The following is a 57,671-nucleotide window of genomic DNA, read 5'->3' as shown; positions in this document are numbered from 1 at the left end:
TCGCACAAGATAATGGTTATGCTGATATCAGTATGGGAATAGGTACGATCGTTATCGGTTTAGCATCAGTAATCATCGGAGAAGTTATTTTTGGCAACTTATCTTTTGTTAATCGCCTCATATGTGTTATCTTAGGAGCCATTATTTATCGCTTCATTATCATGTTTGTGTTATTGATCGGCCTACAACCAAATGACCTGAAAATCATTTCAGCCGTTATATTAGCTTTATGTCTTGCATTGCCAAGCATACGTAATCGGTTTAATCTAAATTTCTTCCAAAAAAAGGAGTTGTTGTAACATGAGTATTGCACCCGTCTTAACTTTAAAAGGAATCGTTAAACAGTTTAATAAAGGGACAGCCAACCAGAATACGGTATTAAACCAACTAGACTTAGAAGTAAAAAAAGGGGACTTTATTACTATTATTGGAGGCAATGGAGCTGGTAAATCGACTTTGTTGAATAGTATAGCAGGGAATTTCATGATTGATCAAGGAACGATCATGCTTGGGGAAAGAGACTTGACCACTTTGAAAGAAGAAAAACGGGCCGGATTTATTGGACGTGTCTTCCAAGATCCCGTAATGGGAACTGCACCTCGAATGACTGTAGGCGAAAACTTAGCTATTGCTTATCGCAGAGGCAAGAAGCGGTCTTTACGAAAAGGTACAACCGATAAAGAACGCGAATTCTTTAAAAGTAGTTTGTTTGAATTAGGTTTAGGTCTAGAAAACAGGTTAGATAGTGAAATGGGATTATTATCGGGTGGACAACGACAAGCTATTGCTCTTTTGATGGCTACTATGAACAAACCGGAACTTTTATTATTAGATGAACACACGGCAGCATTGGATCCTAAAACAGCTAAAATTGTTTTACAGCTCACTCAAAAGCGAATCGAGCAAGAAGAATTAACCGTTTTAATGATCACTCACAATATGAATGATGCTTTAAATTATGGCAATCGATTGATCATGTTAGATGGCGGTCAAGTCATTGTAGATTTATCTGGTGAGGAAAAAGCAAACTTAACTGTTTCGGATGTGTTGGTTCTTTTTCAAACGGCAACAGACAAAAAAGATGGGTCTGGCCAATTGCCAGATGAACTTTTATTAAGCCGCTAAATTAGTGTTTATCTTTTTAAAAAATTCTTTTGGAATGAGTGGATTTGCTTGTAGTGAGCCATGGGAACACCTTAGGCCTTAAAAGAGAAAGTCTTTCAAGCTCCAAACACAGCGTAATCGTTTAAAAGCTATCGTTTTGTAATTCTCATTGAATCCTCTACATGGTTACAAGCAACTCTATTCTGCTAGAAATTTTTAGTGAGTGATTTAATCAGTTACACTGAAAGTATAAATCCGTTTTTATCTTTCCAAAAAAAACCCGAGATATATTCTTGGGTTTTTTATTTTCAATCGACATTTAAAGGCTATAGTTGTATAATACATATAAATCAATTGTATTATACAACTACACTGATATAGGAGGATTCTGATGGAAAACCAGCCAGAAATACCCATACACTCGTTGATCGAACGGTTTATCGAATTTAATCAAAATTATCTGAGGTTAGAAAAACAATTGCTCGCCAAATATAAGATTACTAAATCAGGTTTTTCAATTATGTCGGTTATTAATGATGAAAAAATATCTCTAAATGAATTGTCGGATCAATCCGATTTAGATAAATCTACTCTAAGTAGACAAGTTAAAAATTTAGAAAAAAAGGGTTTTATAACGAAAGAACCTGGAACTGACAAACGATATATGTATCTTTCTCTAACTACTGAATCACGAAAACTTATTCTTGCATATTCATTTGAGTTTGAAAAATCCTATAGTCTAATTTTGAAAAGTTGGCCAGCTGATGAAAAACAACTTTTACTTGTACTAATGGGGAGAGTGAATAGAAGTATCCAGTCTTTTCAAGTAGTAGAGTAGCAGAAGTTTACAATTACTTAAAAAGCACTTACAATTACAAAAGAATGAATAAGAAAGGGGACGAATAAATGGATCCAAAAACACTTAATGCTTTATCAAAGGAAGATTTAATAGAGCTTGTCATTAATCAGAGTGAAGAATTAAAAGAGCAAGATATCCAATTAGAAGCTGAAGTAGAAGAAAATCGATTTATAAAAAGTCTCGGTTTTGTAGATGGTTACAAAAACTATCAAAATTACTTTATTCGTTTTTTTGAAGATGAGAGTGATGGAACAGCTAAAAAAGGGAGCGTTTTTTTAGGGATTCTAGAAGATTTCATCAATGATTATGGTAGCGAACCGGTTCGTGAGTTGACGGAAGAGTTTATCGAAGAACATATTTAAGGTGCTCATTAGTTGCGCTTCATAGGCAGAATTGATAGACTACACTTATGTTTAACGTGAAAATTTAAAGGAGGAATAGATTGTGTCTGTAGAAAACAAGAAACTGATTGCTTTAGTCAGTGATGACTTTGAAGATTTAGAACTATGGTACCCTGTTTTGCGCTTAAGAGAAGCTGGAGCGACGGTACATCTAGTAGCCGAAAAGAAAGATACTGTTTATCATGGGAAGTACGGTGTACCAGTAACGTCTGACTATAGTTTTGAAGAAATCACTAAAGAAGATTACGATGGTATTTTAGTTCCTGGAGGTTGGTCTCCTGATAAATTAAGACGCTTTCCTAAAGTTATTGAATTTGTCCAATATTTTGACCAACAAAAGAAACCTATCGGACAAATCTGTCATGCTGGTTGGGTATTGATCTCAGCAGGGATCCTTAAGGGAATAAATGTTACGAGTACTCCAGGAATAAAAGATGACATGACGAATGCAGGTGCAATTTGGCATGACGTTCCTGCTATTACAGATGGTCACATCATTTCAAGTCGCAGACCTCCTGACCTTCCAGAATACATGAAACAATACATCGCTTCATTTGAATAAATGAGTTCTCGTATTGAGTGCAAAAGACTAGGAATCGTTTCTGGTCTTTTTTTTTCGGGAATTTTAGAAAACAAATGGATAAAATGAATAAAGCGAACCAATAAAAACAATATTGTCTTTTAAAAAATGGGTTAAAAAAAAAAAAACCTTATTAAGCCAACGTTTTACTCATACTTTTAATTAATAGATTTTTTAAAATTCGCTGTAGAATTCAACGTTTCATTGCTTCTATTTTTGAAAATATCTATACTATGATTTGTGTGAAAGAAAGTACACGTTTCTGTTAAGTTCTATGTTTAGGAAAGAAATGTTTTTAAGCGTTTTATTTTAGTAAATGTAACTAGGTTAAAAACAAGAGGTGGTGTCCTTATTTGATTGAGCTAAAAGGTATTTCAAAAAAATTTAATGGGCAAAATGGCCAATTCAAAGCGGTGGATGATATTAGTTTGTCTATTGAAAAAAATGAATTATTTGGAATAATTGGGGAGAGTGGGGCTGGAAAATCAACTTTACTACGTTTTATTAATGCTTTAGAAAAACCTGATGGTGGGCAAGTACTCGTTGATGGTGTGGACGTCCAACAATTGACAAAAAAAGAATTGCGACTGCATCAAAAAAAAATCAGCATGATTTTCCAACAATTTAATTTGCTTAGCAATAAAACAGTGGAAGAAAATATTCATTTGCCATTGGAAATGTATGAGTATGAGCATACTTTACCAATGGAAAAAGTTTTGGATTTTGTTGGTTTGAAAGATAAGCGGCACAGTTATCCTGCTGAGCTGTCTGGTGGGCAAAAACAGCGCGTCGGTATTGCTCGTGCATTGATTACCCGTCCAACCATTCTATTATGTGATGAACCAACATCTGCATTAGACCAAGGCACAACGAAAGAAATTGTCGATGTTTTGAAAAAAGCTCATCAACAATTCGGGATGACCGTAGTGATCGTGACACATGAGCTAGAAGTTATAAAAGAATTATGTACTCGTGCTGCGGTGATTGAAGAGGGAAAACTAATCGATACGATTCAAGTGAAGCAAAAAATAAATCAAAAAGAATTCCAATCGTATCACCAACGGGCATTGGAGGTGTTAGGAGATGTCTAATACGTTTGAAATTTATACTGAGCGTGTCATTGATTATGCGCCAAATTTGATTGAAAGTCTTTATGAAACAGGTATCATGATGGGCTTTGCAATGGTTGCGGCTATTATTTTAGGACTGCCATTGGGAACTTTACTTTTTTTGACCGCAAAAGGTAAACCAATGGAAAATAAGGTCTTATATCGCTTAGCAAATGTCTTTGTCAATATCATTCGTTCTTTTCCTTTTTTACTATTGGTGATAGCTATGCAGCCCGCCATCCGGTATCTTTACGGACGTGCAACAGGTGACCCAATTGCTGCTTCATTTCCAATGATGCTTATTGCCATTGTTTTATACGCGCGTTTTGTTGAGCAGTCATTGATTGACGTACCTAAGGGCGTAATAGAAACGGCTCAGTCAATGGGAGCCACTATTCCTCAACTAGTATGGAAATTTTTATATGTGGAAGCAAGAAGTTCTTTATTGATCGGCTTTACGACTGCTTTTGTTAGTTTCATTTCGTACTCTACTATTATGGGAGTAATTGGCGGTGGTGGAATTGGAGATTTTGCGATTCGCTATGGTTACCAACGGTATGAAACAGATATTATGTATACGGCAATTGTTATTATTATTATTTTCGTAGTCTTTGTACAGTGGTTAGGACTACAAATCGCTCGAAAAATAGATAAACGATAGTAAAATTCATATTTTAAAGGAGAGAGTTTATTATGATAAAAAAAGGATTAGTTTTAAGCAGTTTAGCATTATTATTAGCAGCGTGTGGTACAGGAGATTCAGATGAGTCAACTGAAGTCGCTTCAAGTGAAGGATCAACTGATCAAGAAGAGATTGTGATCAAGGTTGCTTCACATTTGCCACCGATGACTGATATTGTTGAGATTGCTGGAGATGTTATTGAAGAACCGTATAAAGTGGAGTTAGTGGAAGTATCAGATAATATCCAATACAATGAGGCCCTTTTGAATGATGAAGTAGATGCCAACTTTGCCCAACATGAACCATTTATGGAAAAATTCAATCAAGAGCGTGAAGGTGATTTAGTGGCACTTCAAACTATTTATAATCCGATTGTCGGTTTTTATTCACCTGTTTATGATTCCGTTGAGGAAATTGAAGATGGCGCAGAAGTTGCTCTTCCTAGCGACTCTTCTAATGAAGCACGAGCTTTGGCGATACTAGAAGATTATGAATTGCTAACATTGGATCCAGAAGTAAATAAATATGAAGTAACTGCAGATGATGTAACAGAAAACCCTCATAATTTTACATTTACACACATTGACCTATTGAATTTAACTGGTGCTTATGAAGATGGAGTAGAATTAGTTTTTAATTATCCTACCTACATTGACAGTATTGGGTTAACAACGGAAGATGCATTGATATTAGAAGATGACGAAGACCTTACTTTTGCTTTACAATTGATTACACGAGAAGATAACCAAGATTCAGCTGAAATTCAAGCTTTACTTAAAGCTTTTACTTCTCCAGAAGTGCATGATTACTTGGATGAACTCTCAGAAACCGGTCACTTAGAGCCAGCTTTTAACGTAGGCGAGTAAAAATCAAGTTGGACTTTAGCGTATTTCTATACTAATAAGAGAAAATGCTTAAGGATGGATAGACTTCAAAAATTTGTGTGAAACCTCATTTTTGAAGTTCACTACCTTGAGTTTTTTTATGCTTAGATGAATTTATTTATTAGGCAACCTATTCTACTGGACTGTAAAAAAATAGATAGGATTCTGAAAATAGACGTATGCCTTTTAGTGCGTTAATGGACTTGAAAGCAAAGAAATTTATAATGATATTCTTAACAGAATAATGTAAAATAACAATGGATACAAAAGAAGTAAATTTTTATAGAAAGAAGGGATACGGTGTACAAAAAAAATAGAAGCGCTTATAGAACCGCTATTTTAGGTATTCTTACAGCTATTGTTATTATTCAAAATTTCGTTCCACTACTGGGATATATTCCTATCCCTCCTTTAAATCCTACAATCATTCATATCACTGTTATTGTGGTTTCTATTACGCTTGGAACAAAAGATGGCATGATTATTGGATCTGTTTGGGGGGTAACACGGATGATCAAGGCCTTTACAATGCCTGCTTCGCCATTTGATTATTTTTTATGGAGAAATCCAATTATTGCAGTTATTCCTCGAATCCTTGTGGGATTTGTGGCTGGATATGCGTATAATGTATGTAAAAAAAGATTTTCAAAAGATTCAACAGCAATGATTGTTTCTTCGGTTTTAGCCTCATTAACGAACACAGTTACCGTTTTAGGTTTGATTTATGTGATCTATGGTGAAACCTATGCTTCACTTTTAGAAGTTGATTACTCGAATCTTTTAGGAGTATTAGCAACAGTTGTATTAACAAACGGTGTGGGTGAAGCAATAGCAGCTGCTATTATTGCACCCATTATCGCACGCTCGTTGAAAAAATTTAGAACTAATGAATAAAACAAATTTTCTTCTGTAATAGACGGGTTTGCTTCTGGAGCCATAGGAACGCCTGTGAGTGTCATTCTAAAACGTGTTCCAAAAAGCAGACCAACGTCCACTGTGTCATGACTGTAGTTGCTTCAGCTACGCACAGGCATGATACACGTAGGCGTAGCCTACATGCTTTCGCAAGGTGGTCAGTGACCATCTTGTGCTTATTCGTTCCAGTTGCCCTAGCTCTAGTGGCTTTAGCCACATTAGAGCTAAGGTATGCGTTAGAAGATTTCGGGTCTGAACGTTTTTAGTCAAACGCTCTCCAAGCAAGTCGTAATCGCGCTAAAACGCCAACGGTTTGTAATTCTCATTGAATCCAATGCACGGCTACAAGCAACCCTATTCCGCCAGAATTTATGGGTGAGTCATTTAATTAATTTATATTTCCATACCAAAAATTATATAATCCTATAAAAAAGCTATAAAAATTGGTTTGCCACTTTATTAGAGTAAAGCATCCTGGTTTTATGGCTTATTTTTTAGTTGCATTATAAAAATAAAGTTAGCCACAAAGGCCATAATATAAAAATGATCTGTGAATTTCATATTTATTTTCCCACTATTTCTTAGTACAATCAATGTAAAGTGATTGATTGTCAATACGTTTGAAATGTATCATAAAAATATAGATACATAGTTCTAAGTAATTCCATGTATTGACTATATGGAATTAAATATCGTCTTTGCTCAACATATTTAAAACAGAGTAATGCCGCTGTTTTTGTATGGGATTCCCTAAGAAAGAAAATCCTATGAGTAGTTATGATAATTTGATTGTCGCGTAAGCTTTTACAGTTCTTGTTTTAAAAAATCTCGTCAGACAAAAAAAGGTAACCATCTAAGCTTTAGCGAGTAGGACGATTTCTTCTGTATTATGTTCTATAGTTGCTGCCGTCTTTAACGGTTTTATCTAAAAGAAAGATAAGTTGACGCATATCTCTCTTTTCATTCATAGTTTAATAGGTCTAACGCTATTTCCCAATAAAAAAACGCTCTTTAAGAATCCTTTTCGAACAAAAATAACAGTTAAAGACAAAGAAACTTAGAAACGAAATAGAATGGTAATACTAGTTTAACGTATTTAATCCATTTCAATGGTATACTAATTTAAGTAGTTTTTAGAAATACTGAAAACAGAATGAAAATTATTTAAGAAGATTGGGGACTCAACATGAAAAATTCTAAAGATAATAAAAAGAATACTCGTTCAAATAAATATGATAAAGAAAGAAAAACGGTAAAAATATTGACTTTTGCAGTAGTGATTGCGGCCTTAATCGTTGTTATATTGTTGATAATGTCACTTTTTAGTGGAGGAGATAGTCAGCAAGAAGGAATAACTGAGAGTTCAAGTGTAGTCATAGAAGATAGTAATGATTCAACTCAAAGTGAAGCACAAAGCTCTGAAAGTAGTTCTGAGAGCAGTTCTGAGAGCAGTTCTGAATCAGTAGCAAGTGAATCAGCGGAGTCAGAGGAAAGTGAAGAATCTGAATCTGATGAGAAAGAAGAAGCTGAACCGACCGATGATAATGTAGCAGAAGCATATACAGAGGATTGGAAACCAGTAGAAACGGAACAAGAAGGAGAACATACAACTAATTTTAACGAAGGTTCTCAAGACCGTATCGAAATCAAAAAAGCTGCAGCAGTTGCAACTGGCTTAAATGAATCAGATATGACTGAATGGTGGGTTGGAAATGGCGGGGAAGGGCAGGTAGTAGCAACTGTCTCAGATAGTGACCAAACAAAAACGTACCGCGTATACTTGAACTGGATAGACGGTGAAGGATGGCAGCCAGCGAAAGTAGAACAATTAAAAGAAAATGATAAACGATAAAAAATTAAAAAACCTAACTGTGGCTCTATTACAGTTAGGTTTTTTAGTTGATAATGATTTGTAGGCACATATTTATTTCTTCAAGATAGAGATAATGGTAAAATCAAGTATAGACTAAAAGAATGTGTTTGCTTTTTTTAAATAAACGGAGGGTTATTATGAAGAATTTAGATAAAAATTTCAATATGGTTCAAGATATTTTAAACAAAACCGAAGAAGAGCTAAAAAAGATGAGCCCCGTTAACGTGTTGGTAATCGGGAAGACAGGAGTAGGGAAGAGTACATTAATCAATAATGTCTTCAGAGAAAATCTAGCTTTAACAGGTATTGGAAGACCTATAACGAAGCATTTAAGACGTATTTCTAAAGAAGGAATCCCAATGGTTTTGTATGATACTAGAGGGTTAGAATTGAGTCTAGAAGTACAAAAAGAAATAAAAGACGAGGTTTTTGATACTATTAAAGAAAAGAAGAAATCAGGTATTAAGGAAGAAATCCATATTGCTTATTATTGCATTAATGCAAATTCCTCTCGTATAGAGCCTACAGAACTTGAATTAATCAGTGAATTGAGTGGGAAAATTCCAGTAGTTATTGTTTTAACTCAGTCTATTGGTGAATCTGCAACATTGTTTAAAGAGTACATTGAAAATTTGAATTTGCCGATTTATGGTGTGGTAGCTGTTATGGCTGAAGATTTTAAAGTAACGGAAGATTTTTCAGTTTCATCATTTGGCTTAAAAGAATTGATTGAATTAAGCTTTGAAATTATACCGGAAGAGGTAAAAAAAGCTTTTAACAATGCCCAACAAGTAGATATAGCTCGCAAAGCTAATTCCGCGCGCAGTTGGGCGTTAAGATACATTGGAACATCATTTGGAGTTGGTTTTTTACCAATACCTTTTTCTGATGCATCCGTTCTTGTACCTATGCAAGTAACTTTATTGGCTCATATCACAGCAATATTTGGTATTTCAATGGATAAATCAACCATTGCAAGTCTTGTAGCAGCAATAGGTGGGACTGGCGGAGCGACCTTTGCCGGAAGGTATATCGTTTCTAATGTTATAAAAATGATACCTGGTGCAGGTACAGTCGTTGGAGGATTCATTAGTGGTTCAACAGCTGCAATCATTACAACCGCTCTTTCTATGAGCTATATTGAGGTGTTGACCATTATAGCTGCTGGAGAAAAAGATGGAAAATATCCAGATCTCAAAAACATTGAAATTTTAATGAGAGAAAAATTTCAAGAACGGTTAAAAAAAGGTTCTAAAATCGATAAAAAAATTGATATAACAACTGACTTACCAAAAGAAAATTTAGAATTAGACGATTCAAAAAAAGATTATTTTTTAAGTAAATTTAAAAGGTTGATCAAGCGAAAAAATTCTAAAAATGATTCATAACTACAGTTTGTTCTAAATTAAAAAAATAGCAAAAAATACTTTAAAACCAAAATAATTATTTTGGTTTTTTCATTAGTTACACTAATTCTATATTAATTCCTTTCAGAAAATCTTACTCTTGGTCACCGAAACCTCTACATCATATTGAATAATAGTCAGTTCATCAACGATATAAACTTTACAGTATTTACGAAAAAAAGTAATGGATTAGAGCTTTTTTAAGAAAGTAGCCACTTTTATCAGTTAATAATAAGAAGAGTTAAGGGATCGGAATTTTTTTACAGTTCTATGTAGTTAACCATAATTTATTTATGTTAACTACATAGAACGATTTAGCACTATTGAATGATGTTCCCTTTAAAGATTCATTCTTAGATGAATTTTATATAAAGATTCACTTTAAGGTGAATCTTATGGTATAATCAAAGAAAGAGGTGATCAGATGACCAGACAAACTGTAGGGACTCCATATGCAGCCATTATAGGGGATATTAAAGACTCTCGTAAAATTGCGGATCGAAAAGAAGTGCAAGAACAATTTCATTCTATTTTGCAAATAATAAATGAGAAATATGCAGAAGACATTGCTTCTAATTTCATTATTACTTTAGGAGACAGCTTCCAAGGATTACTAAAAAATAAACAAGTGATTTTAAGCATTATTTTTGAAATCGAATTGTCCATGGCTCCCATTGAATTACGATTTGGCATTGGCTTAGGCAGTATCAGTACACCGATCCAACGAGATAATTCTATGGAGATGGATGGCACAGCCTACCACCGCGCAAGGCAAATGATTGAAACCATTGAAGGAAATGAAAATAAATATACCACAAGCGAGACCAATATGATGATTTGTTCCGGAGAAGGCTATCAACGAACAGATCAGCTATTGAATACTATTCTGTCACTGGCCACAGCCTTGAAATCAAAGTGGTCTGCTAGACAAAAAGAAGTTATGTATGCTTATTTCACGCATGGAGAAAATCAATATAAGACAGCTGAAGAATTAGGAATTGGCCAATCTAGCGTTAACAAAGCTCTGAATACAGCGAAATATTATACCTATAAAACAGCTTTGAGAAACGCTAGCCACTTTTTAATTCAAGATATTGAGGAGGATGAATAGTTGAATCAAGTCGTATGGATAGTATTATTTATCGGACATATCTTGGGAGATTTTTATTTCCAATCGTCTGCGTTAGCGAGAGAAAAGGAAGTATCTGGTAAGAAATTAGTGCTCCATTGTTTTATCTATTTGATCACTATGGTAGGTGTGATTATTCCTATTTTTAGTTGGCCTTTATTGAAAGTGGTCATAGGGATTTCAGTGCTGCATCTCATGATAGATGGTCTGAAATTTTTGCTTACGAATCGCTTTTTCATTCGTAATGAGAAAGATACGGCTATCTTTCTAGTAGACCAAGGGTTACACATCCTTGTATTACTTGCGGCAGTTGTCTATATCACAGTATCTTATATAGAGATTGAATATATGCCAGGATTAGAGACCTTGTCGAGCAGTTTAGATTTGGATATGAAAAATATTTTGTCATGGATACTGATTCTATTGGTGATGATCCGGCCATGTAGTGTAACGATAAAAAAAGTATTGAATCACTATCGACCAACCAATGAAAATCAAGTAGATGAGGGTATCCCAAGTGCGGGGGCGTTGATTGGTGTTTTTGAACGTTTCTTTATTTTGCTGATGCTGTATGCTAATCAATTTACTGCTATTGGATTTGTTCTGACAGCGAAGTCTATTGCTCGGTACAATAAAATTTCAGAAAATCCTCAGTTTGCAGAATACTATTTATTAGGAACCTTATTGAGCACTTTGTTGATTCTAGTCAGTTACTTCTTTATTTTCTGATGATGCAGCTGTAAAAGAATCAATTGCTGAGATTCGCTTATTGTTGAATCATTGGACTTTTGAATTGGTATTTAAATAATCAAAGTAGCATTTGTTCCTTTATGTATTATAAACTATAAGGACAAGGTGTAAAATAAAGTCATTACGCATAAGGAAAAGGAGAATTCTATGGTATTTAAGCAAATTGAGACACAAGAGTTACCGGATATTCAATCCGTGGGAACCATTTATGAACACGTTGAGACAGGAGCCAAGGTTTTTTATCTAGCAAATGACGATTCCAATAAGGCGTTTACGATTGGGTTTAAGACACCTCCGTATAACGATAACGGAATTGCTCATATCATAGAGCATTCAGTTTTAAATGGATCTGAAAAATACCCTTCAAAAGAACCATTTGTTGAATTAGTCAAAGGGTCATTGAATACGTTCGTCAATGCAATGACTTTTTCAGATAAGACAATTTATCCAGTTGCTTCTACTAATAAAAAAGACTTTATGCATTTAATGAGTGTTTATTTAGATGCTGTGTTTAAGCCGAACTTTTACGGTAATGCACAAATATTAGCGCAAGAAGGTTGGCATCATCATTTAGAGTCAGCAGAAGATGACCTGATTTATAAAGGCGTTGTTTACAATGAAATGAAAGGGGCGACAGCCTCTCCTGAAAGACAAGTTCAACAGCAGTTGACTCATCAGTTGTACCCCAACAGTATTTACCGTCACGAATCTGGTGGAAATCCAAAAACCATCCCTAGTTTAACGCAAGAAGAATTTGTTGCGTTCCATCAAACTTATTACCACCCAAGTAATTCTCTGACTGTCTTATATGGAGACATTGATAAAAAAGAAACTTTTGCTGCATTAGAGGACTATTTCAGTGGCGCAGGCAAACAGAGTGAAAAAGTCGACTTATCTTTTGAACCAGCTGTTCCTGATGATGCTGTATTTGAAGATACTTACTCAATAACTGCAGGAGATAACCCTGAAGGAAAAGATTATTTGGCTTTAGGGTGGCATGTATCTGAACCGAACGATGTACTGGATATGTATGGACTAGAAGTTTTGGAAGAGATTTTATTTGGCAATAATCAATCACCGCTTAAAAAAGCTTTATTGGATGCGGATATAGGTGGAGACATAATAGGTGGCGTTGCTGATTTTGGCTATCCAACGGGATTTATGATCACTGCTAAATATTCTGATGCTTCTAAGATGACTCGATTCAAAGAAGTTGTTCAAGAGACTTTAAAACAGTTAATGACTGAAGGGATTGACGAAGGGCTGATTGATTCAGCGTTGAATAAAATTACTTTTCAAACGAAAGAAGCGGCTATTTCGGAAGACAACCCACGTGGAGTCATTTATGCCATCAATGCTTATCAATCTTGGTTGTATGACAAGAGCCCCTATGTGAACTTGCAATTTTCGGGCTATTTGAAAGAATTAGCAGCATTGGCAGGTAGGGGGTATTTTGAGCAACTGATCAAAGAAAAACTATTAAACAATCCTTTGCGTACTGCAGTGATTTTAAAAGCTGAACCGGGTAAAAGCGATCAATTTGAAGCCAAATCGCATCAGCAATTGCAAGAATATAAAGCTAATCTATCAAAAGAAGAAATCGATAAAATGATAGCTCAAACACAAGAATTGATCAAGCGTCAAGAAACGCCGGATAAACCGGAAGATCTAGCAAAGATTCCAACACTGACGAAAGAAGATTTAAGCACACAGGTAGAAGAGTATCCACTAACGGAAATTCCTTTTAATGAAGGAACTCATTTTTATCAGGCTGGACAATTCACTTCCGGCATTGATTATCTTAGTTTGTACATTGATTTGAAAGATGTTGCAGCCGAAGAATATCAGTGGTTGAGTTTATTGAGTCATCTGCTTGGGAAGCTAGCCACTGAGAAATATGATGTCGCAACTTTGCAGCGTCAAAAAGATTTGTATACAGGCGGTATTTACGGAAAGATAGATATTTATGAAGATAAAGCAGGACAGCTGCAGCCTTATTTTGTTTTACACGGAAAATCTTTGGAATCTTCTTTTGAGGAATTGGTCTCATTAATGCAAGAAATCCTGTGCCACACGCAATTTGAAAATAAAGATGAGATTTTGAAAATCACGCAACAGTTGATTTCTAATTTCGAACGACGCATTAATTCCAGTTCCCATGTGCTAGCTGCAAACCGGGCCTTGAGTCAAGTGAAATCTTCAGCCAAATTAAATGAACTGATCAGTGGAATGGATCAATTCCTTTTTTTGAAAGACATTCGTGCTGATTTACAATCCAATAAGTCAAAAGAGGCAACAGAGCGTATCAAGCAGACAGTAAAGGGTTTGCTAAATAAAAATCGTTTGAACATTTTATACGTCGGTGAGAAAGATCGAGGAGTATTGGTCAAAGAAAAATTACAAGCAGCATTTTCTGAGTTGCCTAGTGTTGAATTAGGTGAACCAGCCGTCATTAATCCGGGTGCGAAGCAGCATGAAGCTTATGTCACTGCTCAAGACGTGAACTATGTAGCTGTTGCTTCAAATGCCAATGATAAATTTGACTACACTGGCGCAGCGAAAGTATTGGCAACAACTATTCGTTACAGTTACTTGTGGAATGAGATACGTGTCAAAGGTGGTGCTTATGGTTCGCTTTATAACCATCAACGAACTGGTGAATTTGCCTTGAGTTCTTATCGTGACCCCAATATCCGTAAAACATTAGAAACCTATAAAGGTTTGCCAAACTATGTAGCACAAATGGAGTTGTCTGACAGCGAATTATTAAAATACATTATTGGCACGATCAGTCCCATGGAACAGCCAAAATCAGCTTTCAGCAAAGGTTTAACCGCATTCAATCGTCTAAAAACAGGCGTGACTCGTGAAGAGTTGGTTCATTTGAAGGAAGAGATTCTAGCGGTTGATTCAAATGCCTTACAGATGCTTAATAAGATCCTAGACAGTGTATTGGAAGAGAGCACGGTGGTCGTAATAGGGAATAAGGGCCAAATCGAAACCGAAAAAGACTTGTTTGATAAAGTATACGAACTGTATTAATAAAAGAGGTCATGAAGTCACGGCTTTAGTGCAATAAGCTTCAAAAGCGTATGAGAGTTTCTAGGAGATAACATTAACAAGCATAAAAGTTAGATAAAAGTAGGGGGAGAGAGGAGAAATAACCTTCTCTCCTCTCTTTTTATGTCGAATAGTAGGAGATAGCATCGCAGGTATAAAATAGTTCTCGAGAGGATACTATTATTTTACTAGCAAAAATAAAGGAATCAAGCGATTTAATCGCTAAAGAAGAATCCATTCAGCTTTATATGTATGAAGTATTTACGGAATTATTAGGAGATAAATTTATATATCTCCGATTGTAAAATTAATGGATAAAAAAGCTCTATTAGAAGTGCTTGAATATCTTGCAGCTAACAAAAATAAAGAATATAACTCCTCAGCAGTTATATTCTTTAAAGAGCTAAACACTATTAAATTAATTAAATGACTAGTCCAAAAATTCTGGCGGAATAGGGTTGCTTGTAGCCGTGCATGGGATTCAATGCGAATAAAAAAACGTTAACGCTTCAGCGATTACGGACTGTTGAGGCTTAAAAACCTTAAAACTGTGTTTTTCAGGCTTCAGGTGGTCCTCATGGCTTTACAAGCAAACCCGTACATTCCAGAAGAAATTTTCATCTTTACGTAGCTTTAACAGTTGATTTAGAGTCAAAATAGAAAATATATTAAATTGAAAATTGATACAGTTTGTAAAAATAAATTTTTCGGATAAAAATTAAGAAAATTAGTAGAAATAGATCTATAAGCATGTTGGCTTAGAAAACAAGCTATATTAAAATGTAATTTAACAGTTCTTTTATAATTATATATCCTATAAGCTATAGCTTGAAAATATCAGTAATGTTTATGCAAAGAACATCACAAAAAATAAATATTAATCAAGTAATTGAGTTTTAGTTGAAACCATAATTTAATTAGTCAAAATAGTTAAATTAACAACTAAAGAGAAGGAGTAGTATGTGTTACAGATCTATGGCTTTTTTATCTTTTTACTAGTTTACATAATATATATTATACAAAGTAGATATAAAGTAGTAATTTAGGGTTTTTGCTCATTTCGTGTCGATTTTGGACACTTTTAAGCTCAGTTACATTTCTTTAGTGACTCATTGTCTTTAAATTGCTTTTAAATGATTTTTAGTTCTTATCTAATGTAATCTAATTCATTCGAATAGCTTTTCAGTGTCGCTTTTTTATTTAGTAACAAAAAAACCTAATTCATGACTGAATTGTCATGAATTAGGTTTGCTATCTTATTTTGTTAATACTGCTGTTAATTGCGGTACAATTTGTTTCTTACGTGAAACGACACCTTTTAATAAAGCACGGTTATTTTCTAAAGTTATATTAAAGGCTTCTTCTACTGCGTTGATTGGATTTCCTAAAGCAAGGATCACTGAATCGCTATCTAAAATGTTTGTAACGACCAATATGAATAAATCGTAATGGTTAGAACGATTTTCGTTTAACATTGCTTTTTCTAATTCAGTTTGGATAGAAAGCACATCATTCACGTCGACAACATTGATTTGTGCAATCCGAACACTTTTATCAGCCATTGGAAAACTTTTAGCATCCATGTCTAATAATTCAGCTGCTGATTTATTGCTTAAGTCTGTTCCAGCTTTTAACATTTCAAGACCATATGAATCAATGTCAACTTCAGCGATTGCTGCAAGTTCTTTTGCAATCTTGATATCTTCATCGGTACAAGTTGGTGATTTAAATAATAATGTATCAGCGATAATTGCGGATACCATTAATCCGGCAATTTCTTTTGGAATAGCAATATCTTTTTCTTTAAATAACTTAGCGATAATCGTATTGGTACATCCTACAGGTTCTGCACGATAATACAAAGGATTAGCTGTTTCAAAATTAGAAATACGGTGATGATCAACGACAGATAAAACTTCAACAGATGCGATATCCTCTACACTCTGTTGGAATTCATTGTGATCTACCAGCATGACTTTATCTGTTTCGTTTGCTGCTGTTTTTATGACACGCGGTGCGTCAACTTTAAAATGATCTAAAGCGTACTGTGTCTCCTCACCTACTTCTCCTAATGCAACGGCTTCTGTTTCAAAACCCAGTTGATTTTGAAGATAAGCAAATGAAATAGCAGATGTGATGGCATCTGTATCCGGATTTCTATGACCAAAAACTAGTACTTTACTCATATTATTATCTCTCCTTTTAAATTATAGCTACCATTAAAATTTTAGCTTAAATAAGCCTGTTTAGCTAGTATTATCTTGCTTTTTAAAGAAATCTAGGTAAAAAAGAAACAATAATCCGGAAAGGTAGCGTTTCACCCTTTCAGTTTATTGCTTCTTTTTGATTTAAATTGTTTGGTAACCTTTGTACTCTTGTACACGTAATAGTTGATTTGCATTGTTGACTCGTTCAAGCGTAGGCGGTTCGATATCCTTTAATTTATAAGGAATATTTAGAGCTGCATACTTGTAGACACCTAATTTATGGTAAGGCAATATTTCTACTTTATAAACATTTCCTAGTGATTGAATAAACTCACTCAAACGCATCAAATCATGATCGTCGTCAGAACGTTCAGGAACTAACACATGACGAATCCAAACGGGTTTATTGATTTTTGATAAATAAGTGGCCATGTTTAAAATGTTTTCATTGCCATGCATCGTTAAGCGCTTATGTTTTTCATTGTCAATATGTTTGATATCAAATAAAAGTAAATCGGTATACTTCATAAGCTCTTCAAAGCGGCTAAAGAAAGGTTCATCGTAGGTAAACGGTTGGCCACAAGTATCCAAAGTTGTGTGTACGCCCTCTTCTTTTGCTTTTTTAAAGTACTCAATTAGAAAGTCGATATGCAACAGCGGTTCTCCTCCACTTACTGTAATGCCACCCTTACTACCCCAATATTCTCGGTAAGATAAGGCTTCTTCTAGTAATTCATCCGCTGTATAAGGAGTTCCACCACCCATATTCCACGTATCAGGATTATGGCAGAACTCGCAACGCATACGGCATCCTTGCATAAAAGTTACAAAACGAATACCTGGTCCATCTACTGATCCAAAACTTTCAGTGGAATGCACGTATCCAATTGCTGGTTCAGTCATATTAGCAACTCCTCTATGGTTTATTTAGTGGTTACATGCTTTCATGCATGGTACGATTAATAACTTCTAACTGTTGTTCACGTGTTAATTTAATAAAATTAACGGCATATCCTGATACACGAATCGTTAATTGAGGATAGTTTTCAGGATGATCCATTGCGTCAACTAATGTTTCACGATTAAAGACGTTAACGTTTAAATGGTGACCGCCTTTTTTGACATAGCCATCTAGCAAGCTAGATAAGTTTTCTTGTTGGATCTCATCTTCTTTACCTAAAGCTTTAGGTATAATAGAAAAAGTATTTGAGATGCCATCTAGTGAATATTTGTATGGGATTTTAGCTACTGAAGTCAAGCTAGCTAAAGCTCCATGAGTATCTCTGCCATGCATTGGGTTAGCACCAGGTGCAAAAGGTTCTCCAGAACGTCTTCCATCAGGAGTATTCCCTGTCTTCTTACCATACACTACGTTAGATGTAATTGTTAAAATTGAAGTAGTATGAACGGCATTGCGGTATGCTGGGTGTTTTTTAACTTTTGATATGAAAGCTTTTAACAACCAAATTCCAATTTCATCTGCACGATCATCATTATTTCCGAATTTAGGGTAATCGCCTTCTATTTCATAATCGATTACTAAACCGGTTTCGTCACGGATCGTTTTGACTTTTGCATATTTGATAGCAGATAATGAATCAATTGCTACTGAAAATCCAGCAATTCCAGTTGCCATCGTTCTAACAATTTCGCTATCATGTAGAGCCATTTCAATACGTTCATAAGAATATTTATCATGCATAAAATGAATGATGTTTAATGTATTTAGATACATACCAGCTACCCATTCCATCATGACGTCATATTTTTCCATTACTTCATCATAATCTAAATATTCAGAAGTAATTGATTGGTATTTTGGCGCAACTTGATCTTTTGTTCTTTCATCGACTCCACCATTGATTGCATATAAAAGTGTTTTAGCAAGGTTAGCTCGTGCACCGAAAAATTGCATTTGCTTCCCTATTTGCATAGCTGAAACACAACAAGCTATTCCATAGTCATCGCCCCACTCTAAGCGCATAATGTCATCGTTTTCATATTGGATTGCGCTTGAAACAATGGAAACTTTTGCACAGAATCTTTTAAATGCCTCTGGTAATCTGACTGACCACAATACCGTCAAGTTAGGTTCTGGAGCTGGTCCAAGATTTGATAATGTGTGTAAGAAACGATAGCTGTTTTTAGTGACCATGTGGCGGCCGTCATGCCCTACACCAGCTATAGCTTCAGTTACCCAAGTTGGGTCGCCTGAGAATAGGTCATTGTATTCAGGTGTACGTGCAAATTTTACTAAACGTAATTTCATAATGAAGTGGTCCGTAATTTCTTGCGCTTCAACTTCAGTAAGAACACCGCTAGCTAGATCACGTTCAATATAAATATCTAAAAAGGTAGATGTACGTCCTAATGACATTGCAGCTCCATTTTGTTCTTTAACAGCAGCTAGATAGCCTAGATATAACCATTGGAAAGCTTCTTGAGTCGTTTGAGCCGGTTGTGAAATATCGAAGCCATAAATTTGTCCTAATTCATTTAATTCGTTTAAAGAACGGATTTGTTCATTTAACTCTTCACGGTCACGAATGATGGTTTCACTCATAGTACCGTATCCTTTATCAGCTAAATCATGTTTCTTTTCTTGTATTAAACGATCTACACCATATAAAGCTACTCTTCTGTAATCTCCGATAATACGTCCACGACCATAAGCATCTGGTAAGCCTGTGATGATTCCGCTACGTCTGGCAGAACGAATTTCAGGTGTATACGCATCGAAAACACCTTGATTATGGGTTTTACGGTAGTCTCTAAAAATATGAGAAACTTCAGGGTCGATTTCATACCCATATGCTTCAGCAGCTAGTTCACTCATTCGAATCCCACCAAATGGTTGCAATCCACGTTTGAAAGGTTTTTCCGTTTGGAAACCGGCAATGCGTTCTAATTCTTTGTTTAAATAACCAGCTTTATGAGATACGATAGTTGACACTACTTTTGTATCCATATCTAGTACTCCGCCAGCATCACGTTCTTTTGTATTTAAATCCATCACTTGTTCCCATAAAGTTTCAGTTGCTTGTGTGGGTCCTTCTAAAAATTCATCTGTTCCATCATAAGGTTTATAATTTTGTTGAATAAAGTCTCGTACATTGATTTCTTCTTTCCATGTTTTCCCTTTAAAGCCCTTCCATTCTTCCATAATCAAAATTCCTCCTTTTAGTTGTTCAGTTAATCTAACAGATTCTTCATGCTCATTATAACACGAAATCTAATTAAATCAATTGGTTTGTAACAATTAATTAAGAAAATAACTTTATAAACGTTGATTTGAATGTGTTTATTGTTTTTTGGTCTATGTTTTTATTTTAGTATATTTTTTCACAAAAAAACTGTACTACTAAATAATGAAAACAGACAAAAAAAGTGTAGCTGATATACTACACTTTTTTGTCTGTTAATTATCTTTAGTTATTAAATCTTTTTTTACCTCAACAGGTGCGCCATCAGCAACTTCATCTAAAATAAAGGAGCCATTTGAGTAGCGATCGCTTATTGCATAAGAACGACTAGATAACTTAATTTCTTTTCCTTTGGCTGTTAGGATCGTGTATAAATCTTCCTTAGATGCTTCGAAAGCAAAAGCTACACGATGAGGATTTTTCTTCAGTTCTCTCAAGAGCAATAAGCCTCTCTTGGCCCTTCCAAGGGATTCAAAATCAAGGATATTCATTTTCTTGACCGAACCACGTTGAGTTAAAATCATTAATTCTGATTTTGAAGCTTCAACATCGATCAACACCCCATTCACAACATAGTCACCGTCTTTAAGGTTGATTGATTTCACACCTGCTGCTTTTGAACCAACAGAGGGAACTTCATCTAAAGAATAGCGTAATCCGAATCCTCTATTGGTGACTAAGAAAACGTCTTTTAATTCCGGTTGGTCTGTATAAATGATATTTATCAATTCATCGTTTACTGTTTTAAGTTTTATTGCTGAAAAAGATTTATTCTTATAGTTGCGCCCGATAACGTATTCTGAAACAGCCGTTTGCTTAATATACCCCTCTTTTGTGATGAAAGTGAATGTTGCAGGAGGTAGATTTTTTTCTAATCCAAAAACTTTTACAACGGTTTCGTCTGCTTCAAAAGCAATATTTTGCGATAAGTGATCTCCCATATCCTTCCATCTTAAATCAGAAATTTCATTAACTGGGCGGTAGATAATATTTCCTTTGCTGGTAAAGATCAACAGGTGATTCAATGTATTCAGCTGTTGAATATAAATTGGATAATCGCCTTCTTTGATTCCGATCTCATTCGGTTTAGAAGCCCCATATGAACGCAAACTGGTCCTTTTGATGTAGCCTTCTTTGGTAACTGAAACCATCACTTCTTCTGAAGCAATCAAAACTTCAGTATCGATTTTTAATTCTTCGATTTCAGCCTCAATGACAGTTAGTCGAGGAGAAGCATATTTTTTTCTCACTTCGATCAGTTCTTTTTTCATGATTTTATCCAGTTCCTTTGAACTAGCTAAAATTTTATTATAAGATAAGATATCTTTATTTAAAGAAGCAGCTTCATTTTCTAATGCTGTTATATCGGTATTGGTTAATCGATACAGTTGCAATGAAACAATAGCTTCAGCCTGGATTTCAGTGAAATCAAAACGCTCAATCAAATTGTCTTTGGCATTTTTCTTATCTTTACTGCTACGAATGGCCTCGATTACTTGGTCTAAAATAGATAAAGCTTTGATCAATCCAGAAACGATGTGTTGTCTGCTTTCAGCTTTACGAAGGTTATAGTTCGTTCGTCTAGTGATCACTTCTCGTTTATGATCCAAATAGGCTTGGATCATTCTAACAATGCCTACTTGCTTAGGTCTTTTTTTATCAATGGCCACCATGTTAAAATTATAAGCGACTTGTAGATCAGTATTTTTTAATAAGTAATTTAAAATACCACCTGCGTTAGCCTCTTTTTTTAATTCAATAACGATTTGAAGACCATTGCGGTCAGACTCATCACGGACTTCAGAAATGCCGTCAACTCTTTTATTCAAACGAATTTCATCCATTTTACGAACTAAAACAGCCTTATTCACTTCATAGGGAATTTCGTTGATGACGATTTGTTCTTTACCGCCTCTTACTTCCTCAATTCTTGTCTTAGAACGTACGATAACTTTTCCTTTTCCTGTCTCGTAGGCTTTTTTGACGCCATCTACGCCTTGAAGAATAGCTCCAGTTGGAAAATCAGGTCCCTTAACGTACTGCATCAAATCGTTCACAGACGCAGCAGGGTTATCAATTAAATGAATGGTTGCATCAATGATTTCTCCTAAATTATGCGGAGGAATATCTGTTGCATAACCGGCTGAGATACCAGTTGCTCCGTTTACTAGTAAGTTAGGGTAACTAGCAGGAAATACGGTTGGCTCTTCATCTGTATCATCAAAGTTTAAGATGAAGTCAACCGTTTCTTTATCAATGTCTCTTACTAATTCAGCAGAAATTTTGGATAGACGTGCTTCCGTATACCGCATAGCTGCCGGAGGATCTCCGTCCATACTCCCATTATTCCCGTGCATCTCAATCAATACTTCCCGTTGCTTCCAATCCTGGCTTAAACGTACCATGGCTTCATAGACACTGCTATCTCCATGTGGATGATAGTTCCCGATAACGTTTCCGACCGTTTTAGCTGATTTTCTAAAGCCCTTATCAGATGTATTGCCTTCTACATTCATGGCGTATAAGATTCGTCGTTGCACGGGTTTTAACCCATCTCGAATATCTGGCAATGCTCGTTCTTGAATAATGTATTTTGAATAGCGCCCAAAACGATCCCCCATGACTTCTTCCAAAGTTAATTCTTGGATCTCCGCTCTATTGTCCATTTTCGACACTTCCTTCATCTCCTGGTTCTATTTGATCCATAATTTGGCTATTTTCTAAAAGACTGCCGCCTTCTTCAAACGTAAATTCAACATGAGATTCGATCCATTTCCGTCTAGGTTCTACTTTATCTCCCATTAGAATAGAGATGCGTTTCTCAGCTTGAGCTGCATCATCGATTTTAACACGGATCAACGTTCGAGTTTCAGGATTCATCGTTGTATCCCATAATTGGTCCGCGTTCATTTCACCCAGACCTTTATACCGTTGTAAAATATAATTTTTGCCAAAATCTTTTGTTACTTGAATCAATTCATCATCTGTCCAAGCATACGCAATTTTTTCTTTTTTACTGCTTCCTTTTGATAATTTATATAGTGGTGGCATAGCTAAATAAATTTTCCCTGCTTCAAACAAAGGTTTCATGTAACGATAAAAGAAGGTTAGTAAAAGGGTTTGAATGTGTGCCCCATCGGTATCCGCATCCGTCATAATAATGATTTTATCGTAATTACAATCAGCGATATCAAATTCAGGTCCGACACCCGCACCAATCGTATAGATCATTGTACTGATTTCTTCATTTTTCATCACATCTTGCAATTTAGCTTTTTCCGTATTGATTACTTTTCCACGAAGCGGCAAGATGGCCTGAAACTTACGGTCTCGACCTTGTTTGGCCGAACCGCCAGCTGAATCTCCCTCAACTAAATACAATTCATTTCGTTTAGCATTTTTGCTTTGAGCAGGCGTTAATTTTCCAGACAAAAGTGTGTCATTTTTTTTGCGTTTCTTCCCATTACGGCTTTCTTCACGTGCTTTTCTAGCTGCATCACGTGCTTCGCGTGCCTTGAGCGCTTTACGGATCAACTGTTGGCTTAAATCGCCATTTTCAATCAAGTAATAACTCAATTGTTCACCGATGACAGTTTCAACAGCTGACCGGGCTTGAGGAGTCCCTAATTTACTTTTGGTTTGCCCTTCAAATTGCAACAGGTTTTCAGGGATACGAATAGAAATAACGGCTGCTAATCCTTCTCTAAAGTCAGTACCTTCTAAATTTTTATCTTTTTCTTTTAGTAAGTTAACCTTACGGGCGTATTCATTAAATGTTTTTGTAATGGCTGTTTTCATCCCTGCTTCATGTGTACCGCCGTCTTTCGTGCGCACATTGTTAACGAAAGATAAAATGGTTTCAGAGTAACCATCATTGTATTGAAAAGAAAATTCAGCCTCAATTTCGTTGTTCTCTCCTTCGAAATAGGCTACTGGTGTTAGATGATCTTTATCTTCATTTAAATATTTTACAAATTCCTTAATGCCTTCTTCATAATAAAAAACGTCTGATTGATCGTTTCGTTCATCACTTAATGTTATCCGTAGACCTTTTAGAAGAAAAGCCGATTCTCTTAAGCGCTCTGCTAAAACGTCATAGGATAAATTGACCGTTGTAAAGATTGTCGTATCGGGTTTGAAATGAACAACGGTCCCATTTTTTTCATTACTTGTTTTTATTTTCTTTAATGATCCTTTGGCTTTACCGCCATTCACAAATTTTTGTTGATAGTGGACACCGTCTCGAATGATCGTAACCGTAAGCCACTCAGAAAGTGCGTTGACCACACTTGCTCCCACACCGTGAAGTCCACCTGAGGTCTTGTACCCTCCTTGACCGAACTTACCACCGGCATGCAAGACTGTAAAAATAACTTGGACAGTTGGAATACCAGACGAATGGATTCCGATTGGCATCCCACGTCCGTTATCTTTAACACTGATACTATTGTCTTTGTGCAAAATCACGTTGATCTCGCTCCCAAAACCAGATAACGCTTCATCGACCGAATTGTCTACTATTTCATAGACGAGATGGTGTAAGCCTCGTGTATCCGTGGAGCCAATATACATACCCGGTCTTTTTCGTACAGCTTCTAGACCTTCTAATACTTGGATCGATTCATCATTGTAATCTTTACTTAATTCTTTTGGCATACTAAAACTCCTTAAGGCTTCAAAATAAAACCATCCATCCTTAGTTACCCAATAAACTAAAAATCGTTATTTTTAGCTGGATACAAGAAGATTCTTGCTTTATGTTTAAAGTTTTCTTTGGTCTCTTATTTTAATTGGTAATTAGGGTCAAGCCCATAATAGCATCAATCATCGTCTCATTGATTAAAGCGCCTTTTCAATCATACCTTAATATTCAGGGAATTTAAAGTAGTAAACGGCAAATCAGGCTAAAAAGGGGAACGTATTTTCGCCTTTTGTGCTAGAATTCTCTTTCATTAAACTATTTATTTTTTTGAATTGCAAGCTGATTAGCAATTTTTTTTTAAAGCCGGCTTTAGGCAGCGTAGTTATTGCCTTTTTTCTAGCCTTCCCATAGGAAAAGTGGTAAACTATTAAATACGTTAATTATCTATGTATATTACAATCCAAGGAGAGAATTTTGTTGGCTAAAATCATATTAATGTTTATTATTGCTTATTTGTTAGGTTCGATCCCTTCAGGTGTTTGGATCGGCACAAAATTTTATAAAAAAGATATCCGTCAGTTTGGCAGCGGCAACTCTGGGACGACTAATACCTTTAGAGTATTAGGAAAAACAGCAGGCATTTTTGTATTGTTGGCTGATGTATTAAAAGGAACCCTAGCTGCAAGTTTACCCTTGCTGTTCGACTTACCAATCAATCCTATGGTCATAGGTCTAGGAGCAGTACTTGGTCATACGTATCCTGTTTTTGCTCAATTTAAAGGTGGCAAAGCAGTTGCTACAAGTGCCGGAGTTCTGTTAGCTTACAATCCACCCTTTTTTATTTTTTGTGTAGGACTTTTCTTAGTGTTACTATTTCTAACAAGGATGGTTAGCCTTTCAAGTATTATTGCTCTGCCCATCATTGTCCTTTCTAGTTTATTCATAGGAGATTGGATCTTAACACTTATCGCCTTTATTTTAGCCCTTTTTATTATCTATAGGCATAGAGAAAATATCAAACGTATCCGAAATGGTACCGAAAGCAAAGTTCCATTTGGATTAGGATATAAAAAAGATAAAAAGAATTCGCTATAGTGAAATGTCTAACGCAACAAAAGGATCTGAGGAAAATCTCAGATCCTTTTTTTATCCACTCATTCCCATCAAGGAATCAACTTAGTGAGATCGTGTAGTTGGCAGAAAAAGTTTCTGCACCTTTCAGGCATTGAATGCCGATTTTTTCATTTAACTCGCCTGTAAAATCAGTTGTGTCTGCTACCCCAAACCAGGGCTCGATACAGACAAACGGGGCTTCTTTTTTAGGCGGTGACCAAATACCTACAAATGGAAAGTCTTCAAACGTCAACGAAACAGCATGAGGGGTCTTTTCAGAAAGAATTGAAAAAGTATTTTTGCCCTTTGCTTCATAAATTAAAGCATCGTTATCAAATAAAGTTCTTTTTAAGGCCATCTCTGTATTGGTTTGACCCAATGCCTTATGGTTTAAATCTAAATAAGAACCAACTAATGGAATCTGTTGACGCGTTTGTTTAGGTAACAAGCTTAAATGATAATCTTCAAACACCGTATCGCTTGTCAGTGGCACATTGAACCCAGGGTGAGCCCCAATGGAAAAATACAACTCTTCTGATGCATGCGTATTTTTCACAAAATAACTAACGTTAACGGTATTCTCTACCAAGGTATAGGTTAGAGTTAACTGAAAATCAAATGGATAGTATATCTTTGAATCAGGAGTAGCATAAGTCGTTAAACGGACCATAGTCGCGGTCTGTTCTTCTACTTGAAAATCACTATCTCTTGCAAAGCCATGTTGATTTAATGAATAATTTTTCCCTTTATACCGATACTGATCATTTTTCAAACGCCCTACGATTGGAAATAACACAGGTGACTTTCTGCCCCAAAAAGTAGGATCGCCCTGCCATAAGTATTCTATTCCCTCAGTAGGATTTTTAATACTTTGCAATTCAGCCCCTTTTGTAGAAATCGAAACAGTTAAAAGGTTGTTTTTTAATGAAATCATAGTAGTGCCTCCTTAGGTAAAGTTGTTGCATCCCCATATACCTTTAAAAATAATCCTTTGGTGAAAGTGCACTAAAGGATCACTCTCTTTGACAAGATGCTCATCAATGAATCGATTCTTTTTCTAACTCTTCAATGAATTTTGTGTTCTGTACTTTGATGTACGTTCCTTTCATTCCTAGCGACCTTGATTCGATAATGCCTCCGGATTCTAACTTACGTAAAGCATTCACAATAACTGAACGGGTGATGCCCACTTTATCAGCAACATTAGAAGCTGTTATCCGTCCCTCAGTACCGTCTAATTCTTCAAAAATGGCCTTAATAACCTTAAGTTCACTATAAGACAAGGTCTTGATAGCCATTTGAACAGTTGCTGTATTACGGACCGATTCTGCGATTTGAGTAGATTTCTTATACAGTATCTCGATTCCAACAACCGTAGCGGCATGCTCACCCAAAATCAAATCAGTATCATCGAATTTTGGCTGTAACCGTGCAAGTAAAAGGGTGCCTAAGCGTTCTCCTGCAACAAAAACAGGAATTATGGTTGTTAAACCTTCAACAAACATATCCCGTGTTTCGATTGGGAACATTGTATAGTCACTTTCGATGTCTATATTCGATCTCGTTTCGTAAATTTCTAACATGCTGCGGCTATATTTTGCTGGAAATTTTCTATCTTGCAGGATTTGTTTCACTCGTTCATTATTAATTTGATGTTTTTCATGGTAACCCAATAGATTTCCAACATCATCAATTAAATAAGTGTTTGCATCAAGAATATCTCCTAATACAATGGCCATAGCCGTAAAAGCTAATTCCCCGTCTACCGAAGTATCCGATTTTACGACTCCGCCTTTTGTTTGTAATAGGTTGTTGATCTTGCGCATTTTTTGCAGTAAATCATTCATGAGAAGCCTCCGTCATTCTTTACAAGATGTAGCGACTTAAATCTTTGTCTTCTACAATATGTTCAATTTTTTCATTTACATAATTTTCAGTGATCGTAATGTCACCCATTTGCATATCAGGAGCTTCAAAAAGCAAGTCTTCTAAAAGTTTTTCTAAGATGGTGTGCAACCTTCTCGCGCCAATGTTATCTGTTTCTTGGTTGACTCGATAGGCGATTTCAGCTAAGCGCTCAATCGACTCATACGTAAAGGTAATCTTAACATTTTCCGTTTCTAGCATGGCGATGTATTGTTTTAACAGCGCATTATTTGGTTCAGTTAAAATTTTAACAAAATCTTCTTTTGTTAGATCATCTAATTCAACACGAATAGGGAATCTTCCTTGTAGTTCAGGAATCAAATCACTCGGTTTAGACACATGGAATGCACCAGAAGCAATGAATAAGATATGATCTGTTTGGACAGGGCCGTATTTAGTACTAACTTGTGAGCCTTCAACAATCGGTAAGATATCGCGTTGAACACCTTCTCTAGAGACGGTCCCACTATTTTGATTTTTTGAAGTGATTTTATCAAATTCATCAATAAAAATAATGCCGGCGTTTTGTGCTAAGTCAACGGCCATCGAATGAATGTCTTCTGAATTGACCAATTTTGCTGATTCCTCTTGGAGAAAGAGCTCGATAGCTTTTTTTACAGTAACTGTTCGTTTGATTTTTGTCTTAGGACGTAAAGCTCCTAACGTTTCGTTTAAATCGATGCCCATTTGTTCTAAGCCGGCACCCATAGGAGAGTTCGTGGCTTTTTTTTGACTTTCAACTCGAATAGTTACTTCTCGTTCGTCTAGAACCCCATTGCGAATCTGTTGTTTCATTTTTTCCCGATCCGTCGAAATCGCTTCTGTTACTTCTTCTTCCACTTCTTCTTCCTCTTGTGGAGCTAATTGATTGGGATCTACACCCATGTTCTTAAACATAGCCTCAAACGGATTCGCACTGGTACTTTGTTTTTTTTCTTTTTTAATACCGGGTATCAATAGTTTAACAATACGGTCAATGGCATTTTTTTCTGCTTGTACGTAAACACTTGAGTATTGTTGTTTTTCGACAATTTGAATAGAAGCTTCTACTAAATCACGGACCATGGACTCAACGTCGCGTCCAATATACCCAACTTCGGTAAATTTCGTAGCTTCAACTTTTATAAACGGTGCTTGAACGATTGTTGCTAAACGTCGAGCAATTTCCGTTTTCCCAACGCCGGTCGCGCCGATCATCAATAAATTTTTAGGTGTGATTTCTTTTTGCATATCTTCGGATACTTTCAACCGTCTTTGACGGTTGCGTAAAGCTACAGCAACCGATTTTTTTGCCATAGTTTGGCCAATAATGTATTTGTCTAATTCAGCAACGATTTCTCTTGGAGTCATATCCTCTTTAGTCATCATCATCTTTTTCACTCCTTATAGTTCTTCCACAATAATATTGTGATTCGTAAAGACACAAATGTCTGCAGCTGTATTTAAGCTTTCCTTTGCAATTTGGGCTGCTGTTAAATCTTTGCCGAGTTTCTTTAATGCTCTACCGGCTGCGAGTGCGAAGTTTCCGCCTGAACCGATGGCTAATATGCCATCATCTGGTTGGATCACTTCGCCGCTGCCAGATACCATTAACATTTCTTCTTTGTTCATGACGATCAGTAAAGCTTCTAATTTTTGCATGGCACGATCTGTACGCCATTCTTGAGCCAATTCTACAGCTGCACGCGTCAGATTTCCTTTGTATTCATGTAATTTAGCTTCAAATTTTTCTTCCAAGGTAAAGGCATCAGCAACACTTCCAGCAAATCCAACCAGTACTTCATCATTATAGATTCGGCGAACTTTTCGAGCAGTGCTTTTCATGATTACCTGCTCACCCATGGTTACTTGACCATCCCCAGCCATTGCACATTTTCCATCGTGTTGAATAGCAAAAATCGTTGTTGCGTGAAATTCTGTCATTATTTTTTTCCTCCAGTCAATTAGCCATTTCTTAAGCTCTTGGGTGAAATTGGCGGTAATTTTTTTGTAAATGCTCTTTCGTGACATGTGTATATATTTGAGTCGAAGATAAACTGGCATGTCCCAATAATTCTTGCACGGTCCGCATATCTGCTCCATTATTCAATAAATGCGTTGCAAATGAATGACGCAACATATGCGGATGAATATCAGAAGTTAAACTGCTTTTTTTGATTACTTGGTTTAGTACATATTCGATCCCGGTCGCTGTGATCGGATCTCCATGATGGTTAACGAATAAGAATTCATGATTCTTTTTATATTTTGTCATTAGTGGCGTGCGACTTTTCTCCATGTACTCACGCATAGCTACAGCAGCATAGTGACCAAAGGGAACATAACGTTCTTTGTTTCCTTTGCCGTGAATCAATAAAACGCTTAAATCAAAATCGATATCTCTTAGCTCGATCCCACTGCATTCACTTACTCGAGTGCCGGTTCCATAAAGAACTTCAAGGATCGCCTCGTTTCTAAAATCTAACGGTCCTTCGCCTTTTACAGCTTCAAAAAGAGCATCCATTTCTTTCTCATAAAAAAATTTAGGCAAACGAAGCGTTTTCTTTTTTAAATGAATGTAAGAAAATGGATTATCCTTAACTAATTGATTTTTTAATAAAAATTGGTAAAAGGCTCGTAAACTTGAAATTTTTCTTGAAACGCTATTTCGACTTAATCCTTTTTCATTTAATTCGCCTAAATAGATGCGCACATCTTGCAGAGTCACACTAGTATACATTGTGTCACCCGTTTGAGCTAAAAATCGTTCAAAATGCGTAATATCTTCTTCGTAAGCTTTTTTGGTCAGCTCAGAATAATGCCTTTCGGTAATCAAATACTGTAAAAAAGTCGCTTTAGCTGCTTGATCTACCAAAAATCATCCCTCCACTCTTACAACAAAATTACCTTATCACACAACTATTTAGATTACAATCGATTAAGATTTAAATTAATTGAATTTTAAACCAACAGGGTTATTTTCAACTATTTGTTACTCATTAAGGTTCATTTCAGTTGTCGCGAGTGACTTTCGTCTAAAAAAGCTAGTTAAGTAAGAGCAACTTTCTCTCTCGCTTAACTAGCTTTGCTGTTCAATTTATTTTTGGACTTCTTCTTTGTAGTCACAATGGCTGCACACAACTTGTTTGCTGCCTTTTGCTTTTTTCTCAACTAAATAATGATCACATTTTGGACAGTTACGACCAACGGGTTTATCCCAGGAAACAAATTCGCATGTCGGGTAACGATCACACCCATAAAAGAGACGATTTTTCTTAGATTTACGCTCGATCACATGGCCTTCACCACAGACTGGGCAAGCGACCCCTATTTCTTTCACGATTGGTTTTGTATTGTGACACTCTGGGAAATTACTACAAGCATAGAATTTTCCGTAGCGTCCTAATTTGATCACCATCGGATGACCGCAAAGTTCACAATCAAAGCCAGCAGGTTCATCTTTGATCTGAACTTTTTCCATGTTTTCTTCTGCTTTTTCAACTTCAACAGCGAAGGGTTTGTAGAATTGGTCAATCACCTTTTCCCACTCTTTGTTGCCTTCTTCTACCTCATCTAGATCCTTCTCCATATCGGCAGTAAAGTGGACGTCGACGATATGTGGGAAGAATTCATTGATCAGACCATTGACGATTCCGCCTAATTCAGTCACTTCAAATCGTTTGTTTTGCAGTTTAACGTAATACCTACGTTGGATCGTCTCCAACGTTGGCGCATAGGTAGATGGACGTCCTACACCATTTTCTTCCAAAATACGAATCAAGGTCGATTCAGAGAACCGAGCAGGCGGTTGGGTGAAATGTTGTTTGGGTTCGATATCGATCGACTTAACTTTGTCGCCTTGTTCCATATCTGGTAAAAGATTTTCTTTCTCTTCTTTTCCTTCATCATTGCCTTCAATATATACTTTTTGGTAACCTGGAAATTTGATCTTAGAACCATTTGCTCTAAAGTAAATATCTTTTTGAGCGATATCTACTTTCATTGTATCGAATACAGCCGGTGTCATTTGGCTAGCTACCAATCTTGACCAGATAAGATTATACAATTTGTATTGATCTTTTGTTAGATACTTTTCAATCTCCTTAGGGGTCCGCATGACGCTAGATGGTCGAATCCCTTCATGAGCATCTTGATCGTTTTCAGCTTTTTTTCCGGTTCGTGGTTTAGAGGCCGCATATTCAGGTCCAAATTCTTTAATAATGTATTCCGCAACATCGTTTTTAGCAGAAAGCGCGATTCGAGTAGAATCCGTCCGCATGTAAGTGATCAGACCAATCGATCCGCCACGGCCCATTGAGATCCCTTCATAGAGCTGTTGAGCAACCATCATTGTTTTACGTGTTCTAAAATTTAATTTCCTAGCGGCTTCTTGTTGCAGACTACTGGTCTTAAACGGAAGAGCAGGATTTCTTAAGCGTTCTTTTTTTGTAACCGACATAACTTCGAATTGATCGCCATCTAGTTCTTTAATTATTTTTTGTACCTCTTCGGCATTGCTTAAACTCTGTTTTTTCCCTTTTAGTCCATAAAAACTCGCTTTGAATTTCTTTTTGTCCTTTTTAAAATTGGCTCCGATCGACCAATATTCTTCAGGTTTGAATTGATTGATCTCTTCTTCTCGCTGACAGATCAATTTTAGTGCTACCGATTGGACTCTTCCAGCGCTTAATCCTTTTTTTACTTTTTTCCATAAAATAGGACTGATGGTATACCCTACAAGTCGATCCAAGATTCTTCGAGCTTGTTGTGAATTGACTAAGTCCATATTGATGGAACGCGGTTCTTTGAAAGCATTTTTAACGGCTTCTTTGGTAATTTCATTAAAAACGACACGGTTTTTATCTTCTACATCCAAGCCTAGTAAGAAACTTAAATGCCAAGCAATGGCTTCCCCTTCTCTATCCGGGTCAGCTGCGAGAAAAATTTTTTCAGCTTTTTTTGCATGTTTTTTTAATTCCTTGATTAAAGGACCTTTTCCTCGAATAGAAATATATTCAGGTTGATAATTATTTTCAACATCAACAGCCATACGACTTTTAGGCAGATCACGAATATGTCCCAAACTAGCTACGACTTTATAATTTCGGCCTAAATATTTTTCAATTGTTTTTGCTTTAGCTGGTGATTCAACAATCACTAGGTATTTATATGCCAATGAAATGCTCCTCTCAAATGAGCGTAAATTTTATTAATACAGTCGTTCTCTAATCTATAATTGAAATCGTTAATCATCTTATGCTATCTTTGGGCACTTTGTCAACCATCCTTATTTATTTTTGTTTAGAAAAATAGTTTATAATAGAAGAAAAAAATCAAAAATCTCTCTTGAAACCCGTTACTTTCCCGTTCTTTAGCCTTTTATTTATCCGTACAAAAAAACTTCAAAAAAACAGTTCTACTGTCTCTCTAAAGTTGATTTTTTTAACGCTCCAGCTCTTCTAAAATATGGTCAGCAGTCAAAACACTTTTTGCGCCATGCAAAATTAAATCATTTGTCCCTTCTGAATAAGGATTGGTGATATTTCCAGGTACTGCGAAAACTTCACGTCCTTCTTGCAGTGCTATATTAGCTGTAATCAAACTGCCACTGCGATACTTAGCTTCAATAACCAATGTGCCTAAAGAAAGACCAGCAATGATTCGGTTTCTCATAGGGAAGTGTTGCTTCAAGGGTTTTGTTCCTAAAGGATACTCTGAAATGAGCAAATGGTCCTTAGCAATCTCTTTCTGTAATTTTTCATTTTCAAAAGGATAAAATTGATCTAGTCCTGTTCCTATAATGGCAATCGTTTGGCCACCTAGTTCAATTGTTTTTTTGTGGACTCTCTGATCGATGCCTTTAGCTAAACCACTAACGGTGATGATATCGTTCGTGATTAATCTAGGCAGTAAAAGTGCTAGTGCTTCTTCCCCATAGACGCTATTTAAACGAGATCCAACAATCGCCAACAATTTTCCGTTTAGTAAAGTGAGATCTCCTTGATAAAATAATAAAGCGGGTGGATTGTAAATATGCCTTAAATATTCTGGATAGGCTTGATCCAGAATTGAGACCCACTTAACTTGCCTCTTTTGGTAGTCTGCTAACACCTTTTCTAGTTGAATAGCCGCAAAACTTTCAATAAACAATTTTTTGTTAGCTGCATTTAGTTGCGCACAGCTGGCTAAATCATAAGCGGTTAAATGAGAATCATCTATCAGAGATGAGATCATACGAATACGACTAGTAGCCCCAATTCCTTTACATAATGTTAGGTGAAACACTGTTTGATCAAGACTTATGGTTTGCATCTTGTACGCTCCTTTAGTAGTGCAAAATTAGTTATTCGGTTAAAGTTAACTTCCGCAAATTAAATAAGAAAGCATTAAAAAACTCTAGAAGATTTCTCTACTAGAGTTTTTCGGCTATAAATTTTTTGGTGTGGATAAATAAATGAATTAAATGACTCACTTAAAAATTCTTGTGGAATAGGGTTACACAGCTTTAGCGCTTCAGCGATTAGGCTTCAGGTGTTCCCTTGGCTCCAAGCTAACCCGTACATTCCAAAAGAATCTTTATCTTGAAATAGCCATACCATTTGATTTAGAGTCAATTTTCCAAGTCATTTATGCGATAAACGAGGGTAAATTTATTAATACTCCATTAAAGCAAAAATATCGTATCCTTTAATTTTGTCACGACCGCTCAGATCTTTTAGTTCAACTAGAAAAGCTGTACCAACAACTTCTCCACCTAGTTTTTCAATCAATTCGATCGTTGCAGCAATCGTTCCACCAGTGGCTAATAAATCGTCACAAACAAGAACTTTTTGCCCAGGTTTGATAGCATCTTGATGAATCTGCAAAGTATCTTCGCCATATTCTAATCCATAAGTCACTTCGATGGTTTTACGAGGCAATTTTCCTTTTTTCCGAGCAGGTGCAAATCCGATTCCCAATTCATAAGCTACTGGACAGCCAACAATAAAGCCACGCGCTTCAGGTCCAACGATCATTTCAACGCCTTTGTCTTTGGCATATTTTACTATTTCATTTGTAGCAAAACTGTAAGCCGCTCCATCAGCCATTAAAGGCGAAATGTCACGAAAGATGATTCCTTTTTCTGGGTAGTCTGGGACATCCGCAATATATTTTTTTAAATCCATTGAAAATTTTCCTCCATTCAATTTTAAGGCATTTCCTTTACTTGTTGTTTCAGCCAATCTTCTAACTCAGAAAAATGACTGTAAACAAAGAAATTTTCTGATTGAATCTGTTTTAGTCGTTTTTGATAAGTTTTTGCTTGGTCTAACGCTCTTTTTTCAACACTTGTATTGGCATTCATTACACCATCTGCTATTGTAACAAATCCTATCTCTAAAAACACTGAAATAATAAAAATCATGTTCGCTTCTTTTATTTTTAAATGCGTGGCTAATAAATTCAATTTATTTCTAACATCAATATCCACATGTGCAGCAGTGTATTTAAAGACTTGCCCAAATTGAGCTCGAGTTGGCATACCGTTTAAATAAAGTTCTTCACGGCTGTAAAAACAAGCAATAATTTTTTCTGGGTTAGATGCGCTTAATAAATTTTTGACCCATTCACTATCAGAAGGACAATCAACAAAAATCAGTTGATTTGTTGTCATTTTAAACTGAGTTAGTGCTTCTTGGTCCCGTAAGTGATGACCGTAGCTAGTATCCGGCAAAAGATGGCCATATTTTTCAAAATTCAGTTGGTCAAAAAAGATAAAGTCTGCGTGATCCGTATTCCATAATGTGGCCGGAATATGAGTACTTCTCGAATCGAAAACTTGTACGCCTTCAATCGCGATATCTTCTAACATCAACTGTGTTTTACGTGCTCCATTCCATTCATTGATAGCTAATTTCCCAATGACAGAAACGTCTGAATGTAAGCCGATTTCATCTGTAACAGAACCAAATTGGAAGCCGATAACATCTAAAGAAACATTTTCTTCAACCAGTTTCATTTTTAAATGGGATTGATCGCCACCAATCCGACGAACATCTTGAGATGCCACATTTTTGAAAAGAAACGTTGGCTTACGATTGTCTGTACCAAAAGGAGCCAAGCGACTCAATTCTTCGACTACCTCTACCGTAGCTTCTGCTAGCTTCAGTTGCCCATCTAATGGTGTTTCTTCCCCCAGCTCCTCTGAAAGACCCGTTTCTGTGGCATAGTGGTTTAGTTCATGTTGGAGATTTTCGATGTTTTCTAAAGGAATGGTCAGGCCAGCTGCCATATGGTGTCCGCCAAAAGTAGTTGTGAGTTGACGAGCACTATCTAATGCATGATACAAATGGAATGTCGGTATACTTCTTCCAGAGCCTTTTGCCAAACCCTTAGCTTTATCGATTGTCATAATAAGTGTCGGTTTTCCAGTTTTCCCAACGACTTTACTCGCAACGATCCCTAATACACCTTCATGCCAGTTTTCTTTTGCTAAAACATATACAGCTGAGTCGGAATCCAATTCTTCGATCATCTGAAAAGCTTCATTTGTTATCGCAGAAACATAAGCTTGACGTTCCGTATTTTTTTCTTGGACCAACTGTGCTAAAGATAGTGCTTCATCATCATCAAAAGTGGTCAACAATTCTACCGCAGGAGCTGCATCACCTAGACGTCCTACTGCATTCAGGCGTGGTCCTATGATAAATCCAATGGATTCTTCGTCAATGTCTTCTCGTTTGATTTTTGCTAATTTAAACAAAGCGCTCAAGCCAATACGTTGGGTATTCTTTAAAACAACTAATCCTTGCATAACTAAAGCTCGATTTTCATCGGTTAACGAAACTAGATCAGCAACAGTCCCTATAGCGACTAGATCCAACAATTCAACAGGCATCTCGCCTAATAAAGCGGTTGCCAGCTTAAACGCTACACCAACTCCAGCTAATTCTCCAAAAGGATATGAACCTTTTGGATGTCTAGGATGCACCACAGCATAGGCTGCCGGTAATACAGTTGGTAATTCGTGGTGATCCGTTACAATGACATCAATTCCTAAAACTTTTGCTCGCTCGATTGCAGCATGCCCAGCAACACCGTTATCACACGTTACAATAAGTTGCGTGCCTTGTTCAATCAACCGCTCAAAAGCTGCTGTATTCGGTCCATATCCATCTGTGAAGCGATTTGGGATGTAATAGTTCACTTCTCCCCCTATCATCTCAATCGTTTCTTTTAAAACGGCGGTACTTGTGACTCCATATAGTGATAGGTAACCCTTTGAAGTTATCTTCAAGTTTTCCCCCACTCCACACCGTGCATGAGACTTTCACCTCACACGGCGTTCCATCGTTTTAGCCTGTATGCTTACTGAATCTTTGCGAAAAAACCATTAAAAAAGGTATGATTGCTAGAAAAATAGTCTGCATAATCAGTCATAAAACGACTCGAGCCCCTCCCTCCACTGGTTGTTATCCCAGCTTCATTGGTACTATGGCTCTACTTTCACTTAGATAAATTAGCTTATTGTACTCTTACGAGATTTTCGTCTAAATTGTTTCATTTGCTGGTAAAAGCATCCACATTCTAAGCTTCATACGTTCCGATTAAATTATCTTGTTCTATAAATCCTTAGGTTTTTTCTATGAGCCGTCGCACTTGAACCATCCCTGTAAGATGGTATGGTATTTCATAACGTCAGATTTTTACTCTACCACATGCAAATAAGATCAGCTTTTGGTGCAATCTTAACGGTGCATTTCTACACCGCTTACGTATCGACTCGTACTTTCGAAAATTCGTCAGTTCACTGTTAAGGAACATTCTAACCATAGATCTTTTATAAGACCCCCAACCTATCGGAAGCAAAATCCACCTCTGGATTTTTTTCGTATAAGAATTTTTCTTATTTACGGCTTCTTTCAGCTGACTTCACCGAGCTTTATACTATTGACTATTTACCTTTTCAAAAGCATATCGGAGGATTAGGGAAACCGTTTCAAGCCGTTACGCTCTCATTCCAGCTTTCATTCAATCAGTTCTCCCTATTTTTAATTTAATAAAAATAGGTGCATAAGCTTTTCACTTATGAACGTATCGCACCTGCATCGTAATCACCATAAATAGTGATTTGTTCACCTTGTTCAACGGCTTCCGTGATACGAGAAACAGCAGTCTCCATGTCGTACATCAAATAGGGGTCATGAATCCATGTTTCATCGGGTTGCATAAAACTACTTATTTTTTCTTTGGAATCAAGCCCTCTTTGGAGACACAATTCAATAAATAAAGGAGATAAACTTAAAGCCTTACTTAAGCCTATTACTTTTTCCTCATCAACTATGCGGTCATTTAATTTCCATTTTGTACGTGATTTCAACAAATTCTATCACTCCTAACGAAATCATTATATCAAAATTGTACTTGTAGTTATAGTTTTATTCTAATTAAGATAGTACATCAATAAAACAGAAAAAGGGTAGACTACCTTTGAAAATAAGGAAGCTTTTAAACAGCAAAAAAGACTGAAACAAAAATGTCCCAATCTATTGATGCTCGTATATGATTAATGGCTATTCTTCAATAATTTGAATACCGATTCCAATTAATCCTGGACCTGTATGAACCCCTAAAGCTGGGCTGACTTGATCTTCAAAAAATCGAACAAAATTTGGCAATTTATTTTTAAGTTCTGCTCGAATATCATTCACTTGTACTTCAGCTGTTTTACCACCAAAAGCAATCGCTAAATTGTATTTTTTTGCAGTCCCAGCAAATTCAGCTGCTAAGTCGATTGCTTTTTGAATACTTTTTTTATTGCCACGTACTTTTGCTACGGTATGATAAATACCATTGTCGTTACAAGAAATGACGGGTTTTAAATTCAAGACATTTCCTAAGATAGAAGATACTAAACCTATACGGCCGCCTTTTTGTAAATATTCTAATGTCGGAACATGGAAAAAGATTTTAGATTTTTTTACATCATCTTGTAATTTTTCTTTGATAACTTCCCATTCCATTTCGCTTTCAACGTAATCAGCAGCTTTCACAGCTAAAAGACCGCTACCGATCCCAATATTTTTTGTATCTAAAGTAAAGACATCTAGTTCTTCAACATTTTCAGCCATTAAACGTACCATATTATTTGTACCGCTTAGGCCGCTTGAAATAGTAACCGCAATTACTTTTTCATAACCTTCATTTTTAAATTCTTGTAACATTTTACTAATGGTTTCGCCACTAGGCAAAGATGTTTTAGGAATTTCTTGATCTAAACGGTCATAAACATCTTGAGCATGGATATCTACTTTATCGGTATATTCTTTATCTTTGTAGATGATTTTTAAAGGAATCACTTTCATATTTGCTTTTTCAATATACTCTAAGGGAACATCTGATCCAGAATCAACTAAAAAGCCTATTTTTTGCTTGTTCATATTTATTCCTCCAACTTTTTGGTTTTGTTTTTTTTGTCTTCTTTTTCTATTTCTTCTTGTTTCCCCTGAGCTAAAAAGAGAACTTTTTCAGTAACGATTTTTGTAGCTACAGCAATTGTAGCCGTTCGAACGATAAAGGTTGTGTTGTTCGTACTATCCGGCAATAAAGGTTTTTTATCTTCCTGTTTCACATGAGAAGCAATTGCTCTTAATGCATACTCTTGCTCTGTACAAAACAGATCATATGCCTCTCTAATGCCACTTATTGAAGCTTGATACAGAATGCCTTCTTTCACCTCAGAAATCGTCACAACTTGTTTTAAAATAGAAATCGCAATTAAATACGCTAAATGTTTTTTAGTGTACCTTTTCTTGACGGGTGGAGGAATCAATCCTAATTTAACATAATTATTGATCATAGAAGAAGTAATGATTTGTTTTTGATCACTCACCTTGAAAATAGCCAAATAGCGTTCGATTAAATTCAAAACCTGATCCATATAAAGATCAAAGTCAGGTAATTCCTCCCATCTAGGAAAGGTATACTCACTTATTTCATTTGACCAGTTTAATAAATCTTCCTCAATTTTATGCATTTAATCACCTTTTTATCAGTTTTCTATTACTAATAGCTTAACACAATTACTTTCACTAGACAATCTAGTTTTAAATACTAGATTGTTCAGATCAAAAAAATGTATCAAAATAATGGGAACGAATTCATTTTGAAAGAAAAGAAAGAATAACCTTTGAGGTTTATCCATTCTTTTCTTCATATTCTTTCTAAGTAATGCGGCTAGATTTTGTATTTCATTTAGTTCAAAGAAGAGTCGGACTGCTTAGCAGCATTAGCAGTTGATTGTGTCATACGATTCACTAGTTCTCTCTCTAAACTGTTGATTTTGTCAGTTTTTTCACTAATAATAAGATCTTTTTGAGCTAGTATTTCATTTTGTTCTGTTCTAACTCTTGCTATGGCTTCTTCTTTATCATTTTCAGCATTGTCTAATTCTTTTTTTGCATTCTTTAGTTCTTTTTTATTTTTAAAAGTCGTTCCCATAGAAATTAAAACAGTTGCTAGAGCTCCAATTAATAGAGAACCTAAAATGATCATGATTAAAGGCCAAGCTACAACCCCGAAACCAAAATTAACTGGAACTGATTCGACATTGATAATCGCAAAGAAAGCTACGATCCCAATAAGAATAATTGCTACGATTGTCCCCCATTGTTTACTCATACCCGATGAATCTCCTCTCGAAAAATTATTTTTTCTATTTTGATAGTGTTATTTTAACATATAGCCACTTATAAACACTACGGAAAAAGCTTAAACTAGTCATTTACTGTTAAAGATAGTTCCGGCTAAATAATCTCCGATCCGAGGAAAGAGTGTATAAAATTTCCCAGCAACTTCTAGCAGTGCTGGCATGTTCAATTCTCTTCTAGCTGTCCCCATTAACGCAACGATACGACTAGCTACAATTTCAGCATCTAATACATATTGACCCACTTTTTCTAAATAGGTTCCGCCTTCGTCAGCGATACTAAAAAAGTTTGTTTCAATTGGGCCTGGATTTACAGTTGTTACAAAAATATTCAACGGTTTTAATTCTAAACGCAAAGCATTTGAGTAACCAAGCACTGCAAATTTACTTGCAGAATAAACAGCTGATTTAGGTGTAGCCATTTTTCCAGCTTGAGAAGCAATGTTAATGATGTGGCCGTGTTGTCGCTCAGCCATTTCAATAGCTACCAATTGAGTCACATACATTAAGCCTAAAACATTCACACGGAACATTCTTTCTGCTATATCCATGTCAAAGGATATGGCTTCTTCAAAATGGCCAAAACCGGCATTATTGACAAGAACATCTACTACACCAACGGTTTGGTAAATTTCTGTGATCACTTGTTTAACTTGTTCAGGATCTGAAACATCCATTGGAAAAGCATAAGCTTTTTTACCAGAATATTTTTCGCATGTTGCTTGGACTTGCAAAAGTAGCTCTTTTCTTCTAGCACTTACGACCACAATGGCACCTTTTTTTGCAGCTTCATAAGCTATTTTTTCTCCTAGCCCGGTTGAAGCACCGGTAATAAAAACAACTTTATTGTTAAGTGTAGTTAGATTTTTTTTCATAATAGTCTCCTTTAGTTTTTTTATTTATCTGTTCGGATAAGTGGGATAGTGATTTCATTAAAATCACTTACAACACGAGTGTTAGGAAAAATAGTTTTAGCTTCTTTTTCTAATAAATAAATATCTCTGCCTAAATAACGAGCACTGATATGAGTCAACAATAATTTGCCAACATTGGCTTCTAATGCTACTTCTGCCGCATCAATATTTGTAGAATGGTTATAGTCTCTTGCCATCTTACGATTTGATCCATCGAATGTACTTTCATGGACTAACACAGAAGCATTCTCAGCAAGCAGTACATTGTTTTTTGTTTTCTTTGTGTCGCCCAAAATCGTTACGATTCGTCCTTTTTGAGTTTCACCAATAAAATCTTTCCCATTGAATGTGCGGCCATCTTCTAAAGTAATCGTTTTGCCTTGTTTCAATTTTCCAAATAATGGACCAAACGGGATCCCCGCTTCTTTTAACTTATCTGCTTGCAACGTTCCCTGATGATCAGCCTCTTCAATGCGGTAACCAAAAGACTGGATACCGTGTTGTAATTTACGACAAATTACTTTGAACTTCTCATCTTCAAATAAAACACCTTCTTCTAATATTTCGTAGAATTTTAAAGTGTATTTCAAAACGGTTCCAGATGTTTTCAAACAAGTCATGACGTAGTTTTTTATCCCAACAGGACCGTAAATGGTTAAAGCTCCCTCGCCTCCTTGAAAAGATCGACTGCTTAAAAAACCTGGTAATCCAAAAATGTGGTCCCCATGTAAATGAGTGATGAAAATTTTATCTACTTTACGAGGCTTCAAAGTTGTATGCAGTATTTGTTGCTGCGTCGCTTCTCCGCAATCAAAAAGCCAAATTGTATTTCGTTCTTCTAATAATTTTAAAGCAATACTCGTTACATTCCGGTGTTTAGCGGGTACCCCTGAACCTGTTCCTAAAAATAATAATTCCATTTTATCCAATCCTAACCATTAAAGTATCATTCATACGAGCAAAATCTCGCATTCATCTATTCTGTTATTTTAACAAATATTTCTTGAATAAGCGATAACGAGTTAAAAAAACGTCCAAGCAACCTATTTGGTAATTGCTTGAACGCTTTAATTATTTTCTATTCAACAAATTCAAATTCGTATTTCATGATACGCACTAAATCTCCATCTTTAGCTCCACGCTCACGCATTTCCTCGTCTACTCCCATTGTTCTTAATTGGCGAGCAAATCTTAATACAGAAGCATCATGATCAAAATTGGTCATCTTAAATAATTTTTCTAGTTTTTCTCCACTCAATATCCATGTAGCATCAGAATCTCTCGTAATTTCATACCCAATTTCTTCAGCAGTATGTTTGTACAGAACTGTTTCTTCTTCTTGATCCAGTTCGTATAAAGGAAATTCTGAAGTTACATCTAAGACATCCGCTGTAGCATTCAATAGGTTTTTAGTCCCTTGGTGAGTCACGGCTGAAATAGCAAAGATTTGAAGATCTTCTTCGTATTCATCTTTTTTAAGAGCTTGGAGTTTCTGTTTGAAAGAAATTAAGTTTTCTTCCGCTTCAGGCATATCCATTTTATTTGCAACAATAATTTGTGGACGTTCCATCAAACGCAAGTTGTGTGTTTCCAGTTCTTTGTTAATAGCTACATAATCGTCAAACGGATCACGGCCTTCACTTCCGCTCATGTCAATTACATGTAAAATAACACGAGTACGTTCAATATGACGTAAAAATTGCGTTCCTAATCCAATTCCTTGAGAAGCTCCTTCGATCAATCCAGGTAAATCAGCCATAACAAAACTGCGTCCATCGGGTGATTGAACCATCCCTAAATTCGGTACCAACGTTGTAAAATGGTAGGCTCCGATTTTAGGACGAGCTGCGGAAACAACTGAAAGCAAAGTAGATTTTCCAACAGAAGGAAAACCAACTAATCCTACATCAGCTAAAACTTTTAATTCCATATCGATTTTGTATTCTTCTCCGGGTTCACCATTTTCAGCAATTTCCGGAGCTGGATTTCTAGGTGTAGCAAAACGGCTATTGCCACGTCCGCCACGCCCACCTTTAGCAACAACAAGACTGTGTCCATGATGAATTAAATCACCTAAGAGCTTTCCTGTTTCTGCTTCTTTGATCGTTGTACCAGGAGGGACTTTAATAATATTGTCCCCTGCTCCTCGTCCATGCATGTTTTTACTCATACCATTTTCACCGTGTTCAGCTTTAAAATGACGATTGAACCGGAAATCCATTAAAGTACGTAAACCTTCGTCTACGATAAAAACGACATTTCCACCTCTGCCACCATCTCCACCAGCAGGGCCACCATCCGGCACGAATTTTTCACGACGGAAAGCTACCATTCCGTTACCACCATCTCCGGCCTTTACATTAATTGTTACTTGATCTAAAAACATTGACATTTTTATTTTCCTCCTCATTTTTAAGTGTATGAGATTTAGTTATTTTCTAGGTTACACAATGGATCTGGCACTTCATCTTAATATTACATTTGTTCCAAGATGTAAACAAGAACGCCCAATATCACATATCCTCTAAAAATGAAATACATTTATTTAATATTCCCAATTTTAGTCCATTATCTATTGTACGTTTATTTTATGCGTTTGTCTATTTTAAATGAGGATATTATCAGATTAATCGCTGATAAATCAAAATTAAAAAGGAGAACCATTTTATTTGCACTCATTATTTAATCATTTCATTTTAACTATTTAATTATACTCTCATTTGTAGTACAATTTATAAGGAACTTTTTCTATGTCATTAGACTATCATATAGAAGATTGAATTTTTTATTATTAAGTAAATTAACATATATATTATAAGGACGTGCATTGTGAAAAGAAAGAAAAGCTATCTGATTGGCATTACATTATTTATTATTGCGACAGGTTTAATGATTTTTGGGATACATACACTGTCAAAAAGTACCGGTGCAAGTTTCACAACCATATTTTCTCCTGAAAGTTCGCTTACTCAAGCGACTTCTTCTGATGAAAATCAATTAGATTTCCCTCAACTTACTAATAAAGTAGTTGAAAATGAAATCGAGATTGAAATTATCACGACTTTAGGTACTATTAAAGCCAAAATCTTTCCTGATTTAGCTCCAAAGGCAGTGGAAAATTTTATTACTCATAGTGATGAAGGCTATTACGATGAGACGATCTTTCACCGTGTCTTAACTGACTTTATGATTCAAGGCGGTGACCCTAAAGGAGATGGCACTGGCGGAGAGAGCATCTGGGGGGACCCATTCGAAACAGAAATTTCTCCTCAATTATTTCATATCCGTGGCGCTTTAGCGATGGCTAAAACAAATGCTCCTATTTCGATAGGCAGCCAATTTTATATCGTTCAAAATCCTTTAGATGTTAGTGCGTCAGCCGACCCTACTACCACACCAGATGAAATAATTGATGCTTACATATCCGGTGGCTATCCTTCCCTAGATCAACTCTACACAGTCTTTGGTCAGGTAATCGAAGGAATGGATGTTGTCGATGCGATAAGTGAAGTTGAAACAGATTCGCTTAATAAACCTTTACAAGAAGTTAAAATCGAATCTATCAAAGTAATAGATTGAATCTTTAACAACAAATCAAGCTACAAGCTAAGAGAGGAAAGGAATCGAGATGATTTCTTTCCTCTTTTTAGCTATCATCCAAATTCATCCAAAGCATTTTTTTCACTCTAATATGAATTGGTATACTGACTATTTACTCTTAAATAAAGATCTATTGATTTCATTAAGCTAGTTGGTATACTCAAGCCATTTATTCATAGTTATTTCATTTTTTGAGAGAACAATTAAAAAATAATGAAATCGTTTTATATTTGATTGCTTTTGACTGATTTTGGTGGTAAAGTAACGTTATTGGAGGAGTAAAATGCTTACTGAAGAACGCTACAACTTCATAACAGAAAAATTAAACGATTATGGAGTGATCAAATCTCAAGAACTCATGATTGAAATGGATTGTTCAGAGTCTACAATCCGACGTGACCTAGCTACGTTGGAGGAACAAGGAAAACTTATACGTGTACATGGCGGCGCTAAAAGAGTTTATACTGTGGAGCAAGAGCAAACGCTTAGCGAGAAAGCAATCAAAAACATCCAGAAAAAAAAGAAAATTGCTGAATTAGCAGCCTCTTTTGTTGAAGATGAAGATACTATTTTTTTGGATGCCGGATCAACAACTTTTTTTATGGTACCTTTTTTAAAAGAAAAAAATATCCGTATTGTAACAAATGCTGTTCAACACGCTCTCCTACTTGCGAATCAAAACAATGATGTTTTACTCATTGGTGGGAAGCTAAAAAATACTACTCAAGCAATTGTCGGAGCTACAAGTATTGAACAATTAGCTCGTTACCGTTTCACGAAATCTTTTTTAGGAATGAATGGCATCGATAGAGACTATGGGTTTACCACTCCTGATCCAGAAGAAGCCTCAGTCAAACAGCAAGCTGTGATGAACAGCTCAAAGGCATATGTTTTGGCTGATGAAACAAAATTTAATAAAGTTACATTTGTAAAGGTTTGTAATATCGACGATGCTTTGATCATTACAGATCATCTCACCGATAAAAATCGTCAAAATTATTTTAACAAGACAACAATATTGGAGGTAAAATCATGATCTATACTGTAACACTGAATCCATCGATCGACTACATTGTACAAGTTCCTTCTGTGCAATTAGGTGCGTTGAATCGTATGAATAAAGACCTAAAACTTCCGGGTGGTAAAGGAATAAATGTTTCACGTGTTTTGAATCGCCTTAACCAACCTTCAACAGCTTTAGGTTTTCTCGGCGGCTTTACTGGCAATTTCATTTCAGATTGGTTGGAAAAAGAAGGTGTCCATACACAATTTGTTTCTATTGAAGGCGATACACGTATCAATGTTAAGTTAAAGTCTGATACTGAAACTGAATTAAATGCGCAAGGTCCAGCTATTACAAAAGCTGAAGCAAATCAATTAATGGATCAAATAGAATCATTAACAGCTGAGGACATTATCATTCTTTCTGGAAACAAGCCCCCTTCTTTATCCGAAAATTTTTATCAAGAGTTGATTACAAAAGTTGTTTCGAAACAAGCGAATTTTGTGATTGATACTGCTGGTACAGAATTATTGAATGCATTAGCACATAAACCTTTGTTAGTGAAACCGAATCACCATGAGTTAGCAGATCTTTTTGGTGTTGAGATTGGATCTGTTGAGGAATCTATCCCTTACGGAAAAAAACTCCTTGCTTTAGGCGCTAAACATGCGCTTGTTTCTATGGCTGGTGATGGTGCTTTATTCTTCACAGGCGAAAAGGTTTATCGCGCCGTTGTTCCTAAAGGAATCGTTAAAAATTCAGTGGGAGCTGGAGATTCTATGGTCGCCGGTTTTATTGGAGAATTAGTTGACACTAAAGATCCGCTAAGAGCGTTCAAAAAAAGTGTTGCTACTGGAAGTGCTACTGCTTTTTCTGATGATCTAGCAACTAGATCTGAAATAGAAGCGTTATTAAAAGAAGTTATAGTAACAGAAATTGCTTTATAAATTGGAGGAAAAATAATGAATATTATTGACTTATTAGTTAAAGACGCTATGATATTGAATCTAAGAGCAACAACAAAAGAAGGCGCTATTGATGAAATGATTGCCAGCTTACTGGCAAATAACCGTATCAATGATGCTGCTACGTTTAAACAAGGAATCATGCATCGTGAATCTCTTACTTCTACAGGGCTAGGAGACGGAATTGCTATGCCACATGCTAAAACAACTGCTGTAAATGAAGCAACCGTTGTATTTGCTAAAAGCACAGATGGTATTGACTATGATTCATTAGACGGTCAACCTGCTCATTTATTCTTTATGATCGCAGCTCCAGAAGGCGCAAATGATACTCATTTACAAGCACTAGCTAATCTTTCTCGCTTGCTGATTCATCCTGACTTTGTCTTATCTTTAAAAGAAGCAAAATCAGCTGATGAAGTTCTGTCACTTTTTTCCGCAGCTCAAGAAATACAAGAAAAAGAAGCTGCTGCTGAAATTGAAGCATCTAATGCTCCAGAAGTAAAGCAAGATTCTAAAAGACCATTCGTTATTGCAGTAACAGCTTGTCCAACAGGCATTGCGCACACTTATATGGCTGAAGATTCTTTGAAGAAAAAAGCAGCTGAAATGGGTGTTGAAATTAAGGTTGAAACAAATGGCTCTGATGGAATTAAAAATCGTTTAACAGCTGAAGATATTAAAAGAGCTGACGGCGTTATTATTGCTGCTGACAAAAAAGTAGAATTAGCTCGTTTTAACGGAAAACCAATGTTGCAACGTCCAGTTAGTGATGGCATTCGTAAATCAGAAGAATTGATTACAAAAGCAATGAACAAACAAGCTCCTATCTACTCATCAAATGGTCAAATAGATGAATCAACTGAAGAAGCATCTGGTTCATGGGTAAACAAAGTTTATAAAGATTTAATGAATGGTATTTCTACTATGTTACCTTTCGTTGTAGGTGGAGGAATATTGTTGGCTATCTCTTTCTTAGTTGAAAGAACATTAGGTGATACAAGTTCACTATTCTTATTCTTAAATGGTGTTGGGGGCAATGCCTTTAACTTCTTGATTCCTATTTTAGCTGGTTATATCGCATTAAGTATTGCTGATCGTCCTGGTTTAATGCCTGGTATGGTTGGTGGACTGATTGCTGTAAACAGTAATGCTGGTTTCCTTGGTGGACTTGCAGCTGGTTTCCTAGCTGGTTATACGATCCTAGCCTTGAAAAAAGGATTAAAAGGATTACCTCAAGCGCTTAACGGATTAAAATCAATTCTTTTCTACCCTATTCTTGGGTTACTAATTACTGGTGGACTAATGTTCTTTATCGTTGGACCAATTTTCGCAACTATCAATCTTGCAATGATTACTTTCTTAGAAAATCTTGGTACAGGTAATGCAGTTCTCTTAGGTGCTGTACTTGGTGGCATGATGGCTATCGACATGGGTGGTCCCTTCAATAAAGCTGCTTATGCCTTCTCTATCGGAATTTTTACTGATACTGGTGATGGAAGCTTAATGGCTGCAGTAATGGCCGGTGGAATGATTCCACCGTTAGCTATCGCTTTAGCAAGTACATTCTTTAGAAATAAATTTAATGAAGATGAAAAAAAATCTGCATTAGCAAACTACGTGATGGGATTATCATTCATTACAGAAGGTGCAATTCCTTTCGCAGCTGCTGATCCTCTACGTACGATCGGTTCTTCAATTATTGGAGCCGCTATAGCTGGTGGATTGACACAATTCTGGGATATTACGATCCCTGCTCCACATGGAGGAATATTTGTTGTAGCACTTTCAAATCATTGGTTCTTGTTCTTAGTAGCGTTAGCTATTGGTTCTGCTATTTCAGCAGTTATTCTTGGCCTCTGGAGAAAACCAGTTACAGCTAAATAATAAATTACAAATCATTAAAACTCATGAATTTATTTTCATGAGTTTTTTTGTGGAGATAAATAAATTAATTCGTTACATTACTCATTCCAAATTTCTGGAGGAATAAGGGTTGCTTGTAGCCTTGCATTGGATTCAATGCAAATAACAGAACGTTGACGCTTCAAGCGATTTCCATGGCTTTATAAGCAAAACCGTACATTCCAGAAAAAAATTCAGCTTGAAGGATCTGCAGTATTTGATCTAAATTTATTTTTTATCCTGCTAAAAAATTTTACGTTGCATATACTAGTTGTTACTATTCAATTCTTATTTTGAAGGGAAGTAACTAGTTATGACGATGATAAATGATCGTTATGAAGAATTAAAACATGCTGAACGTGGCGCTTTGCTCAGCATTGTAACTTATTTATTGCTACATTAAAACTAATCGTAGCCAGTTATTCAGGCTCTAGTGCTTTACGAGCTGATGGACTGAATAATACAACAGACACCATTGCTTCAATAGCGATTCTTATAGGATTAAGGCTGGCTAGAAGGCCGCCAGATGATAATCATCCTTACGGTCACTGGAAAGCTGAAACGGTTGCTAGCATGGTAAATTCTTTCATTATGCTCGCTGTTAGATTAGAGGTTCTTATTTCTGGAGTACAGCATTTTTTCACTCCCGAAAGAACCTCTCCTGATTTAATTGCAGGCTATGTAGGACTCTTTTCAAGTATTATTTTGATGTCTGTTTATCTGTACAATAAAAAATTAGCAAAAAAACACAAAAGTCAGGCATTAAAAGCGGTTTCGAAAGATACTTTTAATGATAGTTTGATCAGTTTCTCGACGGCCATTGCTATTTTTGCTTCTAATTTTAGTATGGCATGGTTAGATAGTGTAATGGCTATCTTTGTTTCACTCATTATATTAAAGATCGCTATTGAAATATTTAGAGGAAGTGCTTTTGAATTATCTGATGGCTTTAATGAAAACAGCTTAATAAAATTTCAGCAAACTAACCTAACGTTACATGAAGTTTTAGAAGTTGAATCTATTAAAGGAAGAACTTATGGAACGATTATTTATGTTGAGGTCATTATAAAAACTAATCCAGAAATGACAGTTAAAAGAAGCCACGAGTTAACAGAACAAGTTGAAAATCTTTTAGCCGCTGATTTTGGTGTTTTTGATACAAAAGTTCATGTCGAGCCAAGTACTTTAATTGATAGTTAAGTCGATTCAAATTAGTGCTTTTTTGAAGCAGAAAAGGAGCTGCGATATTTTTATCGCAGCTCCTTTTGGTATATATTTTAGTTGATAAATACCCTACCTTTGACTCTTTATAATATTTTAGCTAAAAAGTTTTGCGTTCTCTCATGTTGAGGATTGCTAAAAAGTTCCTCAGGTTTACCTTCTTCAACAATGTAACCGTCATCCATAAAGAGTACCCGATCAGCCACTTCTTTTGCAAAGCCCATTTCGTGAGTTACAACAACCATGGTCATGCCTGAATCGGCTAATTCTTGCATAACCTTCAGCACTTCTCCTACCATTTCAGGATCTAATGCTGAAGTGGGTTCATCAAACAGCATGACATCTGGATTCATGGCTAAAGCGCGCGCAATTGCGACCCTTTGTTGTTGTCCACCGGATAAACTGGCAGGATATGCTTCAGCTTTATCTGATAAGCCAACTTGTTCTAATAGTTTGATTGCTGTTGTATGAGCATCTTCTGGGGTTAATCCTTTTACTTTTATAGGTGCTACTTTCAAATTTTCTAAAACAGTCATATGAGGGAATAAATTAAAACTTTGAAATACCATTCCCATTTTTTCACGTAGTTGATTCATTTTTGATTCATTTAAGCCAGTTAAAGCCGTTCCATCAAAAGTGATTTCTCCACTTGTTGGTATTTCCAACAGATTTAAACAGCGAAGCAATGTGCTTTTTCCTGATCCTGAAGGACCTATGATCACCACTACTTCTCCTTTTTTTATTTCTTGATTGATATCTGTTAATACCTCATTATCGCCAAATGCTTTTTTTAAATGATTTATTTTAATCATGATTCATCTTCCCTTCATAGTGATTTAATAGCTTAGTCAAACTAAATGTTAAAATAAAGTAGATGATCATTGTAACCACTAATGGAGCAACTCCTCTATATGAAACGGATGTTACAACTCTTGTTTGGAAGATCAAATCACTTACACCAATAATAGAAACAATTGAACTTTCTTTAATAACGGTAATAAATTCATTTCCCAAAGCTGGCCAAATGTTTTTAAGTGCTTGAGGGAAAATAATTTGACGCATGGAGATTTTTTGACTCATACCTAAACTTCTTGCAGCTTCAGCTTGCCCTTTAGGTACTGAATTTAAACCAGAACGAATAATTTCACAAATATAGGCTGCACTATTTAAGGAAACAGCGATGATCCCTGATGCTAATGCTGGAATATTTATCAGGTAACCGACTGCGAAATAGATAAACATAACTTGTATCAGCATAGGTGTTCCACGAACAAATTCAACATAAGCAGTGGCTACAAATTTCATGATTTTATTTTTACTCATTCTCATAAAGGATAAAATAACCCCTAATATTGAACCAAAAAAGACACTCACAACTGAAATTAGAATTGTATACCCGGTACCATTTAAAAAGTATCTCCAATAATTAAAAATGCTGTTGTTACTATCTGTTTCTACATCTGCATCAGTATCTTGTTGTGCATCTTGTAAATAAGTTCCGGCTTCTGCTAAATAACCAGAAATTAAATCTTGTTCTTCAATTTCTGTTAAAGAAGTATTTACAGCATCTACCAATGACTCTGTGTCTTGTTTAAAAGCAATTGCCGTTCCTTGCTCTCCTTCTTCTAAAACGAAGCCCCCATCAAATGTTAGTAATTGAGCATCACTGCCTATGTAAGCATCTGCACTCGGTTTTTCCATTAAAATGGCTTCAATTTTATTTGTCTTTAATGCTAAAATAAGATCGGTGATTTTAGATAAGCTAAGCAGTTCTGAATCAGGCATTTGTTCTTGAGCAATTGATTCTTGAAGAGAACCTGTTTGAACACCAACTTTCATTTCTGCTAGATCATCAGTACTTGTATAAATATCTTTATCTGTTTCTCTTACAACAATATTTTGTCCTCCCGTATAATAAACATTGGAGAAATCAACACTTTGCTTACGTTCCTCAGTTGGACTCATACCAGAAATAACTATATCTATTTTTTCTGATTCTAAGGCGGGCAAAAGACTATCGAAACCGATATCCTCGATTTCTAATTCTACACCTAAATCAGTTGCAATTTTTTGAGCAATCGAAATATCCATTCCGACTATTGTATCTACTCCATCGACTACAGCATGAAATTCGTATGGTGGAAAATCAGCACTAGTCCCTACAACCAACGTTCCTTTATTTTGAATATCTTCTAAAGCTGTATCAGCAGCAGCTACAGTTTCGACTGGCATAAATAGCCCGAAAACAGTTATTAAACTAAGTATAACTAAATATAATGATTTCTTTTTCATCTTTCTTCCCCTTTTCTAATCGTATCTACTCTTTAACTTATAAATTATAATAACAGATGCAGAATATTTATACAACATTTTTTAATAATATTTACTTATTTATGCTATTAGCTTGATTTAATGCATAATATTATGTATATATTAGGTTTTAATAAATTTTTAATAAAGGATTGTTTTATTTTAAAATTGGCGCTACTATAAGAATAGACGAAAAAGGAGGTTTCTTATGGGACTAATTCATAAAGCAGAAACAAGTTTAGATGATTTGTTTAGTCAATTCGCTATCGACCCTGAGGAAGACATCATCATTCCCAAACTTGAAACAAACGCTCTTTTAGATGAAAATGAAAAAACTGCTTCTTTAGAAAAAAATGACAAAAAAAAGAAACATTGAATGTGATCATCATTCAATGTTTCTTTTTTGTCATTTAACCCGATTACGGCTTCTATCTTCAGAAAATCCATCCGGGTAACGTTTTTTCAATTTTTCAATATTTTGTACAGCTGCTTCTTCAAAAGGAATATCTGCCCATTCCGCAATTTGTGATAAGTACCATAAAACATCTCCAAGTTCTTTGGTTAGTTCTTTTTTATCTAAATCATGACCATGAAAAGTATACTTTTTGACTAAATCAACTAGCTCACCGGCTTCACTGGCTACTCCTAAAGCACAATTAGTCAAAACTTGTTCATTTCCATATAAAGTGCGGTTAGCTAACTTCTGATACTCATTAAATTCCATTTTAGAAATAACTCCTTTAGTTTCTTTATTCTACAGCTTTTAACACTTTAAAACTTGCTTCCATAGCTTCTAATGTTTTTTCGATATCCTCTATTGTGTGGGTAGTCGATAAGAAAAGTCCTTCAAATTGAGAAGGAGGCAGCAAGATGCCATGATTGATCATTTCTCTATAGTAGTCAGCAAAAGAAACTGTATTACTTGCTTTGCTTTGCTGATAGTTAGTCACAGGTCCTTTATTAAAGAATAATCCAATCATGCTACCAGCACGATTGACGGTGATGGGAACGTCGTATAAAGCACTTAGTGAAATGATCTCTTTTTCTAATTTATCCCCTAAGATCTCAAAATAAAGATAATCTTCTTCAGTTAGTTGAGATAGTGTAGCAATTCCTGCAGACATCGCTATAGGATTTCCAGATAAGGTACCCGCTTGATAGACACTTCCTGCTGGCGCAATATGCTCCATGATGTCTCTCCTACCACCGTAGGCTCCTACGGGTACGCCTCCACCAATAACTTTACCTAAACAAGTTAAGTCTGGTAATACGTTATAATACCCTTGTGCACTATGATAACCTACTCTAAAACCAGACATGACTTCATCAAATATCAATAAAGCTCCATCATTTTCTGTTAAAGAACGTAAGCCTTCTAGAAAACCTTTCAAGGGTGGTATAACGCCCATATTTCCCGCTACAGGTTCTACAATGACAGCTGCAATTTCACCAGGATAAGCTTGGAAAAGCTCTGTGATTGCTTCTAAATCATTATAAGGTGTAACCAGAGTATTTGATGTAGTACTTTTTGGAACTCCGGGTGAATCTGGTAATCCTAGCGTCGCAACGCCAGAGCCAACTTTTACTAATAAGGCATCCTCATGACCATGGTAACTTCCTTCTAACTTCACTATTTTATCTCTGCGTGTAAAACCTCTAGCCAAACGTAACGCACTCATCGTTGCTTCTGTGCCAGAATTTACAAAACGAACCATTTCGACAGAAGGTACACGTTGAATCACCAATTCTGCTAATTGATTCTCTAGAAGAGTTGGCATACCAAAACTGGTTCCAAGACCTGCTGCACGTTGAATTTCATGTATGACCTGATCATTTGCATGACCTAGGATCAACGGTCCCCATCCTAAGACATAATCAATGTAGTCATTGCCATCTATATCAGTAATATGGCTTCCTTTACCTTTTTGAATAAATACAGGAGGTACATCTACCGATTTAAATGCTCTTACAGGACTGCTTACTCCTCCAGGCATTAAATTTAGTGCTTTTTCAAAAGCTTTTTCAGATTGTGTCGTTACTCTCAATGCTGATCCCCTGACTTTCTGCCGCAAGTACTTCAGATGATTGTTCTGTGTCGTCTAATTCAACTGAGATCCCTAATGCTTCGGCGAATACTTTTAAATCATTTTTCGATTCTTTTGAAGCATTTTTCCTAGCAAATTCTTTTAATGATTCAATTGGTTTTCGCTTCATTTGATTGATCATACTATGCATATGTTTGTCGATCAAAAGAATTTGATGAGTAGTTAATTCAGGTAATTTTCTCTCTAAACTGGATAATGTCTTCTCTTTTAATTCTAGCACATGTTCATTTAGTTCGTCTAAATAAGGAACGGCATTTCTTTCTTTAAACCAATGCTTAAAGGCTGCTACTTCTTCATTTAGATCCACTGCAATTTTTCTAACGATTTTTTCTTTATCCAAATCAACTTTCTCTAAACGAAAACTAATTTGATCCATATCAAAAACTTGAATACCGTCAATATATTGGATGCTGGGTTCAATATTTCTTGGAACAGAAAAATCCATGAATAGTTGCTTTTTCATAGTTAAACGAATAGCGGCCATTTCTTCAATTGTTTTTTCTGTTATTAGGTGATACTGTGCTTTAGTAGCCGCAATTATACCATCGGCAACAGCTATAGACATTGGTAGATGGTTAAAATCAGCTGTAAAAAAATAGCGATTTAACACATCTGTATGGAGAATTGCTTGTGCCCATAAATTTAATTCGTGCTCTAGATCCTTAACTTTTTGTTCATTGCGACCAGTCAGTGTTATGTGAGTTGCCCCTTGATAAAATAACGTTTTTGCTGTTAATTGAATCATTTTTCCTGTCCCAATCAAAAGAAACCGCTTGTCAGTTATACTTTGCCATTCTTCTTTATATATTTTGACAGCAGCCGTCCCAGGGTTAAAAGATAATTGGTCTAAGTTCGTTTTAGTATGCATTTTTTTAGAAAAAGAAATAGCTTTATTAAATAAAGAATTTAGAATTGGACCAGATGTCTTCTGAGCAATAGCAAAAGCAAAAGCTTGTTTCACTTGACTTAGTATTTGAGTCTCTCCAATGATCAACGAATCAAGTCCCGTAGCTACACTAAAAAGATGTTCAGCAGCTTCATAATTCGACTTTCCATAACTTGTAGATATCACTTCAGAAATTTCATATCCAGTATAATTTGAAAGGTAGCGAAGCATCTCACCATGCATAAAAGTATTTTGATCAATATAAAGATAGTATTCTGTGCGATTGCACGTTGAAAGAATCACCGCTTCTTCAACGCCTGAAAACGATTTGATTTCAGCAAGTTGTTCGGGGATTTTTTGTTCTTCAATTGTGTAGTTTTCTCTAATTTCAATTGGCGTCGTTTTGTGACTGATCCCATATAATAAGATTTTCAATAGTACCATCCTCTTATTTTCATCATTCTAATTGATAATAAATAGAAAAGATAGAATTCAAATTCCGTTCTATCCTTTCTAAAGTTGTCCTATCAATTTTTCTAAACTTGCTTATGTTGCTTCGAGAAAAAATCAGCTTTTAATATAAGATTCGATCAGACTCCATGCTTTTTCTTTTCCTTCTCCTGTTTCAGAAGAAAAAAGAACAAAATCATCTTCTTCTCTTAAGTTCAATTTATCTTTAACGATTTTTATGTGTTTGTTCCATTTTCCTCTTGGAATTTTATCTGCTTTTGTAGCAACTACGATAACCGGAATAGAATGGTATTTTAAAAACTCATACATTTGTACATCGTCATCTGTTGGTGGGTGTCTTAAATCCACGATTGAGAGTGCTACTTTTAAAGGCTCTCTTTGAGTAAAGTAAGTTTCAAGCATTTGTCCCCATTTTGCTCGTTCTGTTTTCGATACTTTAGCATACCCATAACCCGGAACATCCACGAAATAAAAACTATCTTCTATAATATAATAATTTAATGTTTGAGTTTTTCCTGGTTTTCCTGAAGTTCTAGCTAGCCCTTTTCGGTTGATCAACGTATTGATAAATGATGATTTCCCAACATTTGAGCGCCCTGCTAAAGCTATCTCAGGTAACCCTGTATTTGGATATTGTGCAGGCGAAACCGCACTGATGACAATATCAGCTTTATTTACTTTCATTTTCTAATCTCCATCTCTAAATATAAATTCTTTTATCATTTTAACATATTAATACAATCAATGACATTTTAAATTCAAATCATTCTTAGTTTTGTGATGAGAATCTCAGCACTTAGTCGAATAGACAAACAGAGCTGAGACAAAATAACTTGTCCCAACTCCGTTTATCGTTCTATTTGATTGGTAGAAATTGCAATTTAACCAAAATCAGTTGATTTTTTTGCCTTCAATATCAAAGAAATCTGGCAGACCTGAACCACTAACTGTATCCTTTGTGATCACACATTTAACGATTTCTGGACGACTTGGTAGATCAAACATAATTTCTAGCATAATTGTTTCAATGATGGAACGTAAACCACGGGCCCCAGTGTTGCGCTCAATAGCTTTTTTAGCAATCTCTGTTAAAGATTCCTCTTCAAATTCTAGCTCAACTTCATCCAAACTTAATAATTTTTTGTATTGTTTTACAAGAGCATTTTTAGGTTTGGTTAAAATGTGAATTAAATCTTCTTCAGTCAATTTTTCTAACGCAGCCATTACTGGTAAACGTCCGATGAATTCAGGAATCAATCCAAATTTCAACAAATCTTCTGGGATGATTTTTTGCATAACACTTTGGCCTTCTTCTAATTTTTTCTTAGCAGAACCAAAACCAATCACTTTTTCTCCCATACGATTTTTAACAATCGTTTCGATCCCGTCAAAAGCTCCACCTACAATAAATAAAATATTGCTTGTGTCTAATTGGATAAACTCTTGATGAGGGTGTTTTCTACCACCTTGTGGAGGAATATTCGCAACGGTACCTTCTAAAATTTTAAGCAAGGCTTGTTGCACACCTTCGCCACTTACATCACGTGTAATCGACACATTTTCGCCTTTGCGAGCAATCTTATCGATTTCATCGATATAAATAATTCCTTTTTGAGCTTTTTCAACATCATAGTCAGCTGCTTGCATTAGTTTTAGAAGAATATTTTCAACATCTTCACCAACATAACCAGCTTCTGTTAAACTTGTAGCATCTGCAATTGCAAATGGAACATTCAAGATACGAGCCAAACTTTGCGCAAGGAAAGTTTTCCCTGATCCGG

Annotated in this window: 49 protein-coding genes (2 of these 49 cut by a window edge); 21 read left to right on the top strand and 28 right to left on the bottom strand. The window is 35.8% G+C overall.

The window, feature by feature from the left end; all coding sequences use genetic code 11:
- The 14 genes from BP17_RS06405 to BP17_RS06340 all read left to right on the top strand — a co-directional run.
- Positions 1 to 299, top strand: partial view of an ABC transporter permease gene (locus BP17_RS06405; RefSeq protein WP_035052706.1) — the 3' portion only. 592 nt of this gene lie to the left of the window's left edge; only the last 299 of its 891 coding nucleotides appear in the window; its start codon lies off the left edge, out of view; it ends in the stop codon at positions 297 to 299.
- Between the two features lie 7 nt (positions 300 to 306).
- The gene (locus BP17_RS06400) at positions 307 to 1,125 is read left to right on the top strand and encodes an ABC transporter ATP-binding protein (protein WP_198022553.1); all 819 of its coding nucleotides are present in this window, start codon (positions 307 to 309) and stop codon (positions 1,123 to 1,125) included.
- Positions 1,126 to 1,495: 370 nt separating this feature from the next.
- Positions 1,496 to 1,942, top strand: coding sequence for a MarR family winged helix-turn-helix transcriptional regulator (locus BP17_RS06395; RefSeq protein WP_035052702.1), 447 nt, complete (start codon positions 1,496 to 1,498; stop codon positions 1,940 to 1,942).
- A 68-nt stretch (positions 1,943 to 2,010) separates the two neighbouring features.
- On the top strand, positions 2,011 to 2,325 hold the full coding sequence (locus BP17_RS06390; RefSeq protein ID WP_035052700.1) for a hypothetical protein: 315 nt from the start codon (positions 2,011 to 2,013) through the stop codon (positions 2,323 to 2,325).
- Between the two features lie 82 nt (positions 2,326 to 2,407).
- Positions 2,408 to 2,926 (top strand): type 1 glutamine amidotransferase domain-containing protein, encoded by a 519-nt coding sequence (locus BP17_RS06385; protein ID WP_035052698.1) that lies wholly within the window; start codon positions 2,408 to 2,410, stop codon positions 2,924 to 2,926.
- 371 nt (positions 2,927 to 3,297) lie between these two features.
- Complete coding sequence (locus tag BP17_RS06380) at positions 3,298 to 4,035, top strand: methionine ABC transporter ATP-binding protein (protein WP_035052696.1); 738 nt, start codon at positions 3,298 to 3,300, stop codon at positions 4,033 to 4,035.
- Positions 4,028 to 4,714 (top strand): methionine ABC transporter permease, encoded by a 687-nt coding sequence (locus BP17_RS06375; RefSeq protein ID WP_035052694.1) that lies wholly within the window; start codon positions 4,028 to 4,030, stop codon positions 4,712 to 4,714. The genes BP17_RS06380 and BP17_RS06375 overlap by 8 nt, the downstream gene beginning before the upstream one ends.
- A gap of 32 nt (positions 4,715 to 4,746) precedes the next feature.
- Positions 4,747 to 5,601 carry a MetQ/NlpA family ABC transporter substrate-binding protein gene (locus tag BP17_RS06370; protein ID WP_198022516.1) on the top strand — a complete coding sequence of 285 codons (855 nt, stop codon included), beginning with the start codon at positions 4,747 to 4,749 and terminating at the stop codon, positions 5,599 to 5,601.
- 318 nt (positions 5,602 to 5,919) lie between these two features.
- Positions 5,920 to 6,513, top strand: coding sequence for an ECF transporter S component (locus BP17_RS06365; RefSeq protein WP_035052691.1), 594 nt, complete (start codon positions 5,920 to 5,922; stop codon positions 6,511 to 6,513).
- Between the two features lie 1,207 nt (positions 6,514 to 7,720).
- Positions 7,721 to 8,386 carry a YrrS family protein gene (locus tag BP17_RS06360; protein WP_035052689.1) on the top strand — a complete coding sequence of 222 codons (666 nt, stop codon included), beginning with the start codon at positions 7,721 to 7,723 and terminating at the stop codon, positions 8,384 to 8,386.
- A gap of 158 nt (positions 8,387 to 8,544) precedes the next feature.
- On the top strand, positions 8,545 to 9,795 hold the full coding sequence (locus tag BP17_RS06355) for a GTPase (protein ID WP_035052685.1): 1,251 nt from the start codon (positions 8,545 to 8,547) through the stop codon (positions 9,793 to 9,795).
- A gap of 442 nt (positions 9,796 to 10,237) precedes the next feature.
- Positions 10,238 to 10,924, top strand: coding sequence for a SatD family protein (locus BP17_RS06350; RefSeq protein WP_035052683.1), 687 nt, complete (start codon positions 10,238 to 10,240; stop codon positions 10,922 to 10,924).
- A complete protein-coding gene (locus BP17_RS06345) occupies positions 10,925 to 11,671 on the top strand; it encodes a DUF3307 domain-containing protein (RefSeq protein WP_035052682.1) in 747 nt (248 codons plus the stop codon).
- 168 nt (positions 11,672 to 11,839) lie between these two features.
- Entirely contained in the window at positions 11,840 to 14,734 is a 2,895-nt protein-coding gene (locus BP17_RS06340) for an insulinase family protein (RefSeq protein WP_035052680.1), read from the top strand.
- A gap of 1,274 nt (positions 14,735 to 16,008) precedes the next feature.
- Here the strand turns inward: BP17_RS06340 and BP17_RS06335 are convergent.
- The 5 genes from BP17_RS06335 to parE all read right to left on the bottom strand — a co-directional run bounded on the left by BP17_RS06335 (position 16,009) and on the right by parE (position 24,818).
- Positions 16,009 to 16,938 (bottom strand): manganese-dependent inorganic pyrophosphatase, encoded by a 930-nt coding sequence (locus BP17_RS06335; protein WP_035052678.1) that lies wholly within the window; start codon positions 16,936 to 16,938, stop codon positions 16,009 to 16,011.
- A 162-nt stretch (positions 16,939 to 17,100) separates the two neighbouring features.
- The gene (gene pflA / locus BP17_RS06330) at positions 17,101 to 17,862 is read right to left on the bottom strand and encodes a pyruvate formate-lyase-activating protein (RefSeq protein WP_035052676.1); all 762 of its coding nucleotides are present in this window, start codon (positions 17,860 to 17,862) and stop codon (positions 17,101 to 17,103) included.
- Positions 17,863 to 17,893: 31 nt separating this feature from the next.
- A complete protein-coding gene (pflB, locus tag BP17_RS06325; protein ID WP_035052674.1) occupies positions 17,894 to 20,122 on the bottom strand; it encodes a formate C-acetyltransferase in 2,229 nt (742 codons plus the stop codon).
- A gap of 255 nt (positions 20,123 to 20,377) precedes the next feature.
- Positions 20,378 to 22,828 carry a DNA topoisomerase IV subunit A gene (gene parC, locus BP17_RS06320; protein ID WP_035052672.1) on the bottom strand — a complete coding sequence of 817 codons (2,451 nt, stop codon included), beginning with the start codon at positions 22,826 to 22,828 and terminating at the stop codon, positions 20,378 to 20,380.
- Positions 22,818 to 24,818 (bottom strand): DNA topoisomerase IV subunit B, encoded by a 2,001-nt coding sequence (parE, locus tag BP17_RS06315; RefSeq protein WP_035052670.1) that lies wholly within the window; start codon positions 24,816 to 24,818, stop codon positions 22,818 to 22,820. The genes parC and parE overlap by 11 nt, the downstream gene beginning before the upstream one ends.
- A 481-nt stretch (positions 24,819 to 25,299) precedes the next feature.
- Here parE and plsY point away from each other — a divergent pair, with 481 nt between their 5' ends.
- Positions 25,300 to 25,899, top strand: a complete 600-nt coding sequence (plsY, locus tag BP17_RS06310) for a glycerol-3-phosphate 1-O-acyltransferase PlsY (protein WP_035055203.1) — start codon at positions 25,300 to 25,302, stop codon at positions 25,897 to 25,899.
- 76 nt (positions 25,900 to 25,975) lie between these two features.
- Here the strand turns inward: plsY and BP17_RS06305 are convergent, their stop codons facing one another.
- From BP17_RS06305 to obgE, 16 genes are all read right to left on the bottom strand, one after another.
- Entirely contained in the window at positions 25,976 to 26,851 is an 876-nt protein-coding gene (locus tag BP17_RS06305) for an aldose 1-epimerase family protein (RefSeq protein WP_035052668.1), read from the bottom strand.
- A gap of 103 nt (positions 26,852 to 26,954) precedes the next feature.
- Positions 26,955 to 27,764 (bottom strand): GTP-sensing pleiotropic transcriptional regulator CodY, encoded by an 810-nt coding sequence (gene codY / locus BP17_RS06300; RefSeq protein WP_035052666.1) that lies wholly within the window; start codon positions 27,762 to 27,764, stop codon positions 26,955 to 26,957.
- 19 nt (positions 27,765 to 27,783) lie between these two features.
- Entirely contained in the window at positions 27,784 to 29,208 is a 1,425-nt protein-coding gene (gene hslU / locus BP17_RS06295; protein WP_035055201.1) for an ATP-dependent protease ATPase subunit HslU, read from the bottom strand.
- Between the two features lie 18 nt (positions 29,209 to 29,226).
- The gene (gene hslV / locus BP17_RS06290) at positions 29,227 to 29,766 is read right to left on the bottom strand and encodes an ATP-dependent protease subunit HslV (RefSeq protein WP_035052664.1); all 540 of its coding nucleotides are present in this window, start codon (positions 29,764 to 29,766) and stop codon (positions 29,227 to 29,229) included.
- A gap of 31 nt (positions 29,767 to 29,797) precedes the next feature.
- Positions 29,798 to 30,697, bottom strand: a complete 900-nt coding sequence (gene xerC / locus BP17_RS06285) for a tyrosine recombinase XerC (RefSeq protein ID WP_035052661.1) — start codon at positions 30,695 to 30,697, stop codon at positions 29,798 to 29,800.
- Positions 30,698 to 30,919: 222 nt separating this feature from the next.
- Positions 30,920 to 32,998 carry a type I DNA topoisomerase gene (gene topA, locus BP17_RS06280; protein ID WP_035052659.1) on the bottom strand — a complete coding sequence of 693 codons (2,079 nt, stop codon included), beginning with the start codon at positions 32,996 to 32,998 and terminating at the stop codon, positions 30,920 to 30,922.
- Positions 32,999 to 33,264: 266 nt separating this feature from the next.
- Positions 33,265 to 34,134 carry a DNA-processing protein DprA gene (dprA, locus tag BP17_RS06275; RefSeq protein ID WP_035052657.1) on the bottom strand — a complete coding sequence of 290 codons (870 nt, stop codon included), beginning with the start codon at positions 34,132 to 34,134 and terminating at the stop codon, positions 33,265 to 33,267.
- 341 nt (positions 34,135 to 34,475) lie between these two features.
- Complete coding sequence (locus BP17_RS06270; protein ID WP_035055198.1) at positions 34,476 to 34,988, bottom strand: adenine phosphoribosyltransferase; 513 nt, start codon at positions 34,986 to 34,988, stop codon at positions 34,476 to 34,478.
- 23 nt (positions 34,989 to 35,011) lie between these two features.
- Entirely contained in the window at positions 35,012 to 37,099 is a 2,088-nt protein-coding gene (gene recJ / locus BP17_RS06265; protein WP_198022515.1) for a single-stranded-DNA-specific exonuclease RecJ, read from the bottom strand.
- 789 nt (positions 37,100 to 37,888) lie between these two features.
- Positions 37,889 to 38,185, bottom strand: a complete 297-nt coding sequence (locus BP17_RS06260; protein WP_035052653.1) for a hypothetical protein — start codon at positions 38,183 to 38,185, stop codon at positions 37,889 to 37,891.
- Positions 38,186 to 38,375: 190 nt separating this feature from the next.
- Positions 38,376 to 39,242 (bottom strand): DegV family protein, encoded by an 867-nt coding sequence (locus BP17_RS06255; RefSeq protein ID WP_035052651.1) that lies wholly within the window; start codon positions 39,240 to 39,242, stop codon positions 38,376 to 38,378.
- Positions 39,243 to 39,244: 2 nt separating this feature from the next.
- Positions 39,245 to 39,838 carry a DUF1836 domain-containing protein gene (locus tag BP17_RS06250; RefSeq protein ID WP_035052649.1) on the bottom strand — a complete coding sequence of 198 codons (594 nt, stop codon included), beginning with the start codon at positions 39,836 to 39,838 and terminating at the stop codon, positions 39,245 to 39,247.
- A gap of 218 nt (positions 39,839 to 40,056) precedes the next feature.
- The gene (locus BP17_RS06245; RefSeq protein ID WP_035052648.1) at positions 40,057 to 40,482 is read right to left on the bottom strand and encodes a LapA family protein; all 426 of its coding nucleotides are present in this window, start codon (positions 40,480 to 40,482) and stop codon (positions 40,057 to 40,059) included.
- Between the two features lie 99 nt (positions 40,483 to 40,581).
- Positions 40,582 to 41,385 carry an SDR family NAD(P)-dependent oxidoreductase gene (locus tag BP17_RS06240; RefSeq protein ID WP_035052647.1) on the bottom strand — a complete coding sequence of 268 codons (804 nt, stop codon included), beginning with the start codon at positions 41,383 to 41,385 and terminating at the stop codon, positions 40,582 to 40,584.
- Positions 41,386 to 41,405: 20 nt separating this feature from the next.
- On the bottom strand, positions 41,406 to 42,344 hold the full coding sequence (rnz, locus tag BP17_RS06235; RefSeq protein ID WP_035052646.1) for a ribonuclease Z: 939 nt from the start codon (positions 42,342 to 42,344) through the stop codon (positions 41,406 to 41,408).
- Positions 42,345 to 42,502: 158 nt separating this feature from the next.
- Complete coding sequence (gene obgE, locus BP17_RS06230) at positions 42,503 to 43,810, bottom strand: GTPase ObgE (RefSeq protein ID WP_035055196.1); 1,308 nt, start codon at positions 43,808 to 43,810, stop codon at positions 42,503 to 42,505.
- Positions 43,811 to 44,313: 503 nt separating this feature from the next.
- On the opposite strand from obgE, the gene BP17_RS06225 reads away from it, so the two are divergent.
- The 5 genes from BP17_RS06225 to BP17_RS13270 all read left to right on the top strand — a co-directional run bounded on the left by BP17_RS06225 (position 44,314) and on the right by BP17_RS13270 (position 50,097).
- A complete protein-coding gene (locus BP17_RS06225) occupies positions 44,314 to 45,003 on the top strand; it encodes a peptidylprolyl isomerase (protein WP_156956053.1) in 690 nt (229 codons plus the stop codon).
- Positions 45,004 to 45,307: 304 nt separating this feature from the next.
- A complete protein-coding gene (locus BP17_RS06220) occupies positions 45,308 to 46,060 on the top strand; it encodes a DeoR/GlpR family DNA-binding transcription regulator (protein WP_035052642.1) in 753 nt (250 codons plus the stop codon).
- A complete protein-coding gene (gene pfkB / locus BP17_RS06215; RefSeq protein WP_035052640.1) occupies positions 46,057 to 46,974 on the top strand; it encodes a 1-phosphofructokinase in 918 nt (305 codons plus the stop codon). Before BP17_RS06220 ends, pfkB begins: the two co-directional genes overlap by 4 nt.
- Before the next feature lie 15 nt (positions 46,975 to 46,989).
- Positions 46,990 to 48,879, top strand: coding sequence for a PTS fructose transporter subunit IIABC (locus tag BP17_RS06210; RefSeq protein WP_035052639.1), 1,890 nt, complete (start codon positions 46,990 to 46,992; stop codon positions 48,877 to 48,879).
- A gap of 408 nt (positions 48,880 to 49,287) precedes the next feature.
- Positions 49,288 to 50,097: a cation diffusion facilitator family transporter gene (locus BP17_RS13270; RefSeq protein ID WP_332248698.1), complete on the top strand. Its 810-nt coding sequence runs from the start codon at positions 49,288 to 49,290 to the stop codon at positions 50,095 to 50,097.
- A gap of 107 nt (positions 50,098 to 50,204) precedes the next feature.
- Here BP17_RS13270 and BP17_RS06200 read toward each other — a convergent pair whose 3' ends face one another.
- Both BP17_RS06200 and BP17_RS06195 read right to left on the bottom strand, forming a co-directional pair.
- Positions 50,205 to 50,930: an amino acid ABC transporter ATP-binding protein gene (locus tag BP17_RS06200; protein ID WP_035052637.1), complete on the bottom strand. Its 726-nt coding sequence runs from the start codon at positions 50,928 to 50,930 to the stop codon at positions 50,205 to 50,207.
- Complete coding sequence (locus BP17_RS06195; RefSeq protein ID WP_035052636.1) at positions 50,923 to 52,410, bottom strand: ABC transporter substrate-binding protein/permease; 1,488 nt, start codon at positions 52,408 to 52,410, stop codon at positions 50,923 to 50,925. Before BP17_RS06195 ends, BP17_RS06200 begins: the two co-directional genes overlap by 8 nt.
- A 226-nt stretch (positions 52,411 to 52,636) precedes the next feature.
- On the opposite strand from BP17_RS06195, the gene BP17_RS13535 reads away from it, so the two are divergent.
- Positions 52,637 to 52,804 (top strand): SPJ_0845 family protein, encoded by a 168-nt coding sequence (locus tag BP17_RS13535; protein ID WP_198022514.1) that lies wholly within the window; start codon positions 52,637 to 52,639, stop codon positions 52,802 to 52,804.
- Between the two features lie 30 nt (positions 52,805 to 52,834).
- On the opposite strand, the gene BP17_RS06190 is transcribed toward BP17_RS13535, so the two are convergent.
- The 5 genes from BP17_RS06190 to clpX form a co-directional block, all read right to left on the bottom strand.
- On the bottom strand, positions 52,835 to 53,152 hold the full coding sequence (locus BP17_RS06190) for a nucleoside triphosphate pyrophosphohydrolase family protein (RefSeq protein WP_035052634.1): 318 nt from the start codon (positions 53,150 to 53,152) through the stop codon (positions 52,835 to 52,837).
- A gap of 25 nt (positions 53,153 to 53,177) precedes the next feature.
- Complete coding sequence (gene hemL / locus BP17_RS06185; RefSeq protein WP_035052632.1) at positions 53,178 to 54,473, bottom strand: glutamate-1-semialdehyde 2,1-aminomutase; 1,296 nt, start codon at positions 54,471 to 54,473, stop codon at positions 53,178 to 53,180.
- Positions 54,451 to 55,863 (bottom strand): glutamyl-tRNA reductase, encoded by a 1,413-nt coding sequence (gene hemA, locus BP17_RS06180; RefSeq protein WP_051910471.1) that lies wholly within the window; start codon positions 55,861 to 55,863, stop codon positions 54,451 to 54,453. The genes hemL and hemA overlap by 23 nt, the downstream gene beginning before the upstream one ends.
- 123 nt (positions 55,864 to 55,986) lie before the next feature.
- Positions 55,987 to 56,574 carry a ribosome biogenesis GTP-binding protein YihA/YsxC gene (yihA, locus tag BP17_RS06175; RefSeq protein WP_035052630.1) on the bottom strand — a complete coding sequence of 196 codons (588 nt, stop codon included), beginning with the start codon at positions 56,572 to 56,574 and terminating at the stop codon, positions 55,987 to 55,989.
- Positions 56,575 to 56,781: 207 nt separating this feature from the next.
- Positions 56,782 to 57,671: the 3' portion of an ATP-dependent protease ATP-binding subunit ClpX gene (gene clpX / locus BP17_RS06170; RefSeq protein WP_035052628.1), read on the bottom strand. The gene runs 358 nt beyond the window's last position; the window shows 890 of its 1,248 coding nt (coding positions 359-1,248); the start codon falls outside the window, past its right edge; the stop codon is at positions 56,782 to 56,784.

Origin of the sequence: Carnobacterium pleistocenium FTR1 (assembly GCF_000744285.1) — a bacterium.
GTDB classification, from domain to species: domain Bacteria; phylum Bacillota; class Bacilli; order Lactobacillales; family Carnobacteriaceae; genus Carnobacterium_B; species Carnobacterium_B pleistocenium.
The sequence above is the reverse complement of the archived record's forward strand: the minus strand, read 5'-3'. Positions and strand labels throughout refer to the sequence as shown.

Excerpts from the sequence above, each read along its gene's own strand:
- BP17_RS06220 (WP_035052642.1), top strand. The coding sequence starts at position 45,308 with ATGCTTACTGAAGAACGCTACAACTTCATAACAGAAAAATTAAACGAT.
- BP17_RS06190 (WP_035052634.1), bottom strand. The coding sequence starts at position 53,152 with ATGGAATTTAATGAGTATCAGAAGTTAGCTAACCGCACTTTATATGGA.
- obgE (WP_035055196.1), bottom strand. The coding sequence starts at position 43,810 with ATGTTTTTAGATCAAGTAACAATTAATGTAAAGGCCGGAGATGGTGGT.
- BP17_RS13535 (WP_198022514.1), top strand. The coding sequence starts at position 52,637 with ATGGGACTAATTCATAAAGCAGAAACAAGTTTAGATGATTTGTTTAGT.
- pflB (WP_035052674.1), bottom strand. The coding sequence starts at position 20,122 with ATGGAAGAATGGAAGGGCTTTAAAGGGAAAACATGGAAAGAAGAAATC.
- hemA (WP_051910471.1), bottom strand. The coding sequence starts at position 55,863 with ATGGTACTATTGAAAATCTTATTATATGGGATCAGTCACAAAACGACG.
- BP17_RS06395 (WP_035052702.1), top strand. The coding sequence starts at position 1,496 with ATGGAAAACCAGCCAGAAATACCCATACACTCGTTGATCGAACGGTTT.
- BP17_RS06375 (WP_035052694.1), top strand. The coding sequence starts at position 4,028 with ATGTCTAATACGTTTGAAATTTATACTGAGCGTGTCATTGATTATGCG.
- BP17_RS06250 (WP_035052649.1), bottom strand. The coding sequence starts at position 39,838 with ATGCATAAAATTGAGGAAGATTTATTAAACTGGTCAAATGAAATAAGT.
- yihA (WP_035052630.1), bottom strand. The coding sequence starts at position 56,574 with ATGAAAGTAAATAAAGCTGATATTGTCATCAGTGCGGTTTCGCCTGCA.
- BP17_RS06340 (WP_035052680.1), top strand. The coding sequence starts at position 11,840 with ATGGTATTTAAGCAAATTGAGACACAAGAGTTACCGGATATTCAATCC.
- parC (WP_035052672.1), bottom strand. The coding sequence starts at position 22,828 with ATGGACAATAGAGCGGAGATCCAAGAATTAACTTTGGAAGAAGTCATG.
- plsY (WP_035055203.1), top strand. The coding sequence starts at position 25,300 with ATGTTTATTATTGCTTATTTGTTAGGTTCGATCCCTTCAGGTGTTTGG.
- BP17_RS06305 (WP_035052668.1), bottom strand. The coding sequence starts at position 26,851 with ATGATTTCATTAAAAAACAACCTTTTAACTGTTTCGATTTCTACAAAA.
- BP17_RS06200 (WP_035052637.1), bottom strand. The coding sequence starts at position 50,930 with ATGATTAAAATAAATCATTTAAAAAAAGCATTTGGCGATAATGAGGTA.
- pflA (WP_035052676.1), bottom strand. The coding sequence starts at position 17,862 with ATGACTGAACCAGCAATTGGATACGTGCATTCCACTGAAAGTTTTGGA.
- BP17_RS06195 (WP_035052636.1), bottom strand. The coding sequence starts at position 52,410 with ATGAAAAAGAAATCATTATATTTAGTTATACTTAGTTTAATAACTGTT.
- dprA (WP_035052657.1), bottom strand. The coding sequence starts at position 34,134 with ATGCAAACCATAAGTCTTGATCAAACAGTGTTTCACCTAACATTATGT.
- hslV (WP_035052664.1), bottom strand. The coding sequence starts at position 29,766 with ATGACAGAATTTCACGCAACAACGATTTTTGCTATTCAACACGATGGA.
- BP17_RS06270 (WP_035055198.1), bottom strand. The coding sequence starts at position 34,988 with ATGGATTTAAAAAAATATATTGCGGATGTCCCAGACTACCCAGAAAAA.
- BP17_RS06240 (WP_035052647.1), bottom strand. The coding sequence starts at position 41,385 with ATGAAAAAAAATCTAACTACACTTAACAATAAAGTTGTTTTTATTACC.
- BP17_RS06255 (WP_035052651.1), bottom strand. The coding sequence starts at position 39,242 with ATGAACAAGCAAAAAATAGGCTTTTTAGTTGATTCTGGATCAGATGTT.
- BP17_RS06355 (WP_035052685.1), top strand. The coding sequence starts at position 8,545 with ATGAAGAATTTAGATAAAAATTTCAATATGGTTCAAGATATTTTAAAC.
- BP17_RS06225 (WP_156956053.1), top strand. The coding sequence starts at position 44,314 with ATGATTTTTGGGATACATACACTGTCAAAAAGTACCGGTGCAAGTTTC.
- BP17_RS06390 (WP_035052700.1), top strand. The coding sequence starts at position 2,011 with ATGGATCCAAAAACACTTAATGCTTTATCAAAGGAAGATTTAATAGAG.
- codY (WP_035052666.1), bottom strand. The coding sequence starts at position 27,764 with ATGAATGATTTACTGCAAAAAATGCGCAAGATCAACAACCTATTACAA.
- BP17_RS06350 (WP_035052683.1), top strand. The coding sequence starts at position 10,238 with ATGACCAGACAAACTGTAGGGACTCCATATGCAGCCATTATAGGGGAT.
- pfkB (WP_035052640.1), top strand. The coding sequence starts at position 46,057 with ATGATCTATACTGTAACACTGAATCCATCGATCGACTACATTGTACAA.
- rnz (WP_035052646.1), bottom strand. The coding sequence starts at position 42,344 with ATGGAATTATTATTTTTAGGAACAGGTTCAGGGGTACCCGCTAAACAC.
- parE (WP_035052670.1), bottom strand. The coding sequence starts at position 24,818 with ATGCCAAAAGAATTAAGTAAAGATTACAATGATGAATCGATCCAAGTA.
- BP17_RS06360 (WP_035052689.1), top strand. The coding sequence starts at position 7,721 with ATGAAAAATTCTAAAGATAATAAAAAGAATACTCGTTCAAATAAATAT.
- BP17_RS06245 (WP_035052648.1), bottom strand. The coding sequence starts at position 40,482 with ATGAGTAAACAATGGGGGACAATCGTAGCAATTATTCTTATTGGGATC.
- BP17_RS06370 (WP_198022516.1), top strand. The coding sequence starts at position 4,747 with ATGATAAAAAAAGGATTAGTTTTAAGCAGTTTAGCATTATTATTAGCA.
- BP17_RS06335 (WP_035052678.1), bottom strand. The coding sequence starts at position 16,938 with ATGAGTAAAGTACTAGTTTTTGGTCATAGAAATCCGGATACAGATGCC.
- BP17_RS06210 (WP_035052639.1), top strand. The coding sequence starts at position 46,990 with ATGAATATTATTGACTTATTAGTTAAAGACGCTATGATATTGAATCTA.
- hslU (WP_035055201.1), bottom strand. The coding sequence starts at position 29,208 with ATGACTAAAGAGGATATGACTCCAAGAGAAATCGTTGCTGAATTAGAC.